The organism is Cyanobacterium aponinum PCC 10605 (assembly GCF_000317675.1).
In the GTDB taxonomy this organism is placed as follows: Bacteria; Cyanobacteriota; Cyanobacteriia; order Cyanobacteriales; family Cyanobacteriaceae; genus PCC-10605.
In genome coordinates this window covers 1,211,100-1,268,770 of sequence record NC_019776.1, presented here as the reverse complement: position 1 = coordinate 1,268,770, position 57,671 = coordinate 1,211,100, and the positions used below count along the sequence as shown (strand labels likewise).

Sequence of the window (57,671 nt, the reverse complement as noted above, 5' to 3'; positions counted from 1 at the left end):
TCCTTAGTTAAGATGAGCGAATTGTTACAAGAACCAATATTATTGGAAGATGCCCATAGTTTAACTGGGTTAATAACTCCTGATTTAATCAAAAAGTCTTCTTTTCCAATTATTGACGGGTTAGCCAGTTCCATTTTAGGTTTATTAGCACTATCGAAAACAGAATTAGCCTCAGCATCGATAAAATCTCATAGTTTGAAAATAGCGAAAGAGTGCGGAGAATATTTACTTCAATATCAACAAACAGATGATAAAAATATCAAAACAGGTTTCACTCACGGTTTAGCAGGTATTAGTTATAGTTTTTTCAGACTATTTGCCCTTACCGATGATAAACGTTTCTTGGAAGCAGGAAAACAAGCCCTTCAACAAGAGCAAAATTTCTTTTCACCTATAGACAAAAATTGGGCTAATGATTCTTCAGACAATGCAGTATTTAACGTTTCTTGGACAAATGGAGCTTCTGGGATAGCTTTAAGTCGTTTAGGTATTTCGCATATTTATAATGATAATTTGATTCAAGAGGATATAAATAACGCCCTAGAAACAACGCAAAAATATTGTTTTGGGGAAGTGGATAACCTTTGTTGGGGTAATTTTGGGCGCTTAGAAACTCTATTAGTTGCCTCTAAAAAATTAAACCAACCTTCATTATTAGAATTTTCCCATCAAGGGGTTAATTCTTTACTGAGTCGGGCAGAATCAGCAGGTAATTTTCAATTATTTTCTGGTTTACCTCCTTTGATTTTTAATCCTAGCTTCCATCACGGTAGTAGCGGTATTGGCTATCAATTACTGAGGTTTGCCCATCCAGATTTATTGCCATCAATTTTACTTTGGGAGTAGAATTCCAATAAAAATAATGAGGTAAAAACCTATGGATGACGGAACTAAATATGCAATCTTTTTAGTTATCTCTTGCTTGTTAATTATTGGCTTACTCTGGCTTCCTGATATTCTTCGTAAAGATTAAACTATTCTTTTTTTGAGATTATGTCTATAGATGATTTTGATTTTGCTAAACTAATTGCCCCCATTGATTTAAACACATTTATCAATGAATATTGGGAGAAAAAACCCTTAATTATTTCTCGTAATCAAAAAAACTACTATCAAGATTTACTCTCGGTAGAGGATTTAGACTCAATTTTACAATATAGTAAACTGAAACCCCCAGAGATACGGGTGGTGAAAAATCAACAGGATTTTCTCCCCGATAGATATGTTAAAGCTGATGGTAGTCTTAACCTTAATCAACTTTATAAAGCCTATTATGAGGATCATACTTTGGTTGTTAATGGCTTACAAAATTTTTGGAAACCTTTGGCGATTTATTGTCAAAAACTACAAAACTTTTTTAATCATGGGGTAATTGCAAATCTTTATCTATCTCCAAAAGACTCAAAGGGCTTATCCCCCCATTATGATACTCATGATGTCTTTGTTTTACAAGTGGATGGCTCAAAAGAATGGCAAGTGCATCAGTGTTTTCAACCTGTGCCTTTGTTGGGAAGTTTTCAACCGGTTATTCCTGAAAATAGTTTACCAAAATTATTACATACAGTTTGTTTACAACCGGGGGATTTATTATATTTACCCAGAGGTTTTGTGCATCATGCGGCTACTCAAGAAAGTTTTTCCCTTCATTTAACTTTAGGTATTTATCCCACTCAATGGCTTGATTTGATGGTTAATGCTTTAACAATGTTGGCATTGAAAAATCAAGATTTACGTAAGGCTTTACCTATTGGCTTTTTAGATAAGCCCGAAATGTTAGGAGAAATTAAGGAGCAATTCGATCAATTATTACAAACTTTTGCGGAAAAAAGTTCTATAGATGAGGCAATGGAATTAATTTATGATCAATTTATTCATAAAATTACCCCAATTCCTGACGGGCATTTTCAGCAAGTTAATTTGGTAGATGCGATCGCACCTGATACATTAGTAGTAAAAAGAGAGGGTATGAGATGCCGTATAGTTAAAAAAGGATTTTCCATCAGTATTCAATTCCCCGGAAATAGTATCAATGGAGGATTACATTATCGAGAGGCAATGGAGTTTGTAGCAAAACAAAAAGAACCATTTACCGCTCAAATGCTTCCCGATTCATTAAAGGAAGAACAAAAAACTCAGTTAATTAGTCGCTTAATTAGAGGGGGTTTACTAAAAACATTACAAGATTGAGCAGAAGGGGTGATAAGGGGATAGGGGGATGAGGGGAGAGGGAGAAACAACTAATGAATGAGTAATGAGGTGTCAGGTTTCAGGTTTCAGGTGTTAGGGAAAAGTAATAAGTGATGGTGCGATTCGTTCGCTAGAAACTAGATTTATAATCTAGGGGATTAGCGGCAATGTATCAATTTATTTAGTACATTGACAACTTAATCATCATGTAGGTGTAAATCCTACCCTCTTGATACTTGGAGTGAAAGCGTCTCCTGTTGCTGGAAAATTGGTAACTTTCTGGTGATGAGCGAGGAGAGAAGGCGGTATCTGATAGCCCCCATTGGAAACCCGCCAAGCAAGAACTTATGGATAGCGAAAGTCAAGATGTATCTGAACCATCGTTAATTACAAATAGCTAAAGAGGCTGTTAAGCTATGAACAAAATGTTAATGGAACTAGGGTAAATAATGTCGTTACGTTATTTACAAGTATCCCATATAGTTCTCGGTGGATAGCATCATCCTAACAGTTCAATCAATGATGATTAGGAACGAAGTAACCCTCAACGGTTCTGTGAAAACAGTAGGAAACCATCCATAAACCATTGAAGGGAGAGGATGTCTCTAAAAGCAAATGCTTTGGGTAACTCCAAAGATAGGCAGACAAGAGACGGATAACAAAGATGTTTGGGGATAAGTAATGGTGTTATGCTTTGGATACCCTTTTTGAGGTAAAAGATATAGCTGTGAAAACTCATCAAGCAAGGAAATAGACTAATTTCTGCTCATGTCAAGAGCTTTGTTATTCAGGAGCTGTATGCGGTGAAAGTCGCACGTACAGTTTTGAAGCAGAGTGCGAGAAGGTGACTTCTCGTTCGACTGTAACAGTTTTTAATTCTTAATTCTTAATTCTTAATTGAAATTTATTCACTATTCACTATTCACTATTCACTATTTATTGCCTGTTGCCTGTAAACTACCCTCACAAGTAAACTTAGATGCAAACTGACTCACTTATTTTTTTTACATGAGGTTAAAGTGGTTGAATATTTAGTCTTTTTAACAATTTCTGCGAGTTTATATAGTCTTTTTGCTCTTGGTTTGAATTTACAATGGGGTTTTACGGGGTTAATTAATTTTGGTCATGTAGCCTTTATGACTATTGGAGCTTACACGACTGTTTTGCTTGAGTCACAAGGAGTCCCTTTATTTTTAGCGGTAATAATTGGTGCTTTAGGGGCTTCTATTTTTGGCTTAATTATTGGTTTTAGTAGTATTAAGTTAAGAGAAGACTACTTGGCTATTGTCACTATTGGGGCTGGAGAATTAGTCCGTTTGATTGTTCAAAATGAAGAATGGTTAACCAAAGGAACTTTTGGTATTCAAGGTTATAATCTGCCTTTTGGTACTTTTAAGCCTAATCCCTTGGGAAAATTATTGATGGTTGCCATTCTCACAGTCTTAGCCGTGTTTGTGGTTTGGCGTTTATGGATTAATGTTCGTCAAAGGTTAAATTTAGCCAAAAACATTCAGGGAAAAAGTTATCAACCTCCCAGTTTATTAAGTACTTATGTTTGGGGTAGTCTAGCTTTTATTTTTATTCTTATCTGTTATATTAACGGTGCGATCGCACTTATGGACTATACTTATAAAGCCGGGTTAATGTTACTGATATTGATAACCTTGGCAGTGATTTACTATGGCTTAGATATTATCATTCATTCTCCTTGGGGGCGGGTGTTGAAAGCTATTCGGGAAGATGAGGAAGTTGCAAAGGCGTTAGGCAAAAACGTTTTTTGGTATAAATTACAAGCCTTTATGTTAGGAGGTGCGATCGCAGGTTTAGCTGGTGCATTTTACAGTTGGCAATTAACAACCATTTATCCCAGTAGTTTTGAACCTTTAATGACATTTAATGCTTGGATTATCGTTGTTTTAGGCGGTTCAGGAAATAATGCGGGAGTTATATTAGGAGCAATGATTTTTTGGGGATATGACTCCTTAACTCGATTTATATTTAGTAGTATGCCCTTTATTACTGCCTCTCAAGTTGGTGCATTTAGAGTCATGGTAATTGGTTTAATTCTTATGATTTTAATGATTTGGCGTCCTCAAGGCATTCTTGGCAGAAAAGGAGAACTTTCTCTGAGTAAATAACCTCAGTCCACCCGAGTGTGGGGTTCAGAAAAAGGTTACAGGTGTCAGGTAGCAGGTTTCAGGTTTCGGGGAATAATGAGTAATTATCAACTATTCACCCCAACACTAATTGCCATTGCCTATTCAGGGCTGTTTCATACTAAAATCTTTGTTTAAGAGGGAGTAATAAGTAACGAATAATGAGTAATGAGTTTTGATAATTTATTATGATTAATTGATTGTTTCAAGATTTTTTATTCTTACTTAAAATCTGCAAGTCAAAAATCCCCCCATCTCTCTCTCCCCTTATCTCCCGCTCTTTTTTCTTTCTCGAAAATGAAACAGCCCTGCATTCCCTATTGCCTTGTCTTAATTTCCAATTACTAATTGTTAATTACCTGTAGTTGACACTTTTAAATAAACAAGCTACGATAGAGATTAACAGGTCAGACAAGGGGCTGTAACGGCTTCGACAGGCTAGTGAAAGCTGACCCGTGATTCAGGTCGAGAGTGAGTCTCCTCTCGCAAATAAAAGGCTCAAAAAAAATGTAACTGCGAACAACATCGTTCCTTTTGCTCGTAAAGCAGCTCCTGTTGCTGCCTAAGACCTAAAACCGGTTCGAGCGCTTATAGTGTGACTCCGTTAAGCATTATAGGCAAACCCCAACGGATGCTCTTAAAGATGGTTTCTAGTCTGTCTTTGAGATAAGAAAACACTAGAAAATCCTACTGTCAGGGATAAGTGACAGTTCCCGCTCTGAGGATTAGATGAGCTAAACCTGTGAATGAGCGAAAAGTAAATAGCTAGTTTGGACAGCAGTTCGACTCTGCTCAGCTCCATAACTAAGAAGGGTGTCAGTAAAACTGTTACTGACCCCTTTTTTAATGGCTATATCAACATGAAATTATCTTTCCAGTTCATTGAGATTAAAAAGAAAAGGAATTCCACCACCGTTACTATCTCCACCCATAACAAGAACTTTAGGCATTTGAGCCCCTCCTTCTTTCCAGGCTTCGATCGCTTCTTTCTTCAATACTAGGTCTCCTCCTTGAGCTTTTAAAGTTTCTGCTAAGAGTCTTTGAGCCTCGGCTTTACCTTTTGCCCGATTGATGTCCGCCTGTGCTTGTTGTTCAGCCTCTTTGGCTACATAAACCGCTCTTTGTGACTTTTGTTCAGCGATTTGTTTTTCTTCTACCGCCTTAGCAAATTCAGGGGAAAAGTTTAAGTCCACAACACTGGTGTCAAGAACAATAATACCATATTTTTCTAAACGCTCATTTAAGGCATTATCAAAATCATCTTTTAACTGATTACGTTGGGTGATAGCTTCTTCAACAGTACGCCTAGCGGCGGCAATTTTGAAAGATTCCTGAGTTTGAGGAGCGATAATTTTAGCGACAATATTTTGCAAAGTTCCCTGAGTTCTTCTAATATTAACTACTTGAATGGGATCAAGGCGGAAGTTAATGGCAAAACTAGCACTTAGTTCCTGTAAGTCTTTTGTCGAACTTTGAGCAGGGACTTCAAATTTCTGTACAGTGACATCATAAACATCAACGTTGGAAACTAAAGGGGGTTTAAAGTGGATACCCTCTAATAATGCTCCATCTTGGGCTTTTCCCAGAATACTTAATACACCAGCTTGTCCGGGGTTGATAATAATAAAGGAATTAAAACCAATAAAAACAATTAAAGCGGCAAGAATTCCGCCTATTAAAGTTGAAATATTGCCTGTAGTTTGACGATCCAATGTTTTTCTCCAAATATATTAGTTTTGTCAAATCAGGTTCATTTTAACATCTCACCCATGGGGACAGTTTTCAGGTTTCAGGTGTTAGGGTTCGGAAAGTTCACTCAAGCACTCATACATTCCCTTCAGTCGTAAACGGAGTTCAGAGTTAGAAGTTATTAATTATTCACTATCAACTATTCACTATCAACTATTTACCGAAAATGCCTTGAGGTCTTACTAACAAAATTACAATCATAATCAGTAAAGCAACACCGAGCTTATATTCTGAACCCACGATAAAAACACTCAATTCTTGTGCCACACCAATAATCAAACCACCTGCGATCGCACCATAAATATTACCAATGCCCCCTAAAATCACAGACGCAAAAATAGGTAAAATCAAAAACCATCCCATATTAGGACGCACTGCAGTAATTAATCCATATAATCCCCCTCCCGTGGCGGTAAGTATTGCTGTTAAAACCCAAGTGAATAAAACTATCTGCTCAACATTAATCCCTGATACCCTCGCCAAATCAATATTATCTGCCACCGCCCTCATGCCTTTCCCCATTTTCGTTTTTTGCAGTACCAAATGAAGTCCCACTATAGCCAAAATAGTAACAATAATGACAATAAGACGATAATAAGCAATTTTTAAACCACCAAAATCGAGGGCTTCAACCAACGGTAAATCATAGTTTTGATTACTCCCCCCCCAAATGAACAAAATACCATTGCGCAGAAACAAGGCTAAACCGATGGATACAATAATTAAACTGGTACTACTGGCTTTTTGTTTTCTCAAAGGTTTCCATAATAGTTGTTCTCCTGCTAACATAATAAGTATTGTCCCCAAAAGTGCGATCGCCATTGACAACCAAATATTCAACCCAAAATGATTAATCCACCAAGTCAAATAAGCACCAACGGTCAAAAAATCACCATGAGCAAAATTAGACAGACGTAAAATTCCCATAGTTAGGGTTAAACCCACCGCCGCCAATGCAATAATACTTCCCACCGCTAAACCATTGAAAAGGGCTTGAAATATCGTTGAATCCATTAACCTTTAACCTTGTTAATTTTTTTTAATAATAAGACTAAATTACCAGTAGAAAAAGTATTTCACCGACGAATATCGAGAAAAACTAATTCAGATTAGCAATCACCAATTATAATATTGACTAGGAAAAAAACCTAATCCTTCGTACTTATTCAAATCAACTAAATATTTTATAGAAAGCATATTGGAGAAAATAATCAAAGCCTGTGACCTATAGCAACAAAAAAAATAACCAAAGAGATTTACCCAAAATTAATGAAAATATTCGTTTTCCTAAAGTCAGATTAATTGACACAGACGGAGAACAACTTGGTGTTCTTGATACCAGAGACGCAAATCGTCTAGCGGAAGAAAAAGAATTAGACCTCGTCTTAGTCAGTGAAACGGCTGATCCTCCTGTGTGTCGCATCATGGACTATGGCAAATTCAAATTTGAGCAGGAAAAAAAAGCAAGAGCCATTCGCAAAAAGCAACATACTGCGGATGTTAAGGAAGTAAAAATGCGTTACAAAATCGACGAGCATGATTATCAAGTACGTCTTAATCAAGCAAAACGCTTCCTTAAAGCTGGTGATAAAGTGAAAGCAACAATCAATTTTAGAGGAAGAGAAGCTCAACACACTCACTTAGGACAGGAATTATTAGAGCGTCTTGCAGAAGATTTAGGGGAAATGGCAGAAGTTCAACAAAGACCAAAAAAAGAGGGACGCAATATGATAATGCTTCTTTCTCCTAAAAAAGCCTAGTTAGAATTAATGAAGAATTAACAATTAGCAATTAGTGATTAGTAATTAGAGATTACTCAAAAAGTCTTTACCTAGAGATGGAGTTAACTGAGTTTGATATAGGATTGTCTGTGGTAAAAAAAAGAGAAAAGGGTACAGTATTTATAATTGACATCAACTGCGGTTAAATTGATTTTCAATAGGTTTTTTCTCAATTTAATGACTTTTTCCCTTCTCCCCTTTTAAGGGGAGATATACAAGGGTGTCCCAAATCAGCTACCATAGCCAAAGAGATTTATTCAGAACTTTGGTTAATTATTACTAATTGCTAATTAATTCACGGTACAACTAAAACAGGACAGGGGGCAAGATTAATCACCCGATTAGTGACACTATCTTCAACTCCTTCTTGAGTTAAACCTAAGCCACGACATCCCATAATAATTAAATTAGCCTCAATCTCATCAGCAACATCACAAATAACAAAAGGAGGCATTCCTTCTCTTTCTATGACTTCTGCTATAATTTCAGCTTGGAAAAATAAATCTTGAGCATTTTTGAGTAATTGAGCAACAGTTTTCATGTCGCTCATCACAGCATCTTCTTCTTGATTTGTTTCTACAACTGATAGTAGATATAGTTTACTTTCATAGGTTTTAACGATGTTGCTTACGACGGCAACTGCTTCTCTGGCTTCTCTACTTTGGTCAATGGGAAATAGAATGTTTTTGAACATAGCACTTACCTCTAGTGACATTGTCAGGTAAAATCGGCAAAGAGTAATTTTTTTTACTTCTTCTATTTTTATTGTCTGATAAATATTCCAAAATATCACTATGGCTAAAAAAAGTGTTGCAAATTTAACAAAATCTGATTTAGAAGGTAAAAGAGTATTAATGCGCGTGGATTTCAACGTGCCTATGGATAACGGTGCGATTACCGATGATACTCGTATCAAAGCGGCTTTACCTACCATTAATGATTTAATCTCAAAAGGTGCGAAAGTAATTTTGTGTAGTCACATGGGTCGTCCCAAAGGTCAAGTTAAGGATAGTCTCCGTTTAACTCCTGTGGCAGTCCGTCTTTCTGAGTTATTGGGTAAAAATGTGGTTAAGTGTGATGACTGTATTGGTGATGATGTGACTAATGCAGTTAATGGGATGGCTAACGGTGATGTTGTCTTATTAGAAAACCTCCGTTTTTACAATGAAGAAGAAGCTAATGATCCTGAATTTGCGAAAAAATTAGCTAGTAATGCTGATTTGTACGTTAATGATGCTTTTGGTACTGCTCACCGCGCCCATGCTTCCACTGAAGGGGTTACTCACTATTTATCCCCCAGTGTGGCTGGTTTCTTAATTGAGAAAGAGTTGAAATTCTTACAAAGTGCGATCGAATCTCCTAAACGTCCTCTAGTAGCTATTATCGGTGGTTCTAAAGTTTCTAGTAAAATTGGTGTTATCGAAACCTTATTAGAAAAATGCGATAAATTAATTATCGGCGGTGGTATGATTTTCACCTTCTATAAAGCCCGTGGTTTAAGTGTTGGTAAGTCTTTAGTAGAAGAAGATAAATTAGATTTAGCTAAGGCTTTAGAAGCAAAAGCAAAAGAAAGAGGTGTAGAATTTTTATTACCTACTGACGTAATTGTAGCTGATAATTTTGCTCCTGATGCAAACGCTCAAACCGTTGATATTAATAGCATTCCTGATGGTTGGATGGGCTTAGATATTGGTCCTGATTCCGTTAAAACCTTCCAAACTGCTCTTGCCGACTGTCAATCCGTTGTTTGGAATGGACCTATGGGAGTATTTGAATTTGAAAAATTTGCTAAAGGTACAGAAGCGATCGCACATAGTTTAGCAGAAATTACCGCAAAAGGAGCAACTACTATCATTGGTGGTGGTGATTCCGTTGCCGCCGTAGAAAAAGTTGGTGTTGCCGAGAAAATGAGTCATATCTCTACTGGTGGTGGTGCTAGTTTAGAGTTATTAGAAGGTAAAGTTTTACCCGGTATTGCCGCTTTGGATGAAGCCTAATTGACTTTAGTAATAAGTAACAAGTAATGAGTTAGGGGTTTTTACCCCTTATTTTTTTGTTATTATTAACTACTGACAACAAAAATAAAAGGCTCTATCACTTCTCGTCGTGTAAATTATTAGTTAGGGTAGGCTGAAAGGCAAGAGGCAATAGGCAATAGGGGATTATTAAATAATAATTTATAAACTTTTAGTTTTTATTTTACTATAAACACTATTCAATAAAGGTTATGGAAGTCCTGTTTCTCTTAATTTATCATAACCACACTCTGAAGAACCAAATAAAATTATTACCTCTTATTATAAAAGAATAGTTTTTATTGAACCTCACACCTAAACACCTTTGATATTAATTTTTAATTCTTATCTGAATCTTCTAAAAGACTATCTAAGTCAAAATCCTCCTCATCAGAATCATCATCCAAGCCAAAATCTAAACCTAAGTCATTATCATCATTATCAGACAATTCTAGGTTTCCTAAAATATCATCTTGATCATCATTATCGATGGATGCAGAAGCACTAGCAGATTCAGTAGTATAATCAAAATTAAATTCATCATCGGAATCACTAATTTCTAACAATTCATCGTCAGTGGAAGAAAAATCAGAATCATCAGAAAAAATGTCTAATTCATCTTGACTAGAAGTTGTTTGAGATTCTCCAAAAGCATCTAAATTCAAATCATCCCCTAAATCATCATCACTAGATATATCCATTTCAGAAGAAAACATATCTATTTCTGTTTCATTCTCTTCCATCACAAAATCTAAGCTAGAATCATCCTCATCAATTTCTTCCAAAGCAAAGTCAGGGGTTTCACTCTCGCTTTCATCTGTACCAAAATCAAAGGGCGATTCTTCCTCTACTTCGCTAATTTCTTCTAAAGCAAAGTCAGGGGTTTCACTTTCGCTTTCGTCTGCACCAAAATCAAAAGGCGATTCCTCTTCAACTTCACTAACTTCTTCTAAAGAAAAATCAGGGGTTTCACTTTCACTTTCATCGGCACCAAAATCAAAAGGCGATTCTTCCTCTACTTCACTAACTTCTTCTTGCACCTCTCCTAAATCGAAAGGAGTATCTTCTTCAACAGAATCAAGAGGAGGATAGATTTCTGTCGCAATATTAGCTTCCTCTTCAGAAAAGTCGAGAGAAGATTCTTCAGAAGTATCATCCTGAGTAAATACAAAATCTTGACCTTCTTCTACTTCATCAAAGGTTAAAGAGGCTTCCTCAACTTCCTCTACACTATCAAAAGGTGTTGCGATTTCAGTTGCAATACTAGATTCTTCTGGCACATCAAAAGAAGATTCTTCTTCAGAAAAAGCACCAAAATCAGGGGTTTCATCTTCTATTAGGGATTCTTCTTGATTATTAATATCTGAGTTTTCTTCTTGTAAAAATTCCTCTGAAGCGTTTTGCGTACCTGCAATAGAATCTATAATAGCGTCAGAATCTGGAATTAGTCTTTCAAGCTGTTGAATTCTTATGCTGTAGCCCTCGATTTCTGTTTGATGATTATTTTGTAAATCTTCTATCTGGCTTTGAAAAGACTGTTGTAACTGATTTTGATAATCTTCAAATTGCTGTTGCTGTAATTGTAATTGAGTTTCTAATTCAGCTATTCTGGTATTTAACCCATCCACATCATCAGAATCACCTTTCCCTGCCTCTAACTCGGCAATTTTAGCTTGTAACTGTGAAATTTGAGTTTCTGCGTTTTCTAACTCACTAATTCTGCGTTGTAAATCCGTTACTTGCTCTGTTTGTGATTCTAAATAGGTAATATTTGTTTGTAATTCACTAATTTGATTTTGATATTCTTGAATTTGGTTACTGTAACTACTTTCAACTTCAGCAATTTTTTCATTAGCTTGGTTTTCATATTCTCGAGTTAAAGAGGCAATTAACTCTTGCTTACGGGCTTCAAATTCTCCTTCGGCTTGGTTTAAAACTTTCTGCTTTTCTGCTTCAACAACAGAAGCATCAACCTTGTCTTTGTTAATAAACCACAATATTGCCGCACCAACAACTAAACCTATAAGTAAGAATAAAACTTGCATTAATTTTTCCTCCGTGTTTTCTTATAAGAGTTTTTTTATGAATATTTATTTATTTTTGGTCTAACAGTATTATATGGATAAATCTTATTTACTTATTTTTTTTAATAAAATTTAAGTGTTTTTACTTAACTTATAAGCATCATAGACTCCTTGCACGTTGTACCAATTAAGAAAAATTCGGGCTATTTCAAGGGCTAGTTGGGGTTTTCCCTGATTAATTAGCCATTGCAAAAGGGGTTTCATTGTTTTTTCATTTAAGCTACCGCCAAGGGAAAGAATGCCCCATAATAGTCGATGCAACCATGTCATTTGAATCATCATTTTAACTTCATAGGTGGGATGTTTCTGATAAAAAAGTACCCCCATTTTGCCTCTTTCTATCTCTTTTTCAATTAATTGGGGTATTTGTTCGAGATTGAAGGGAGGATGCCAATGATAACCCACTGCTGATGGGCATTTAATTAGTTTTAAGCCCAGCCTTTTCAGTCTTACGCCTAATTCTAAGTCTTCCCAACCATATTGACTAAACATGGTATCAAACATTCCCGCTTCTATTAACCACTTTTTTTTGATGGCTACATTACCTGTCGCAAAATAAGCGGCGGAGAAGTCTGTAATTTTATAAGGTTCTGATGTAGGATTGTCAAAGTTGCAAGTATTGATAACTGCACCATAGGTAAAAATTAAGTCAGATTGTAATTTGTTTTCGGCGGTAATTAGGGCTTGAGCGTGACTTTGTAAAAAGCTCTCTGTCACTACTAAATCGCTGTCAATAAAGATAATATACTCACCAACGGCATTTTCTACTCCTAAATTACGAGCCGCTCCTGCTCCTCGATGATTTTGGGTAAATAGTCTAACATGGGGTAAATTGGCTTTTTCTGTGTCTAACCATGAGATAGTCGCATCTGTTGAGCCATCATCCACCACGACAATTTCATAATCAGAGATTAAGCCTGTATCAAATTGTTGGTTTTCCAATGCCCTCAGACATTTTTGTAAAATCGGTAAACGATTGTAGGTAGGAATTACGACGCTAAAAAACACAAATAAACCCCAAAAACAACTATATCTAATCCTAATCTATTAGTAGCTCTCTTCGATATAAATTTATTAGACTTCTTGCTGAAGTTGCGGAAAAAGGGAAGAGGGAACAGGGAAAAGTGATATAATTTTCGCTAAATATTCTTTTAAGTTTAACTCTGAACCCCCAACTCCGAACTCATGTTAGAATTGTTGCAGAAAACGGAGATCGCTATTATATAAACGGCGAATATCATCGATTTTGTGTAAAATCATAGCAAAGCGCTCAACTCCTAACCCTGCGGCGAATCCTGTGTAAATTTCTGGGTCATAACCTACTGCTTTGAGTACATTTGGATCAACCATACCGCATCCGAGTACTTCTAACCATTTACCTTGCCATTGTACGTCAACTTCTGCTGAAGGCTCGGTGAAAGGGAAGTAACTGGCACGGAAAACAGTGGGTAAATCGTCTCCAAACATCTGTCTGAGAAACTCTTTGATTGTACCTTTTAAGTCGGTGAAGGTTAACCCTTTCCCCACGGCTAGTATCTCGATTTGGTGGAATACGGCGGAGTGGGTGGCATCAACGGTATCTCGTCGGTAAACTCTACCCGGTGCGATAATCCTAATGGGGGGCTCATTTTTTTCCATGTAACGAATTTGTACGGATGATGTGTGAGTGCGCAGAAGGCTACCATCTTCAAAATAGAAGGTATCTTGCATGTCCCTAGCTGGATGATCTTCAGGGGTATTTAAGGCGGTAAAATTATAGTAGTCGCTCTCGATTTGTGGTCCTTCGGCAACTGTATATCCTAAGCCGACAAATATATCTAAGATGCGATCAATAGTACTTTGTAAGGGATGAGATTTACCCAAGGGATAGCTCACCCCCGGCATGGTGACATCGAGGGTTTCTGCTAAAATTTGCTTTTCGATTTCTGCTTGTTGTAAATTTTGTTGTTTATTGCTTAAGTTATCTTGAATAGTAGTTTTGATTTCATTTGCGATCGCACCGATACGGGGTCTTTCTTCGGCGGATAGTTTACCCATTTCTTTTAAAATGAGGGATAATTGACCTTTTTTACCTAAATAACTAACTCTTAATTCTTCTAGTTGTGATAAACTCTCGGAAGATGCGATCGCCTCTTGGGCTTCTTGGGCAAGAGTTTTAAGTCGAGATTCTATATCCGTTATCATAAATTTTAATTTTAGCTTAATAGTCATTTATCAGTAAATAATTATTCAGCATTTTGGCAACTTTATCAAATAGCAATGAATGGTAATAAAAGAAAAAAATAAGCATAAATTGTTACATTTTAAACAATATAATTATTATTTTAATTATTGTTAAATAAACATTCGTAAACAAATAAAAATGGATATAGAATGAAATTATAAACAAGGTCAATAGCCTCGCATAAAAATACTTTAAAGTTGTGATAATTATGACATGGCAAATTTTGGTAGCTGATGATGACTTAATTATTAGAAATTTACTTAAAGAATGTTTAGAATTACAAAATTATTCAGTAATTCTAGCGGGTAATGGGCAGGAAGCGATTTCTTTAGCAAAAATTTATCATCCTCATTTATTAATCTCTGATATAATTATGCCTTTGAAAAATGGTTTTGAGCTAGTAAAAGAATTAAGAGATATAAAAGAATTTGAATTATTACCTGTTATTTTTTTAACCAATAAAGACGGTATTCAAGATAGGGTAAATGGTTATCAGGCAGGATGTGATATTTATTTAGAAAAACCCTTTAACCCACCAGAATTAATTGCTATTATTAAGCATTTATTTACTCGTCATAATGTTCAATTAAGTCAAACGAAGTCCGATGTAAAATTAGATATTTCGTTAACAAATAGGGAAAGACAAGTGTTAAGGCTCTTGATTAAAGGATTTTCTAACTTAAGAATAGGAGAGGAATTATATTTAAGCTCAAAAACAGTAGAAAAATATGTGAGTAACTTGTTAAGAAAAACAGGCTCAACTAATCGTACTGAATTAGCTAGTTTTGCTTGTAAGAATAAAATAATTTGAGAAAATCAAAAACTCAAAGAGTTATATTTACATAGTGTATGCGAGTAAGGGCAACTTTTGTAGGTAGAGGAATAAACCTCAAATTACTCATCTTAAAAGATGATATTTTTAATCTATTCTTCTGTAATAAAATACTTCTTTCGGTAGAGATATTTAATACTTTTGAGAGATGAAAATAATTTCAATAATTGTCATGATAGAGAGTAAGTGCAAATAAGAAAAAATTAATTTATGAATACTATTAATATAGGATTAAGCAAAACAGAAATTCAAGAAGTTGTTAAATTATTAAATCAAAACTTAGCAGATTTCTATCTATTGCAAATCAAAACTAAAAAATATCATTGGGATGTAGTTGGACCTCAATTTTTAACCCTCCATGAAATTTGGCAAGGTCAATACGAGATCATTTCAGATAATATAGATAACTGTGCGGAGAGAATTAGAGCTTTAGGAGAATATCCCATTGGCACGGCGCAACTATTTTTGGAGAATACAACTTTAAAAGAGCATCCTAGCGACTTACCTGACTCTACAGAAATGGTACAGCGTTTAGTAATAGACCACGAACATATAATTCGCAACCTTCGTAAGCATATTGATTTATGTTCTCAAAAATTTCATGATGAAGGTACAGCCGATTTCTTAACGGGTATTATGGAACAACACGAAGAAATGGCGTGGATGTTACGCTCTTTCATTGGCGGGAAAAATATTGAGCAAAGAATCAGAGAAGATAGAGAATTGATTACAGAAAGTTAAACTAATCTTAGTTCAGCTTGAAAGTATAGGATAAGGACACCTGAGTAGGGGTTAGAAAAGAGGTGCTAGGGAGAAACTAATTCTTAATTAACCTGAGTTTTGGATAAGCTGAAAGCAGACCAACTCGTAGTCAGAAAACCTTATAGCTTCTTAGAAATAATCATAAAATTGCCTTAACCCGAACTGACTTAAACAAGGGGCTTAAGCCCCTTGCTAAAAACCCTTACCACTTGCAACCTGCAACCTGATACCTGATATCAAATCCGCTTAATTGCACATGGTATAATCAAGAGGATGTATATTTGTTGTCGTAGATTTTGACCAATGCCTTCAAGAATCAAAATTGAACCCCATTTAAGTTTACAAGAATTAGAACAAGGGTATCGAAAAGCCAAACAAGGGATTGAAAAAATTCACTACCAAGTGATTTGGTTATTAGCACAAGGGAAACGAACCTCTTATGTTTCCCACGTTACAGGATATAGCTTAAGTTGGATTTACGAACTTGTTCGTAGTTATAATCGTTCGGGTGCAAAAATGTTGGGGGATCAAAGACAACATAATCGGGGTAGAAAACCGTTATTAGACGATCAACAATTAGCTCTGCTATATCAAAGATTACAATCACCCCCCGATGATCAAGGACTTTGGAATGGTGTCAAGGTCGCAAAATGGCTCACTCAACTTCTAGATCGTACTATTTTCTCCTCAAAGAGGATGGGAATATCTTAAAGGATTAGAATATCGTCTCCGATGTCCTCGTCCAAATCATCAAAATTCTAGCTGCCTTGAACAAAATGAATGGAAAAATCAACTAGCAGAAAAAAAAAAAAGATTCAACAAGAATATCCCGACGCGGACGTTCAAGTGTGGGCTGAGGATGAGCATCGTTTAGGACTCAAACCAGTATTAAGAAGAGTATGGGTAGAAAAAGGTTATCAACCGATAGCTACGGTCAATTGGCGTTTTCAATGGTTGTGGTTATATGGCTTTGTGGAACCAAATACAGGAGAGACATATTGGTGGCTACTACCATATGTAAATACTGAATTGTTTAATCGAGTCTTAAAAGATTTTGCACAGCATTATGAAATAGGTAAAAACAAAAGGGTGATTTTAGCAATGGATCAAGCTGGTTGGCATCCGATTAAAGAAACGACGGAAATACCAGAGGGAATCCACGTTATGCTGATGCCTTCTCACTCTCCAGAATTACAACCGGCAGAACGTTTGTGGCCATTAATAAATGAGGCCATCGCTAATAGGACATTTAAAAATTTAGAAGAGTTAGAAGAGGTAGTTATTAGTAGATGCAAAAAAATTATGGAAGAAAAAGAAATAGTTAAAGGAATAGCCAATTTTTATTGGTGGCCTAATTAATATCTTTTAGTGTGGCTAATTAAACGGATTTGATATGATACCTAACCTTATCGGATATTCTTAAACCAAACTGAGGTTAATTATCAACTATTCACTATTGCCCCTTGCCCTTTTAACTTTGCCTCTTTCCAAATCTGCTACTATAACTAGGAAAATTGGTTTGATATTCTAAACCCTGCGTGTTGGAAGAAATGAGGACGAAACCAATTACGATAATAAGGGGTGGCTTCATAACCATTGGTAGCCCAAGAACCACCTTTTAAAAGATAATGACGATTATCAAAGAATGGAGCAGAATAGTCTTGATATAGATAATGAGGTTGAAAATCTGTTAGGGGTGTAAATATATCCGCTAACCATTCCCAGACATTTCCTCTTAAATCGTAAATTCCTTCATGACTTTGTGCTGTTTCTATGCTACCAACAGGAGTCGGGGAAATATATTTTAGGTTGAGGTTATATTTATTCTCGTCATCTTGGTTTTTCCCACTGGCTAAGTGCCACTGTGCCTCACTCATCATGGTACATTTTTGACCTATTTTCTGACTATAATAATTACAAAATGCGATCGCTTCATGATGGTTGACTTCTACTGGAAAATCGAGGGGTAAATCTATCTCATCAAACATGAGACGATAACGGTAACTATCTTGATTTAGTATCCAAAATTTAGGATGGGTAACTTGATTTGTTTCTCGCCATTGCCATCCTTCTTCCTGCCAATAGTTTGAATTTTGATAACCTCCAGACTTCACAAATTGCAAAAATTCATCGTTGGTAATAGGGTATTTACTAACAGCAAAATCATTGACAATTACTTCTCTTGTGCCGAAATCTACATCCCAACCGTAGAGATAAGCCTTTTCTGGGTTGCCAAGGTTCACGACTCCTCCTTTGACTGTTATCATGTCATTTTTAGGAGGTTTTCCTTTGCTTGAGGCATAATACCAAGATGAAGGTTTTGCGATTAATTCTACGGGTAATTGTCGTATTAACATCGAAGATGTTTCTATGTGTATCCTTTGATGCTCTATCCCCATAATAATTGCCCACCATCGACTTTCAGGGGTGATAGGTAACTCAAGGGGAGTTTTTTTAATTATGTCAATCAATAGATTTCTGGCTTGATGGCGATATGTCCATAATTTTTCTACATCATGCCATTGAATAGATGCGATCGCATTTTGTAACTCATCTGGGGTATCTGGATCAACTCCCATTTCATATAATTTTTCATAAAGAGGGTTAATTCCAGTGTCTAATAAACCAACAATGAGCAATTTATTGATGTAAAATATCGCCGAATGACCAAGATAAAAAATGAGAGGATTACGCAGAGAATCAGGATTAAGATAAAAGGTTCGATCGTCTTGAATACTTTTAAATAAAATATCTTCTGTTTCCCAAGCACTGTTTAAATAATTGATAATATCTTGTTTTGTACAATTATTTAAAATTAAATTTTTATGATTATTTGTTAATAACATTATTGCGATAAAAAACTGAATTTGGGAAGATTGTCGGGGTTAAACATTGTTCAACCCTTAAGGTTTATGAACAAAAGAAAATCAATTAATTTAGCCCAAGGCCTCAAAAGCGACACCTTCAAAAGTAAATTGAGGGAAGTTTTCTAGGATAGTATTTCGTTCTTCCTCCGCAACGTAAATATATACCCCGGGTTGTTGATTATTTTGGAAACGGAAAAAGTCTGTGCCAACATCGGCATTTCCAGCATAAGCATAAAAAGCAATACCTTCTTCCACAAAATTGGGGAAATTCTCTCTAATATTAGCACTTTCTGCTTCCCCTGCATAAAGATAAGAACCCGGTTTATCGGAGTTTTGGAAGCGGTTAAAACGAATTAAATTGTCATCTTCTCTGGTTGAAACTTTAAAAGCTGATCCCTCTTGGATAAAGTTAGGAAAACTTTGACTGACAATTCGACTTTCTATTTCATCAGTATATAAATAACCTCCATCATTATTGCGAAAACGATTAAAAGTAATAGTTAAAAGACTATCTCTTTCTAATTCTTGGGGAGAAGGTACGGCAAATAACTCTTCTTGGGCTGAAGATATGGACTTAATTGTACCAAAAACATCGTTATTATTCTGAGATTCACCATTGATACCAGCAAACTCTCCCCCCTCACTGTTAGGAGCTGAATTATTATTAAAAGTTAAGTTACTGCCCGTAACAGTAGAATTACCATCATCAATAAAAATAGCACCTCCAAGACCTTGACCATTGTTTCCACCACTGCCCCCTTGGGCTCGATTATCGGAAAAAATACTATTAGTGATAGTCACATTGGCATATTGAATAAATAAAGCACCCCCTAAACCGGCACCACCGCCTCCAGTGCCACCATTTCCCGGACTACTGCCCGATGCGAATTCAGGATCTTCACCTTTAGAACCTCCCGTTCCATTACCAGCAAAATTACCACCAGCACCACCAGCACCACCATTACCCGCACGATTGGAAGGACCAGAAGGACCAGCACCACCACCGCCCCCTCCAGCACCACCACCAGCACCGAAACCACCAAAACCACCATCACCACCATCACCACCGTTAGTAGCACTTCCGCCTAAAGTACCACCACTACCACCACCGCCACCACCAGCACCGCCACCACCATAACCGACAACATTAGTATTACCACCATTGCCCCCTCGTCCTCCGCTTTCTCCATTCTCTATGCTTCCACCAGAGCCACCAAATCCCGGAGCATTTGTTCCATTGATATTAAAAGATCCTCCATTCCCGCCAGATTGGGGTTGATCATCGGGAGTTCCTGCGAATTCGCCTCCACCGCCACGAGCACCTGTGGTTCCATTACCACCAACGGCTTGGTTGGAATCAAAGACAATATTGTCGAGGGTGACTGTGGCTAGGTAATTCGAAGTATTTATCGCCCCCCCTGCTCCTAAACCACCACCACCACCGGTAACGCCATTTCCGCCTCGAGCAAAACCATTTTGCAAGTTAGCATAGGATAAGTTAAAGTTAACGCCACCGAGGGTGAAAATATTGTTAAATTGACTATTTGGAGCTTTAATGGTGGGTGTTCCTAATGGTCCTGCGGTTTGAATGATAAGATCTGAGATGATGGTGGGTAAGGGACTTTGCAACTGGATTGTACGACCACCTATTCCAGAGAGATCGATTATTTCTTGTTCAGGGGTGTTATTAGCATCAATAATGGCTTGACGTAAAGAACCATCGCCAGAATCGTTGGTGTTAGTGACGGTGATTGTGCTTATTTCCTGAGCTAAAATGAGGAGATCATTGCCTTGGGAGGTTATTTTTAAGAAATTGGGGTTAATTCCCTGAACACGGGCTAAATGTTGATTTCCTAAAGATATAAGGGTATCTGTTCCAAATTGAAATAGTTTGATCTCTTCTTCTCGTCCAGCAAATCCTTTTAAGCCAATAGTATCGACTCCCAATTCAAAGTCCATAATAGCGTTAAAAGAAGAGGGAAAGTCTTGGTCTGCAATCCAAAATTCATCGATGTCTTGTCCTCCCCATACTAGATTTTTACCTTCTCCTTGCATGAAAAAGCGATCGCGTCCTTGTCCACCAAAGGCTTGGTTATTTTTACCAGGGAGAAATGTATCATTTCCTTCATCACCGTGGAGGATGTTATTTTCGCTGTTTTCTAAGGCTTCGAAGGTGTCATCTCCCAAAGAACCAAAAGCGGTGTCATTTTTGCTAACAATAATGCGATCGAGTCCTGCTCCGCCATGAATAATATGTTCTCCTTGGGTATCGCTCACATCAATAAGGTCATCCCCACCTAAACCATGAATAACATTAGCCCTTAAACTATTCAAGGAAGATGAAGAAATAACATCATCACTTTCTGTACCATTAACCACAACATCAGAAATTGCCGTGGATTGAAATACATTTTGATTTCTGCCATTAGAATCGAGATCCTGTTGAATTAAAAGGCGAGTTCCTTGATTAATATATTGATCAAAAATAACATCATCGATGGTGACAGGGTCTTGCTTAATCCATTGAGCAAAGTCATTGGCTACGACAAAAGAGCTATGACCGAGAACTTTAAAGGTGTTGGTGGTGTCCGAAAGACTTGTCAGGGTTTCTAAATTGAGGGTGACACGGTTATTAAAACCGAGATCAATAATTTCAATTCCTTGAATACGACTGCCTACGGTGCGATCGGTTAAATCTAGGTTGTTGGAGGAAAGAATAAAACTATTTAGTTGCAGGGTATCTTCGCCACTACCTCCATCCATGCGATCGAACAATAGACTACCAATGGAAAGTAAATCATTTCCTTGACCACCCTTCATGACTACTCGTCCGTCAGCGTTTCTGTTCACTCCGGCACTCTGCAATACGTCATTTCCTTGACCCCCATTCATAATGTGAGGAGCGGATTCTGTCGCTAATTGAGTTGCAGATAAAATATCATTATTGATCGTTCCTTGATAGGTAACATTAGCCGTAAAGTCGCCACCAAAGACATTATAAGCAAGACCTGCAACCTCTTGAGAATTATCCCCCTGAGCTCCGATTCCCATATCAGCAAAGCCGTCTCCGTTAACATCCTTGAGTTGACCCACCGAAGTGCCAGCAAAGGACAAATTTCTTGCCCCAACACTAGCAAAACCGTTAGCACCATCAAGATCCTCTACATTAATACTTCCGCTTTCTCCAATATTTTCGCCCCCAAAAACTGTGTAGGTAGTTCCCTGAGTAGTAGCACCTGCAACATTAATTATGTCATCACTTGGCGCACCGATGACCAAGTCATCATAACCATCACCGTTAATATCTCCTCCCCCTGTAACGCTAAAGCCTAAAGCATCTCTTCCCGTAGTTGAAATTAAAAAACCATCATTACCATTCAAATCATTAAGATCAAAAGAACTATTGTCACCTAAATTGCGATCGCCAAAAATCACATAAACTTCTCCTCCTACACTTCCTTGCAGTAAATTGGTAATTCCTAACACAAAATCATCAACTCCATCCCCATTTATATCACCAACTCCTTGAACACTACCCACTGCCCCTTGATCTCGTAAATTCAGTTGTGGCACCGAAGCACTCATTTTCACTCCGTTATTGCCATTAATAGTATTCAAATTAATGGAGGCTTCACTATCTAAATTGGAAGAACCGAAAAGAAGATAATTAACTAAAGAATTGTCATCCTCATCAATACCTAACAAGGCAAAATCTGTAAATCCGTCCCCATTGACATCCCCCACGTCGCTCACCGATGAAATAGGGAAATTAATTTCTGTTTGTATGGGTAAAGACTGATTTAGCACATTGATAGAAGAAACTGTACCAGAGGTAAAATCATGATCGCCAAAAATGATAAAAGGGTTGAGATTGGCACTATTAACTAAAACATCATCCACACCATCACCATTAAAATCTCCCATGGAAAGGTTAACATCATCTCCCTGATTAGAAATATTAGGAACAGTAATTTGTACCCCTCCATTTTCTGTTAATAAATCATTGATGTTGATTCCCGTATTGGGATCGATACTTGACCAAAATGATTGATTTGTGTTGCCAAAGATGACAGTAGCATAAGTATCATTTGGCGAACCACTACGGGCAACAATAAAGTCCTCAACACCATCATTATTAAAATCTCCTGAGTCAACAGTTTGACTACCCAAAATCAAACCATCATTGTTAAGGGTAATGGAGACACTTTCAAGCAAGGTAGAGGGTTGCATAGGATCACTACCAAAAGAAAGATAAACAATTTGTCCTCCACTCCCTCCAAATCCAGCATCGACAATTACCGTATCAGCATAACCATCGCCGTTTATATCTCCTCCCAAAGAAACAGTACCAATTTCATTGTTTGTGGGAGGTTGAAAAACAGTACCATTATCACTTCTGAGCTTTGTGACATCAAGACTTCCTCCTGGTCCTACCCATTCGTGACCAAAAGCAACGAAAATATTACTTTCTTCTTGATCGGGGAAAACTTGAGGAGTTGCCATCGCAAAATCTGGAGAACCATCATTATTAACATCTCCGATCGCACCTAAGCCGATACCTAACTGAGTGCCATTGAGAGGATTATTAAAGACAAAAACCCTTTGATTGAGAGTATTGACATCCGATAACTTCAAAACTCCATCATTGAGGAAATTAGACCAATTATCCCCTCCAAAAATTAAGTAACTTTGACCGTTGGCACTATTTGCCCCTTGAGTATTTAGAGTGGGCGCACTAATCAAGAAATCATCGAAAAGATCATTGTTAACATCCCCTACCCCAGACACAGAAAAACCTGTATTACCACCAATATTAGCAGTGTTAATACCTTCAATGGCAAAACCATCATTAATGTTAAGATTGGCTAAGTCAATCTCTGACGACCAACCAGAAGTTTTACCGAAAATAACATAAGCCCGACCTAGACTATTTATCCCCCCAGATGCAGAATTAGAGGCACTGATAATAAAATCTTCTACACCATCATTATTTACGTCTCCGATACTAACCACATTTGTCCCGGCTGAATCAGCAATAGTAAAATTAGGTTGTAAATTAGGGTCTGTGAGGGTGCTATCACCATCAAAATTAGAAGGATTGAAAAAGCCTTCACCGTTGAGGGTAAAACCATTACTACCGTTTAGCTGACTCAAATCTAAAGAATTATTCAGACCTGAACCGCCGAAAACAACGGATACTTGACCCCCAAAAGCGGGGGCTTGAGCAGAAGGGTCATCACTGGCGGAAAAGTCCACAGGATTGGCTTGAGGTGAACCTAGCAAAAGGTCTTTAATTCCATCCCCGTTGACATCAGCAGTTCCTAAACCTGTACCAATCTGCCCTGTTCCTGTATCTAAAATAGTGACACTATTAGCGTCTAATTCATCTAAGTTGAGGGAAGGAGTATTATTATTTAAGGCGTTTTTAATGGTCGTGCCGTTGACTACATAGATTTTATCACTGGCAGGAGCGCTAACGATCACATCGGGAATACCATCTCCTGTTACGTCTGCCACTACTACTTTAAAGCCAAGAGCATTTCCCGGGTCGTTGGACTCTAAAACTAAGGCATTAGTAGAGTTAAGATCGATTTCATTTTCTTGGGATAAATTAGCTCCCTGTACAATATAGACTTTTCCTGACAAAGATTGTCCTGAATTTTGAGGCGCACCTAAAATCAAATCCTGTCTATTGTCTCCATCCAAATCAGCAAATGCGATCGAACTACCTAAACGATCTTGATTCGTACCATTAATAATCAAACCATTGCTACCATCCAAATTATCAAGAGACAATTCTTGATCTTGTACTCCCACAGTGCTAGAGCCAAAAACGACATAAACGACTCCTTTACTATCATTTTTCCCCGGTGCTCCCACCAAAAAATCATCAACTCCATCACCGTTTATATCTCCGGCTGGAGAAATACTCATCCCCGACATAGCCTGTGGATCTGCCTTTAAGATAAAACCACTGTCGATCGCACCTAGTTCTGTGGGTTCATCTTCAATGGAGGTAATAGTTGCCACTAACTCCACTCTACCATCTCCCACTCTCAAACCATTAATGCGTCGATGGGCTTGAGGATGATCACTGGTAATAATCACCTTAAATTGTTCCAATCTTTTTTCTGCAAGATTGTCATCGAGAAGGGGTATGGTAATTTCTTTAAATTCCTCTCCGGGCGCAAAAGTTAAACTACCCACTTGGGGAACGAAATCCGCTCCTGCGGTGGCACTACCACTAACCGTACGATAATTAAAACTGACGGAATCATTAATATCTCCTGTGCGTCTTACGATTAAAACTGCTTCTGCATCCGTTTCCCTTACCTTCACCGGTGAAACTTCTAACTGACTGGTGCGTGCTGCGCAGCAGATCTCTTCGAGATCGTCCCTATCATGAGGAATAAATAAACGGGCATCATTCTCGGCAATAATTCTGTTTTGGCTAAATACATCAGAAAGAGAATCGCTGACCACCTGATTACTAACATCATTGCTAACCTCTATCACATCTAAAACATTGTCAGGAGTGGCTAAATTAGAGACATCAGGCTTAAAAATAACAGGACTTTCCCACTGATTAAACTGTCGATCAAAAGAACTAGAATAAATACTAACGATTTGATCATCATCCTCCACATCCTCAGAACTATTTACTTCTGTCCAAAAAACCGTAGGAGAACCATTAAGACTCGTAGAAACAGGATTTTCTAACAAACGTAAGTCCCCAGAGGTAATTAATAAAGGTTCACTCCAGACATTACCATTCCAAAAAGAAGCAAATAACTGATCATCAGTCGTATTACCACTACCATCATCAGTACCCCCTATAACCCAAGTAACTAAAACCTCACCGTCGGAAGTTTCCTTAAGAGTGAGGGATTGAGGCTGAGCGATAGAAGAATTGATGGGAAGAGGTTCAGTCCAAGTTACTCCATCATTAGACACAGAAAATAATAAAGTAGCTTCTCCTAGAGATTGAGATAATTTAGGCTGATTGACACTACCATCTTGATTAAAAACGTCTGTATCCCTTGTGTTTGACCAGACAGTAACAATTTGACCTGACGAAGTTACCTCGATGACAGGATCAAAATTCATTCCCTGACTGTTAGGGATAGGCAAAGGGGTACTCCAGTTTTCTCCGTTAGTAGATTGAGCAAACAATATTTGGGATAAACTATCGTCATGGGTATTTTTCACCCAAACAGCATTAATGTTACCATTTTCGTCTGTAACTACCGATGGTGAAGTATCATCGGTTAAATTAGAGCTAATATTGGCATCTATGGGATTACCTGCATGAATTGCAGAAGTCCCTTCGATGAAATTAGGGTTAATACCCACAAATAAATCACTGGTGGTGAAATTCTGTTCTACAGATAACATTGTTGACCACTTCTTACCAAACAAATTTACAGCCAAACTCAATAATTCTTGTAAACTGGTGAACTCTTGTTCGGGGAAAACTTCAACATTAGCTAAGATTTCTAACTTGCTCTCAAAATCTAAAGCAGTAAAATTTAAAACCTGCAATTTGAGTTTTCCTGACAAACCAATGCCAAAAGTTATGATGCCCGTATTTGTGACATCAACATCTAACAATTCTTGTTCTGTAAGGGAAGCAGAAGGATTCGGAGAAGGAGAGTTGGAGGGGGGAGCGAAAAATTCATCAGCAGCGCGATCGGTGTCAATCATCCAATAAAGTTGATTAGGATCATCACCGGGTTGGGCAGGAGTACCATCAGCTCTGACTAGATTAAACCAAAGATCTGGGTTTTCCTCTTCTGCAAGAGTGTTTAACTGTAAAGAAGAACCACCAACACTATTTTCTAGGGTGCGGTTTTGACTAGAAGGAGTAAAATCAAAAGGAAATGGTCCCCATTTTTGTTTTAAAGTGAAGGCTAGATCCATTAAAACCCCTAACTTTACCTCTCCCGCTAATAATGTAAAGCTAGAATCAGGATTGAGAAAACCTACACTAATATCAAAAGTGGTCTTGCCAGGTAATAAGTTTCTTTCATATTCTCCTCTCAACCTCAAGGAATCAGATACAGAAACGCTATTACCGTCCCCGTCTAAAGCTAAATCAACTTCTGCTTTTCCTTGTAACCTCCCTTTGAGAGATAATTTATTTTTACCAAAAGAGAGAGAACCAGTTAATTCATCTTGTGCCTGAAGAAAGGCGGAAAAAGATCTGTCCCCTCCATCTATGATATTGTTGAAATTGAATCCACCCCCTAGAGCAAAAGCATTTTTGAATTCTAATTGTCCGTTAAAAAAAGATAAGGGTAATTGAAGAGTCCTTGAGTTTTCTTTGGTGATTAAGAATGTACCTGGTACTTGAATATCTCCTCCATCTAGCTCTGTATCCAGTTGAAGGGCATTATTGGGTCTAAAACTATTTGCACTTAAGGGGTTAAATTCTTCAATATTGTTATGTATCGGCTCGTCAAGACTTAAATCTATAACCTGAGTGTATAAGTCAATATCTGCTTGGGGATTATTTCTATCTACTTTTTCGGAAATAAGGACTATTTTCCCTTCCTTTGTTGTTACTAATTGGATATTTTCATCACTGACAGAATCATTAGTTAAATCTGTTACCTCACTCCAATCAAATTGCCCTAAACTGTTGATTATACCGTTAGTGCCTTTTACTTCTCTGTTATTTTCCTCTCCTTCAATCCAAGAAACAAATACACCCGGGGCAGAACTTGAATTTTGTGGAGAGCTACTTACATCTGTTGTTATTTTAATTTCTTTAGAGCTAACACTATTGGCAATGGGTACAGCCTCGACCCAACGCTGACTGGTGGGATTAAAGTAGGAGTGATAGATAACATTATTTTGATTCCAAACAATATGAGTTCTTCCATTAGAGTCAACGGCAATAGTTGGAGTCTGAACAGATGTAGATATAGTCATTTTGAAAGTTTTGATTAAGGGGGGGGTGTAGTTTGATTTTTGATTTGCGTAAATATTAGCATTTGTTTACTCTTAATATAGTTAAGGAATGATTAACCAAAAGTTAATGTTGGATTCTTTGCCAATGGAGTTTTTTATTTTGCTTATCCTCATGCCAACGGATTAAATTAGCAGGAGAACTAACTTCTAAACAAGGCATATTTAAGGCTTTTCTTGGTGCATCAGTCACAAGTGCGATCGCATCTTCTATATTACAAATACCCCATTCATACAAATTTTGAACCCCAACAAACAAAGGCAAAGTAGTACCAGATAAAGTACCATCAGGAAGCCTAGCAGTACCATTTTTGACTTCAATAGTACGACTATCCCAAGGATAAACACCGTCGCCCAGGCCAATGGGGGCTAAGGCATCACTAACCACAAACACCCCTTGATGATAATTACTAGCTTGTAAAATCAATTTAAGCATAGTCGGACAAACATGATTACCGTCTGCTATCAAACCACAATAAACATGAGGATTAACAATAGCCTCCCCCAATAAACCCGCCTGTCGATGATGAAGATTCGGCATGGCATTAAAAGCATGAGTAACCATGGATGCTCCTTGTTGAAAAGCAATTATAGCGTCTTCTGCTGTAGCTTGAGAATGTCCTAAACTTATCACTATGCCCAAAGACTGCAAATAAGGAATAACTTCTTTTTTCTCATCTAATTCAGGAGCAAGAGTTATTATTTTTACTACATCTGCATATGCCCCTAAAACTATTTTGATGTTATCGAGGGTTAAAGGTAACAAATATTCTGGGGGGTGAGCGCCTCTTTTCTCATAATTTAAAAAAGGTCCTTCCAAATGAACCCCTATAATTTCAGCTTCATTTTTTCTTGGTTTTTCCCGTTTAAACTCTTGAATAACTTTTAAAGATTGATGAATTTTTTCAACAGAAGTGGTGACAATAGTGGGTAAAAATTGATCTACTCCCGTTGACCACAAATAAGCACAAATATCATGCAATTTATCTATATCATCAAAACAAAGATCAGGGAAAGCTAATCCTAATCCGCCATTAATTTGTAAATCAAATCCCCCTAAAGAAAGATAATCTCCTTCTAAATCCAAATCTGAATTAGTCTTGAAATGAGAGGGCTGTATAGATTTTATGTTACCATTTTCGATCACTAGAGTTTGTAAGTCAGAATAACCCACTAGCCTCCCGTTAGTGATGATAAAGCTAGTCTTTGTTGATGTCATAAGCTGGTTTCTATTTAATTTGTAGAATAAGAGTAAGTAACTTGAATTCTGGATAAATATTCATCTATGAGTGATGGAGAAAAGGGCAATTTAATGAATAGTGAATAGTGAATAGTGAATAGTTGATAATTAAAAATTAAAAACTCTGAACTCATTCTCACTTCCCCCTCTCACCCCTTCCCCTCATCTCCCCATCTCCTCCTCCCCTCATCACCTCATCACCCCTTCTCTCTACTCATTACTTTCTCCTAAAACCTGACACCCCCCAATTATTCATTATTCACTATTTGAAATTTTTGGTCAAACTTGGTACAGAATGCAATTATAATGAAATTATTGACCTGCTAAAATTCTTTTCGAGGAATAAATCAATGATTGAAATGAAAGTGGCGGCGATCGCACTTGATGCTATTAGTAGGAGTCCGATCATTCTCTTAAAGGATGCCACAGAACGCCGTGCATTGCCAATATATATCGGACAGGATCAAGCAAGGTCAATTATTGGGGCGTTAGAACAACAGGTTTCTCCTCGTCCTTTAACTCATGATTTAATAGTTAATATTCTTTCTGCTTGGAATTTAAGACTCGATCGCATTATTATTAATGCTTTAGAAGATAATACATTTTATGCTCTTTTATGTCTCAAAGGCGGAGAATTAGAACAGCAAATTGATTGTCGTCCCAGTGATGCGATCGCCCTTGCCCTACGAGCTGGTTGTCCTATTTGGGTGATGGAAGAAGTAATACTAGATGCTTCAATCCCCGTTGATAGAGATGCAGACGAGGAAGAAAGAGAGGCATTCAGAGATTTTGTCTCGAATTTAAGCCCTGAAGAATTAATCCGTCGCGCCCGAAAAAGTAACAGCGAAGATTAAGAAAAGGCAAAGTAAAATGAGGCATTGCGGCAAAGGTAATTAACAATGAAATATCGCCGTTTTGGCAAAACAGAACTAAATATATCCGTGTTTTCCCTCGGTTTAATGCGTTGTTGCTACAGTCAATCTCAGTTATTGTCAACCGTAGCAAAAGCCTTTGAGTTGGGTATTAATCATTTAGAATTAGCAAGAGGATATGGTAACAGCGAAGCCTATTTGGGTCGTGCTTTAAAGGAGTTAAACATTCCCCGTGAAAAAGTTATTATTACGACTAAATTAACCCCCCATGAAGATAAAAATACTTTTAGTCAATGGTTAGATGAGTCTCTTCTAAATCTACAAACTGATTATATAGATTGTCTTGCTATTCACGGAATAAATACACCATCACACTTAGATTTTATACAAAAAACAGATTTTTTAGAAATATTAAATAAGGCAAAAAATGAAGGAAAAATAAAACATTTTGGATTTTCTAGTCATGGCAGTTTAGAACTAATTAAAGAAGCTATTTTAACTGATTTATTTGAGTTTATTAACATTCATTATTATTATTTTTTTCAACGTAATTATTCAGTATTAGAATTAGCAAAAAAACTAGATTTAGGAGTATTTATTATTTCTCCCGCCGACAAAGGAGGACTTTTGTATCAACCTTCTCCGAAATTGGAAAAACTTTGTAAACCTTTTTCTCCTCTACTTCTAACTTATCGCTTTTTACTGTGCGATCGCCGTATTTCAACCTTAAGTTTAGGTGCTAGTAACCCAGAAGAATTAATTTATCCTCTCACAGTTGCCGACAGAGATGAACCATTAAATAAGAAGGAAATAGACACATTCAACCACATAGAAAATACCCTTAAACAAACTCTAAAAACAGATCATTGTTCTCAATGTTATCAATGTCTTCCTTGCCCTGAAAATATAAATATTCCTGAAATTTTAAGATTACGAAATTTAGGAGTTGGCTTAGAAATGACAGAATATGCAAAATATCGCTATCAAATGTTTGAAAACGCAGGACATTGGTTTTGGGGAAGAAAAGGAGATAAATGTACTGAATGCGGTGAATGTTTGCCAAAATGCCCAGAAAAACTCAATATACCGGCATTATTAGCGGATAGTCATGATCGCTTTAAAGGCAGTGCAAGAAGACGTTTATGGGAAAACTAAAATATTTCGGTTTTTCCAGAGAATTGACAACTCCCACCGTTAACCTTGCGGTGTAACGGGGGATTCTTCCTTCACAGAAAAATGCCTTACAAAAGCCTTTCATCCTGAGCGAATAGCGAAGGAACAGCCTTTGCTTGGTCTTACTCTTTCTCCAGAAGCTGATGCGATATGCCCTACCGCACGGGGAAGCCTACAAGGTTTGGATGTACAATCCAAATACAGCCCCTTCAAAATTCGTAAACCTTCATCTCTGATATTTTTCGCTGCATTTACATCCCTGTCATGTATTGTTCCGCATTTAGGACATTGCCAACTACGAATATCCAAAGTTAGACTATCAACTTGATGTAAGCAATGGTTACAGGTTTTGGAACTAGGAAAAAATCTATCTACTTCGATGTAGGTTTTTCCATCCCATTCCGCTTTATATTTAACCATTGTGCAGAATTGTCCCCAACCGCAGTCACTAATTGACTTAGCTAATTTGTGGTTTCTTACCATGTTTTTCACTGCTAGATTTTCTACCGCTATGACTTGGTTTTCGTCCACTAATTTACGACTTAGTTTGTGTAAAAAATCTTCTCTACATCTAGTTATTTTTTCATGTACTTTAGCAACAGCTTTTCTTGCTTTATGACGGTTATTTGAGCCTTTCTGCTTCTTAGCTAAACGTTTCTGTTTCTTAGCTAATTTTTGCTCATACTTACGGTAATGGTTAGGGTTGCCATATTTGCTACCATCACTGGTGATACAAAAGTCTTTTACTCCTAAACATTAGCTAGAAGTTAAATAAATGAGCAAAAAGTCAATACTTTGCTAATAAAACTTAATAAACAGCTCAAAACTTGATGAATGCTACTATTTAAGATTATTTACTTTTTCTCACTTACTTTGAATGACCAAGAAAATTAACCGAGACCACGCCCAGAAAAAACATCATCCCTTGAGTGAAAATGATGCTATTGTTTCCCATTTGTCTGAACTTTTAACCCCTTCTATTTTTGCCCAACAGAGTCTGTTTCGTGATTTGGGAATGAGAAATCGTGTTCTCAATTTATCATTAATGACCGCAGCAATATTGACTCTTTTATGGCGAAATGTCCCCAGTGTCAACGAATTAACTCGTATTTTGAATCGGGAGGGTTTTTTGTGGGTAGATCCGACAAAAGTAAGTCAAAAAGCACTATCTGACCGATTTTTAACTTTTCCCTCCATTTTATTTGAACAAATATTCAAACAATTACTACCAAAATTCAAGGAAAGATGGCAAAAAAGAACCAATCGTCCACTCCCTGATAGTGTCTGTTTTTCTTTAACAAAATTTAAGCAGATTTGGATTGTTGATGGTTCAACATTGGAAGCATTGTTCAGAAAATTAGATAGTTTAAAAGATATTCCTACAGGAAAATTAGCGGGGAAAATGGCAGTAGTGATGGATTTAGCAACCAGATTACCCGTAGAAATTTGGGTAGAAGAAAATCCCAGTATTTCTGATGTTAAATTTGAAGAAAATATTCTAAATTTAGTAAAAAGTCAGACTCTATTATTGTTGGATAGAGGATTTTATCATTTTCTATTTTGGCAAGAATTAATAACAAGAAATATTGATTTTATTACGAGAATAAAAAAAGGGGCATCTATAGAAATATTAAAACGATTTACGAATAGTCATGATTTGAGAGACAGCCTAATAAATATAGGTGATGGAAGGAAGAAAACGCCAATTGTGACCTTACGTCTGGTTGAAATTAGGTCAAAAAATAAGTGGCATTCTTATTTGACATCAGTAACAAGCCCTGAAATTTTACCCCCTCATGTGGTGGTCAACTTATATGGAAAACGTTGGCGAATAGAGGAGGCATTTAATACAGTAAAAAGATTATTAGGTCTGAGTTATTTATGGACAGGTTCAATCAATGGAATTAAGTTACAAATATGGGGAACTTGGCTATTTTATGGAGTATTAATAGACTTAGGAGACGCAGTAGCAGAGGAATTATCATTACCATTTGATTCAATCTCAATAGAAATGATATATAGAGGATTGTACCACTTTATAGTTGCTAACAATAAAGGCAAAGCAAAAGAGGTGGTTAAATATTTTTCAGCCCCAGAAAACAGAGATTTAGGAATTATAAAAAGGAAGAGAAAACCAAGGCAGAAATTGATTATTGCTCCGTTTCCAGAATTGGGAAAAAATCAGAAAAACTTTTTCTTTGAAAATTCCTTGACACCTTGCTTTTAACCTTAACTTCTAACCAATGACTCCTAAATCAATACCAATGGCTTTACCTTCTGAGTTTCGTTCTGGTAAATCTTGCTCGTCATCATACAGACAAGAAGCAAAATATTTTCCTGATGTCGTCATGCTTACTGTAACCGATTTCAGTTTACCTTCAGGTAAACGAGATACCTTACAGTAAACTTTTTTTAATTTAGGTAAAGTCAAGTAATCACCGTCAAGTTTAATTCCTTGTGGGAATCGTACTGATTACTTATTTCCTTTCTTCTTAAATTTAGGGAATTTAGCCCGTTTCTCAAAAAAGTTTAAAAAAGCACTACTTAAATCTAAAGCTACTTGTTGTAAAGCCTGAGATGGAACTTCATATCAAATCCGTTTAATTAGCCACACTAAAAGATATTAATTAGGCCACCAATAAAAATTGGCTATTCCTTTAACTATTTCTTTTTCTTCCATAATTTTTTTGCATCTACTAATAACTACCTCTTCTAACTCTTCTAAATTTTTAAATGTCCTATTAGCGATGGCCTCATTTATTAATGGCCACAAACGTTCTGCCGGTTGTAATTCTGGAGAGTGAGAAGGCATCAGCATAACGTGGATTCCCTCTGGTATTTCCGTCGTTTCTTTAATCGGATGCCAACCAGCTTGATCCATTGCTAAAATCACCCTTTTGTTTTTACCTATTTCATAGTGCTGTGCAAAATCTTTTAAGACTCGATTAAACAATTCAGTATTTACATATGGTAGTAGCCACCAATATGTCTCTCCTGTATTTGGTTCCACAAAGCCATATAACCACAACCATTGAAAACGCCAATTGACCGTAGCTATCGGTTGATAACCTTTTTCTACCCATACTCTTCTTAATACTGGTTTGAGTCCTAAACGATGCTCATCCTCAGCCCACACTTGAACGTCCGCGTCGGGATATTCTTGTTGAATCTTTTTTTTTTTTCTGCTAGTTGATTTTTCCATTCATTTTGTTCAAGGCAGCTAGAATTTTGATGATTTGGACGAGGACATCGGAGACGATATTCTAATCCTTTAAGATATTCCCATCCTCTTTGAGGAGAAATAGTACGATCTAGAAGTTGAGTGAGCCATTTTGCGACTTTGACACCATTCCAAAGTCCTTGATCATCGGGGGGTGATTGTAATCTTTGATATAGCAGAGCTAATTGTTGATCGTCTAATAACGGTTTTCTACCCCGATTATGTTGTCTTTGATCCCCCAACATTTTTGCACCCGAACGATTATAACTACGAACAAGTTCGTAAATCCAACTTAAGCTATATCCTGTAACGTGGGAAACATAAGAGGTTCGTTTCCCTTGTGCTAATAACCAAATCACTTGGTAGTGAATTTTTTCAATCCCTTGTTTGGCTTTTCGATACCCTTGTTCTAATTCTTGTAAACTTAAATGGGGTTCAATTTTGATTCTTGAAGGCATTGGTCAAAATCTACGACAACAAATATACATCCTCTTGATTATACCATGTGCAATTAAGCGGATTTGATATCACTTAACCATTCCTTCTCTTTCTTTAATTGTGGTAGTTTATTGATTATTTCATTACGGCTTAAACCTTTTCCTGTGGCTTTGTAAGTTTCATTAGTTAAATTAAGAGCAAAATTATAGAACCACCGACAGCAACCAAAAGTCTTAGCCAGTAAGACCTTTTGCTCATCGGTAGGATAGATTCTATACTTGTATGCCTTTAACATTTAACTATTTAATCGCACTTTCAATCTTATTTTAGTTTTAGCATAGATTGCCTATTTTGTTAAGAACTCCCTGTTGCTCGATTTTTTTGTTGGTTCGTTTACATGAGGGGCTGTGGGTATTTTTTCGGAGAAATTCAACGGGGGTTTTTCACTCACACTTCAAGATAAAGACTCCTGTTATACTTGGGCATTGATGAAAAAGTGTTGTCGCTGAGGGCAGGAAAAGAGCAATGGTGCGATTCGTTGGGTGCTAATCAATTTTGAGAACCACCCGTTCAGAACCTAGAAATCTGAATAACTGATGCTTTCTTGAGGGTTCAATTCCCTCCATTGTACTGCCAATTGACTCCATTTTCTAGGTGCTATGAAGTAACATCATCATGGTGCTAAGCTAGAATAAAAAGGGGTAGCTCGAAGCCGAATCTGGTAATCCCCCCGAGGGCAGATACTCATGGTTAAAAAATAATCTAAGAGGATTTGGTTCGTCAATTGCAAGTGGTTAAATCGGCTGATAAACCACAGACAAAATGTCAACAGGGTTTTGGTTGTCAAATATATTGCTTTGTCAACGCAGTCATAAAGTACCCTCGGACTTCTTACCTCAACCTAAAAGTATCGTGAAAAGAAACATCGGAACGAAGTAACCCCAATCTTTCTCTTTTAATGTAATTTAATGAAAAGTAGTCAGATGTGAAGCATAAGGAGATTGGGGAAGGATGTGATAAGAAGCGAAGGCTTTACCGTAATAGTAAAGATATGCAGACGTATCACCCTTAGTCAGAGTAGGAGTTAAGTAATTCTATAGAAGCCTTAGAACGTGATGGAAACATTAACGTAGGGATGTAGGGATGAAAGTAACACCAAAAAGACGAGGAGGAGCCGTGTGAGGTGAAAGTCTCATGCACGGTTTTGAAGGAGAAGCTTAAAGGGCGACCTTTAGGTCGACTCTTCGACGGCAAGGGAAAAATGAAGAAATCCTTGATTTGTCAGCGAGGGTCTCAATGGAAATGAAAGTATTGGTAAGCACTATAAGCCATCGTAATAACTCCAGTAATAATTGATGATTCGTCTAATTCAAAGCGAGGATGATGCAGAGGATAATTTTTTTTATCTTCCATTCCAATACCCAAGCGAAACATTGTACCCGGTGCATAATCTAAATAAACAGCGAAATCTTCTGCTCCTAAAGATGGCTCCAAGATATTGATAACTTGTTCTTCTCCTAAAGCCTCCATTGCCGCTTTTTCCATTATTTTCGTTAAATTGAGGTCATTCTGTACACTGGGGAGACGATGATTATATTTAATTTCACATTTTGCACCGTATATATTGCAAATACCTTCAACAATTCCTTTTATCCAACTAGGTAAATTTTCTCTAATTTCAGGATGGAGCGATCGCACTGTTCCCACCATTTTTACTTGATCCGCTATGATATTAGGGGCACTCCCACCGTTAATTTGTCCAATGGTTAAAACTAAAGGATGTAAAGGATTGTGGGTGCGACTGATGGCCTGTTGTAAAGCCGTGATTACCTGTGCCGAAATCCAAATGGCATCAATAGCTTGATGAGGTCTTGCACCATGACCTGCTTCACCTTGAATTATAATTTCTAAATCATCCATTGCCGAAGTTAAAGCACCATAGCGAATGCCCACAGAACGAGCAGGAATAGTTGGAAAAACATGAACCCCAAAAATGGCATCCACATCCTTCATCGCTCCATCAGCGACCATCCAAAGAGCTCCCTGTGCAATTTCTTCCGCAGGTTGAAACAAAAAGCGAATATTACCATCGATGCGATCGCACATTTGAGCTAAAATCATCGCCGTTCCCAATCCTACAGTGGTATGTACATCATGCCCACAGGCGTGCATGACCCCCGGCACACGGGACACAAAATCAAGGGAAGTGGCCTCATGAATCGGCAAAGCATCCATATCCGTGCGAATAGCTAAAGTGCGATCTTGACTACCATTACCCTTCAATTCTCCAATTACCCCAGTTTTGCCAATACCCTCTTGCACCGACAAACCACAGGAAGACAAAACCCCTGCCACATAAGCCGCCGTTTGATATTCTTGTCCACTTAATTCAGGATGAGCATGGAAATGACGACGGATTTCAATTAATCTAGGGGCAATTTCTTGAGCAATATCTTTAATTTTATCTAGCATTTATGGTTTGAGTAATGAGTAATAAGCCTCTTACGAGGCAGGGAACAGAGAACAGAGAACAGGGAACAGAGAACAGTGTATAATTAAATTTTACTCTTAACTCCGAACTCCGTTCACGACTGAAAGGAGTGTACGAGCGCTCGAGTGTTCTCCCCGAACCCCCAACTCAAATCATTCTTCTTCTAAACTAACAGATTCATCAATGAAATCTTCTGGGATATTGTTCTCTTCTATCACCTCTTCCTGTTGTATAGGCTCAGGCTTTAACATCAATACACCCAAAGGAGGTAAACATAAATCGAGAGAATGATCGTAGTTATGGAAAAACCACTCATCCGTCATTTTTCCTCCTAAATTACCCATGTTACTACCACCATAATCTCTTGAATCACTATTGAAAATTTCCCTATAAAAACCAGCACGAGGCACTCCAATACGATAATGACTATGGGGTTGGGGAGTAAAATTACAGATAATCACAATAAAATCATTAATATCTGCTCCACGACGAATAAAAGAAACTACACTATGTCTGTTATCGCTACAATCTATCCACTGAAAACCATCCCCCTCAAAATCCCTTTCATACAAAGCAGGTTCGCTCTTATATAGATGATTCAAGTCAATAAAAAACTTTTGTAACTGTTTATGGCGATCGAACTGTAATAAATGCCACTCCAAATCAGTATTTATATTCCACTCGCTCCACTGTCCAAACTCCATACTCATAAACATGGTTTTTTTACCCGGATGAGCATACATATAACTAAATAAACTCCTTAAATTAGCAAACTTTTGCCACTCATCCCCCGGCATTTTACCAATCATACTACTTTTGCCATGGACAACTTCATCATGAGAAAACGCCAACATAAAATTCTCATTTTGGTGATACCACATACTGAAAGTAACGTTATTCTGATGGAATTGACGAAACCAAGGATCCATACTGAAATAGTCCAAAATGTCGTGCATCCAGCCCATATTCCATTTCATGTTAAAACCCAAACCCCCCATATAAGGAGGACGAGAAACCATTGCCCATGCAGTTGACTCCTCCGCAATGGATAAAATACCAGGATACTGCTCAAAAATAGTCGTATTAACTTGCCTAATGAACTCTACCGCCTCAATATTCTCTCTACCGCCAAATTCGTTGGGAATCCACTCTCCATCTTCTCGATCATAATCCAAGTAAAGCATCGAAGCCACCGCATCCACCCTAATCCCATCAATATGATATTTATCAAACCAGAAAAGGGCATTAGCAATCAAAAAATTACGGACTTCATTTCTACCATAATTAAACACTAAAGTACCCCAACTCTTATGTTCTCCTTTTCTAGGGTCTTGATGTTCAAATAAATGTGTACCATCAAAATAGGCTAAACCATGAGCATCCTTAGGAAAATGCCCCGGCACCCAATCTAAAATAACTCCAATCCCATTTTGATGACACTGATCAATAAAATACATTAAATCTTCAGGAGTACCATAACGAGAAGTAGGGGCATAATATCCCGTTACCTGATAACCCCATGAACCATCATAAGGATGCTCTGCTAGAGGTAATAATTCAATGTGAGTATAGCCCAATTTTTTAACGTAGGGAATTAATTTTTCTGCCAACTCATAATAGGTTAAGTAACGGGCAGAGGGTTTATATTCAGAAGCATGGACAATTTCAGCTTTTGTGCCATACTGTTTTAAAGGCTCTTCTTCTGATGTGTGCAACCATGACCCCAAGTGAACTTCATATACGGCTACAGGTTGAGTTAAAGGATCGCTTTTACTACGTTTTTCTAACCATTCTTGATCTTGCCATGGATAGGTATCTAAATCACTGACCACTGAAGCGGTTTTTGGACGTGCTTCTTGAGAAAAAGCAAAGGGATCTGATTTAATATAGATATGACCCTCCCAATTTTTAATTTCATATTTGTAGTGAGTACCAAAATCGAGATCAGGAATAAATAATTCCCAAATCATATCCTTTTTTTTACTCATTTGATGTTCTCTGCCATCCCATGAATTGAAATCCCCAATCACAGAGACATTACGGGCATTAGGCGCCCAAACGGCAAAATATACTCCCTTCACTCCATCTAATTCAATGACATGAGCCCCTAATTTTTCATAGATGCGATAGTGGTTTCCTTCTCCGAATAGGTAAATATCATAATCAGTGATGGGGGAGTCTTTGAATTTATAAGGATCATAAATTATCTTTTCTTGTTTACCTTCTTTTACTTTTAATTTGTAGGTATCTAATTTTTCGGTTTTGATTTCACATTCAAAAAAATGGGGATGATGTACCGATTTCATTGGATATTGTCGGCGACTATCTGGTAACATCACTGATACACTATCAGCTTTTGGTAAATATGCACGGATTACCCATGTTTTTTGCCTTTGCCTTTCTGAAATTAAGTGACAGCCTAATATCTCAAAGGGATTATGGTGCAGGTTGTTAACTATTTGATTAACTTGCTCAATAGTAATTTTGCTAGGCATTTAATTCGAGATTCTTAACATTTTTTCTATATGTTTTAATCATAATAGCTAGTTTGATCTTGAGGGTAAATCTGTTTTTCTACTATATTTTACTTAACAATTAATTTTAACTATTGTTAACAATTTTTCAGCATTAAGCATTAAGGGAAGATAAGAGGTACATCAGGATGAATGTTAAATAATAAAAACATACTAATAAAGATGTCCGTAGAACATTTTTTGTTGGCTAAAATTCATCGCCCGTTAAAATAGCTTCATTAATAAAAAATCTCTGTATAATGATTTAACCGCTAAATCTAAAATTCTTGATAGTAGGATAAAGATGACCATTCTTGATGTTCGTGATTTACAAATAACTTTCACAGACGATGAAAAACAATCTCATGTTGCCGTAGATAAAGTTAATTTTAGTCTTAAAAAAGGTGAAATTTTAGGCATAGTGGGGGAATCAGGTTCTGGAAAATCCGTGACATCATTAGGAATTATGGGCTTGTTACCTCCAACGGGAAAAATTAGCGGGGGGGAAATATTGTTTTCTGATAGTCAATCATCTAGTGTGGTAGATTTAGTTAGTTTATCCTCAAAACAAAAAAGAGACTATCGAGGCGGGAAAATTGGTATGATCTTTCAAGAGCCAATGAGTTCCCTTAATCCAGTTTATAATATTGGTTTTCAAATAATTGAAGCTATTCGTCTTCATCAAGATGTTTCTGAAACTCAAGCAAAAAGAAAGGCTATTAGTTTACTTCAAGAAGTTAAATTATTACCCACAGATCGAGATTTAGAACTGGAATATAGAGAAAATAATTCCTTAAAAAAACCCACAGATAAGGATATTCAACAATATATTAATAAGCGTAAACAGGCTATTCTCCGAAAATTTCCCCACGAAATGAGTGGCGGACAACTACAAAGAGTAATGATTGCGATCGCAATTTCTTGTCAACCGATTATTTTAATTGCAGATGAACCCACCACAGCTTTAGATGTTACAGTACAAGGGACAATATTAGAATTGCTAAAGGAATTGTGCCGTAGTCGAGAAATGGCATTAATCTTTATCACTCACGACTTAGCCGTTGTCGCCAACATAGCTGATAGTTTAGCAGTAATGTATCAAGGTAAAATAGTGGAGTATGGCACAGCTACAGATATTCTTTTAAATCCTCAACAACCTTATACCAAAGGCTTGTTAGCCTGTCGCCCTCGCTTAGACGAAACTAGAAGCTACTTACCCACCGTCACCGATTTCTTAGAAAATAAATTAGAAACTCGAGAAGAAAAATTCCCCGTTAAACTAAAAAAAATTCTTCTAACTCAACCTTTGCTTACCGTAACAAATCTCAAAGTTGGTTTTCGGAAAAAAACCACATTTCCTTGGCAAAAAGATTATTTTTGGGCGGTTAATGACGTTAGTTTTCAACTTTTTCCTGGAGAAACATTAGGTTTAGTGGGAGAGTCTGGCTGTGGTAAATCCACCCTCGCTCGTACTATCTTAAGACTGATTCCCAATCACGAAGGAAATATCGAGTTTTTAGGACAAAATTTAACTCAATTACCCTTAAAAAGTAAAAGTTTAAGACTTTTAAGACGAGAAATGCAGATTGTCTTTCAAAATCCCTATAATTCCCTTAACCCTCGCCGAAATATTGGTCAAACCATTCTCGAACCAATGATAATTCATCGCACTGGGGGCAATCAAAAAAAACGTAGAGAAAGAGTGAGATATTTATTAGAAAGAGTTGGTTTGAATCCTGATTGGTTTAATCGTTATCCCCATGAGTTATCTGGAGGGCAACGTCAGAGAGTTTGTATTGCAAGGGCATTGGCATTAAATCCCCAGTTAATCATTTGTGATGAGTCTGTTTCTGCCTTAGATGTTTCTATTCAAGCACAGGTACTAAATCTACTCAAAGAATTACAAGCAGAATTTGGCTTAACCTACATTTTTATCTCCCATGACTTAAGTGTCGTTAAATTTATCAGCGATCGCATCATCGTCATGAATCGGGGTAAAATAGAAGAAATGTCCACCACAGATCAAATTATTAATAATCCTCAAAGAGAATATACCCGTCAACTTATTGCTTCTATTCCTAAATTCCCCAGTGTGGCGTAATCAAGTTATCTAGTTGAGATAAAACTTCCATTAAATAACAAGTTTGAGTAGATTTACCGTAGGTGTCAAGATGTTGAGGCGATAGGGGGATGAGGAGATGAGGAGAGAGGGAGAAATGAGTTAAGAGTTAGGAGTTTCGGATTTTTAATTTTTAAGGTTCTTCAGAGTGTGGTTATGATAAATTAAGAGAAACAGGACTTCCATACCCTTTATTGAATAGTGTTTATAGTAAAACAAAAACTAAAAGTTTATAAATTATTATTTAATAATCCCCCATTGCCTTTTGCCTACCCTAACTAATAATTTACACGACGAGAAGTGATAGAGCCATTTTTAATTTTTAATTCCTAATGGCTTTGTTGCATAAATGATGAGTTAAAGCCTTTTTGTATATTTGTATATAGAATAAAATAATAACATCTGTTTTGCTCTCAAGATACGGTCCCTTAACTATGAAAGAAAAATATCGTCTCAGAAATTAGTCAGAATATAATCAGGGTTTAAAACAAAGAGGTAGTCTGACATTTTGGATTTCTGAGGATACACTGTCTCATTGGTTAGTAACGGAAAAATCTGGTAAAAAAGGTGCTAGTAATTATTTCTCCTCCCAAGCAATATTAACTTTTCTGATGGTCAAATCACTGTTTAATTTACCAGGGAGACAAACACAGGGATTGATGGAATCTTTATTTTCCCTGATGAATATAGATTTACCAATACCAGACCATAGTACTGTTTCTCGTAGAGCCAGAAAACTAGAGATAGTATTACCAGTGGAAAAAACATCTTCATCTGGTCATGTGGTAATAGATTCAATGGATGGGGACAGAAATAAGAATATTGACAGAATCGAAGAAATAGGAAGAAAAGAATGGAAACAAGAAAGTGGCTATCATCGACGTTCTATCTCAGAGACAACAATGTTTAGGTTAAAAACAATATTTGGAGGTAAAGTAAGTAGTAGAAATTTTGATAACTAGGCAGTAGAACTATTTGTTCAATGTCTGTTGTTGAATAGAATGAGACAAATAGCTAAACCAGATAGCTATATAGTTAATAACAGATAAATATAAGGTTTAGGCGATCGCGCAGTGCTTCAGCTTCGCTGACATCGCACCTGTTGAAACAAAATTCCCTATTTATTAATTCATGCAACAAAGCCGTATCAGATTCTGAATGAAGCGTTTATAAATCAGGATACTCAGTCTTATTATTGGGGTGTTGTGATATACTCAATTTTGGTTTTCCCTCAAATATGGAAAGTCCCGTGATTGTTTGACTATATTTATAAAGTCATAGGAAGTTTTTTTTCGAGAACAGTTAATTAATTTGAGGGAGAAAAATCAAAACACTAAACTACGTTTGTTTAAGCTGTTACTAACTCTTCAAACATATTAGTGGTGTTTTGAGAAGCAAAGACTTCGGGGAAACCTCTGTCAATTTCTCTCATAGTGGCTTGTTTAGCTTCTAATGCTGTTTGTAGAACTTTCATGGCTTCTTTGGGTTGACCTTGACCACAGAAGAATAAGTCTGCCGCAAAATAACCGTACTCGGGCCAGGTATGAATAGCAATATGAGATTCTGCTAAAGTAACAGTCGCTGTAACCCCGTGGGGACTAAATTGGTGTACACATATATCTATTAAAGTGGCTTTTCCAGCTTCAATTGCATCTAACAAGCCTTGACGGATTCTTTCAGGACTATTTAAAAGATCTGCGGGTGCTTGCCAAGCATCAACGACTAAATGTGTACCCACTTTGTTCATTCTTCTCAACTCACTCCATACTGTTTTTGCTAATAGGGACAATTGATTTTAAGGATTCTTTGCTATTACTTCTCCATTTTCTAATATATGTTGTTTTGTTTTTTGCTAGATATATTAGGTTAAGATAATGTAAAGAAAAAATCACTCAATTACCTAGCATAGACAATATAAGTAAAAAGTGTCAAGAGTTTTGAGTAATTGATTACTACTTAATTTTATAACAAAGTCGATAGGTGACTTTTTTTTCAATACTTTTTTCATAAAACTCAGTTAGTTTATTTTTGTGCGATCGCATCGTGCATTATCTCCCATTGAAGCAGGTTTAAGAAAGATCAAGAGGCAAAGAGTAAGGATATGAAGATTTTATATTGATAGAAAAATTGTTTACATAACTTTACTAAATTTCAGTAAAAATGAATATAAATTAAAAATAAGTGTTTTTTAGATAACAAAAGTGCTAACCTATAAAATATGAAAGAAAGAAGAGGGGGTTTAGAAAAATTAAGTAAGAACTAGAGTGAGAAAACGGTTTTATTTAGAGTATGATAAAATGACAAGGAAAGGATTATTTTCTCTTGTTTAAATTCTCAAGATTCTTATGCTTATTTATTTTATATAAGTGTCTCTTTTCCTTGAAATAGAAAGAAAAAAGTGGCTAATTTTGAGAAAAGCTAACAACGCTTTGGTTAACTAAAAATCAAAAGTGAGATTACTGATCGCTTAAGAAATGGAGTATTGATTATGAAATTATTAATCCAAGGAAACAATATCGAAGTTACTGAATCTATCCATGATTATGTTGAGGAAAAATTAGAAAAAGCAGTCAAACATTTTCAAAATTTAGCGACAAAAGTTGATGTTCATTTATCCGTCGCTCGTAATGCTCGTATCAGTAATAAGCACAAAGCAGAAGTCACGGTATATGCCAATGGGACAATAATTCGAGCCCAAGAACACAGTGAAAATTTATATGCAAGTATTGATTTAGTTTCTGACAAAATCACTCGCCAATTGCGCAAGTATAAAGAACGTAATCTTGCTAAGAAAACTCATACTGCTGAGAAAACATCGGACGCAGTAGAAGAGAAAACTGTAGGAACTGATTTAATTGGCGATCGCGAACCCGAATTACCTTCAGAGGTCGTGCGGATGAAATATTTTGCCATGACACCTATGACTATTGATCAAGCCTTGGAACAATTACAATTAGTAGATCATGATTTTTATATGTTCCGCAATGAAGAAACAGGAGAAATAAACGTCATCTATCAACGTAATCATGGTGGTTATGGCGTGATTCAACCTCGCAACCTAAATTAGAGGTTAAATAGCCTTGTCAAGATATTGTACTTTCTTGTCCAATAGGGTTAGAAATTAGGAGCTAGGATCAACTTTTCTTGCCCTCACCCCTGAAACTCACCCCCCGCCCCTCTTCTTTTCGGAGAGGGTAGCCCCACAGTAGAGGCGAGATTTTTTTTCTAATAATTGATTAATATAATAATTAGAACTCTTATACACTACAACGAAGTGGTTGCCTGTTGCCTACCCTTGCCCAAATCAAGTTATGCGATTGCTGAGTATAACCTAACCTAGTTTAACCAACCTGCACTGAGAACTACTGTTAAACTGATAAAAGTGAGGCTAAGAATCCAAGTTACACGGTTAAGAGTAGCTTCTGCACTTTTTGTACTACTAAATAATTGAGCTTGTCCGCCAATTCCACCTAAACCGTCACCTTTGGGGGAATGTAATAAAACGAGAAGAATTAATAAAAATGCTGATACAAGCCAAACAATTTGCACTAGTTGATATACTGTCATAATTTATCTTAGTTTTTGATGGACTTTAATTATTATAGTGAGATCTCGTCGATGAAAATACTTTGCTTTTAGCGGGTGAACCAACGAAAATAGTTAGCAGTGGTGAATTCTTTTATGGGGAAAAGCATATAAGTTAAAGGATTAATGGTCACAATTATATCTCTAAAGTCCCGCACCGCTAAATTCACAATTTGTTGTGCTACCCATTCTGCGGACATTATACCAATGGGATTAAGGTTACTTTTAAAAGGGCCAAGAATTAGCTTTCTAATGATGCAGGGGGCATTAACTCTTTTCATGGTTACTAATTCTCCCATAGTACGTTTACTCATTTCGTAGAGCGGGCTAAAAGCTGGGTTAACTTCTGCTTCAGATGTGTTGACCCAAATTTCTTTTGTGGCTTTATCTTGATTAGTTTTAACGGTATCTAAAAATAATTCCATTAGTCGCCACCCTGAAAATGTATTAACTTCATAGGATTTTTCTATGGCTTCTGCACTTTTTTCTCCATGAACATTAATGCCATGATTGATGATTAAAATATCTGTTTTTGTCAAAAGTTGGTTTAATTCTGATTCTCTGCCAATTTGCCAAGTAACAGTTTTGATGGGAATTTGTTGATTTTTTACACTAATAAATAGTTCTTTTTCCTGAGAAGTTAATGCGGTAATTTTTGCACCTTTCAAATATAGCTGTTTAATTAACGCCTGTCCTAATGTACCATTTGCTCCAGTGACGATTACTTTTTTTCCTTTCAATGATAAAGCAGTACCCATGATGCGATCAATAACGGTAATAGTACCACAAAAATAGGCATTTTGATCATCGAAATGGTGGCGCCAATGGTAGGGGCGGTTAACAAATAGATTGGCTGGAATATTAGTAAAATCTCCTTGGCGGTGAGTTACATCTGTAATAGCATCAGCATAAGGAACTCCCAAACCACGGGCGATCGCACCTGCGGTAAATGTTAATGTATAAAAAGACCCTGTCCAAACTAACCATTGATAATCTGGATTAATCCATTGTGTTTGAATAACAGTAAAAGCATAGATAAAACTAAACGTCAACATTACTAGGGATTCTGGTAAATCGTTATACCAGTTTGCCTGACGATAAATAGCTTCACTATTAACGGATAAATCAGGTTTAAAAATGCGATGATGCCATGAATGAAGACGATATAGAGGTTGCCACACATGGGCGAGAAAATGATATACGTCTCTAACTAATTCTACCCAAATTACAGAGCAAAGTGCGATCACCAAAGGTGCGGCTATGGCGAGCGCTGACGAGATAACTATTTCCAATACTTCAGTATGACCCATTGAATTATAAATATTTTAATTTTTATAAATTGAAAATTATAAACCTAACGCCTAAAACCTATTATTTTTAATCTCTTGGCTCAAATTTTAAAGCCGCAGAGTTCATACAATAGCGTTTTCCTGTTGGCTCAGGGCCATCATTGAAAACATGACCTAAATGAGCATCACAAGCATTACATAAAACTTCAGTACGTTTCATGAAAAGACTAAAATCATTTTTGTAAGCAACACTATCCTCTCTAATTGGTTGCCAAAAACTAGGCCATCCTGTACCAGAATTGTATTTAGTATCAGAGACAAATAACTCATTTCCACAACAAACACACTTATAAACGCCCTTACCTTTAAAGTCGTGATATTCTCCCGTAAAAGCTCTTTCTGTGCCATGTTTTCTGGTAACTTCAAATTGTTCAGGAGTAAGAATTTCTTTCCACTCCTGTTCTGTTTTTTTTATTTTCTCTACCATAATTTTAAGAGTTGATTTAATGTTAAGATTTGCAAAAAAGACCATCTTTATTTTAAGACATGGAGCAGTAAAGATAATTCTCTTTGAGAGAAAAAGTCTTTAAGTAAGAGATTAAGAGAAATGAGTGAGGATAAAGAATAAACATCGACGGAATTTGGGCTTCTAGCCCGAAATACAGCAAAAATCATAATTTTTACAATCACAATTTCTACCAGAAGTCTAATGATGAGTTTTTGATATTTTTATCTCTGAGAGTTTATGGAAAAGCCTTTGCTAGTTAATTTATCTATGTTGTTGGCAAAACCCACGGGAATAGCCAATTATGTTATCAATATTTTACCCTATTTTGATTCTTTAGAATATATCAGTTTAGTTGCTAAACAATATTATCAAGAAAATATATACAAAAATCCCTATTTTGTCAGTGAAAAATATAGTCCAGATTATGGTAGTAAGGGTCATTTTTTGAGATTATTATGGACTCAATTAAAAGTACCAAATATTTATCAGCAATCAGGTAGTAATTTACTTTTTTCTCCTGTGCCAGAAATGCCGTTATTTTCTAAAGTTAAATCAGTGATAATGGTACATGACTTAATTCCATTAAGGTTCCCAAAAAAAAATTCTCCTCTTACTCCTTATTTCCGCTATTATATTCCCCAAGTTTGTCAACAAGCAGAGCATATTATTTGCAATTCTAAAGCTACAGCCGATGATATTATTAACTTTTTTGGGATTAATGCAGATAAAATTACTCCTATTTATTTAGGTTATAATCCTGAGACTTTTAAGGTTATTGATAAAATCAAACCTATAAATAAAAAGCCTTTTTTTTTGTATTTAGGCAGACATGACCCCCATAAAAATGTCGAAAGAATTGTATCTGCTTTTGCTCAATTTAAACATCATCAAAAGTATGAATTGTGGTTGGCAGGTCCTACGGATTCTCGTTATACACCTTTACTCAAACAACAAGCAAAAGAGTTAAATATTGCTCATTTAGTTAAGTTTTTAGATTATGTAAAAAGAGAAGATTTACCTATTATTCTTAATCAAGCTCAAGCCTTAGTTTTTCCCACTCTATGGGAGGGTTTTGGTTTTCCTGTATTAGAAGCGATCGCATCTGGTACTCCTGTAATTACATCTAATATATCTTCTTTGCCTGAAGTGGTAGGGGATGCAGGAATTTTAGTAAATCCGTTGGAAGTAAAAGAAATCGCTTCAGCTATGAATTTAATGGCAGAAGATGATAAATTAAGACAACAATTAAGGGAATTAGGCTTAAAACAAGCACAGAAGTTTAGTTGGCAGAAAACTGCTCAAGCTACTATCGAACTTTTATTTAATGTCAGATAATCAATTATGGGCAAATAAGAATTAGTAATTAAGACAAAGCAATCATTTGAGTTCAGAGAGTTCGCTGAGCTCGTTCCGCAAAGCGGTACAGAGTTAGGGGTTCGGAGTTAAGATAAGAGTAATAATTAACAATTAAAAACACCTAATATCTGCAACTGAAACCTGACACCTAAAACCTTGACTTCAATTATTATTTATCACTTATTAATTATTTAACAATAATGAAAGCCTTATTTTTAGATAGAGATGGAGTTGTCATCGACTATATACCTTATTTGAGTAAGCCTGAACAAGTAAAAATACCTGAAAACGCACCATTTGCATTGAAACAATGGCAAAATCAAGGGTATCGCTTAGTTATCGTCACAAATCAATCGGGAATTAGTCGAGGTTATTTTACCTTAGAAGAAGTTAAGGCAATACATGAACGATTAATAGCAGAATATGCTAATTTTGGCGTTTATTTTGCAGATATTTTAATTTGCCCTCATCAACCTGCGGATAAATGTCTTTGTCGTAAACCTTCTCCTTTTCTCATTAAAACCTATGCAGAAAATCATGGTATCGATTTAAGCCAGTCTTACTTCATTGGTGATGCCCCTAGTGATATTGAATGTGCCATCAATGCGAAATGTCAACCCGTTTTACTTTTGACAGGAAGAGGTAAGGAAACTTTAACTCATTTATCTCAGTATTCTCTTTCTATTCCTGTTTTTGAGCAAATGAAAGATACTATTTTGTTATTAAAGACGTTTGCAGAAAAATGAACTTTTTTGATTCCTTCCCGTCTTTTTCTCTAACTACATTCACTTAAAAGTTATCTGATTATTTATATGTTAAAAACTAACACTTTATTTACTTTTTCTAGTCTTTTGCTCTTGACTTTTTCTGGTTTTTCTGTTAGCAAAGAAGCTATCGCGCAATCTTCTAATAAATTTAACCGTCAACAGTGTATTCAAAATTTAGTCAAGGATGGTTTAAAAAGCGAAGATGCCTCCGTATGGTGTAATTATAACGAACAATGCTTAGTGCGATCGCAAAAAGAAGGATTACACGCCGAAGCGGCAAAAAGTGTGTGTGACTGTACCATTAAAACTTTTAGAAATAAATATACCACACAAAAATTTAGGGAAATAACCAAAAAATCAGAAACCGATAAAAAAATAGCCAATCAATTGAGGGAGGTTGGAGAAATTTGTTTTGAAGAAATATTATTTGAATAATTAACAAATATTTTCTAAGATGGAGAGATAAACTGTAAGTATTGATCTTGAATTGAAAATACTTATTTTCATTTAGCTTATTAGAGAGACCTGCACAATAATTTTTATTCCGTGTTGGTAGTTCACAGATATTCTTTCCATAAAATTCATGAATAACGCAGATTATTATGATCAATGTCAGGAAATTCTTACAGATGCCACCAGCAGACTGGGTTTTCCTCTAGGAGATGATAAAATCTGCGAAATCTCTAGCTTAATTACCGAAGCGATGGGGGGAAATTATCGTTGTTTTCACAATTTTGAACATTTGTTAATGTTTAAGGATCAAGAAGACCCCATCATTACTATAGCAGGTTTATTTCATGATCTAGTTTATATACAGGTCGATCGCAAAATTCCCTTCAATTTAACTGTTTATTTAGCTCCTTTGATTCAAGAAAGAATAGACGGTTTATATATAAAATCTCGTCAAAATAAAAAAGATAAATATTTAGAAATTATTTTAAAAATATTTGGTTTAAATATCGATGATAACTTATCAAATTTTCGAGGGCATAATGAGTTTTTAAGTGCTTTATGTACTGCTCAAATTTTAGATAATTCTTTACCCTTAACTGTTATAGTTCGTATCGTAACAATTATTGAATTAACTATTCCTTTTCGACAACTAGAAAATAATATCTCAATATCTCAACAGTTAGAAAAACGTTTATCTAAAGTCAATCAACAATTTCAATTAGGTTTAAAAAATGATGAAATTATCTTAACAATTATTCAAGGAGTTAAATTAGCTAATTTAGATGTTAGTGGTTTTGCTTCAACTAACGTTAAAGATTTTATCAATAATACTTGGTTACTTTTACCAGAAACTAATCATATTTTAAATGACCAATATCATTATTTAATTAAAGATTGTTGTATTGCCTTGATCAAAACCACAAAATTTATTCAATGTTTATTTCCAGAAAATATTTTCCATTTTTATCATGATTATCCTAGTTCTGATGCTTATGAGTCATTAATTAATAGAAGTAAATATAACTTAAATATTGCTCAATATTATTTTGCATATCACATAATTGGTTTAAGTATTTTACAAGCATTTATTTCTCGCTTTACTTTCTCTTTACCATTATCTTTTTTCTTTCCTCATAAGTCTAATTCATCTAAAAATAATTCATCTTTTATTGACTATATTATCCCCGTTAACAAGAAAAATATTATCCCTAATTCTGTTGAAGATATAGTAAGTAATTTAATTAGTGCAGAGTTTCAACCTTCTTTTTTTCCTTATAATGATTTAGGCAATTTTGTTATTCTTATCTTCAATTATTTAACACTAAAAGATAGCCTAATTTTTATCGATAAATGTTTGTTATTTTTTGAAGGAGAAATATGCCAAGATGATTTTTTAAATTTATTTCCTTCACCTTTAATAAAAATAATAGAAGATGCGATCGCACAGCACCTTGCCGAGGTAAGATCGCACTTTGTTTTATAAAGTAAATAACAATAAATTAAGCCCCTACTTCCCCCTTTCCCCTCATCACCTCATCCCCCCATCCCCTAACACCCCAAAACCCTAAGCCCCTATCTGCCGACACTGCTGATTACTTAAAACTGAATGCGATCGCGATTATTCCCTGATTCTACATTTTTTTCAATAAATTCGATAATTTTATCAGCAATGTCAATATTAGTAGCCTTTTCAATTCCTTCTAAACCGGGAGAAGAATTAACTTCCATTACCACTGGTCCATGATTTGATCGTAGTAAATCAACCCCTGCAATTCTTAACCCCATTGCCTTAGCAGAACGAATGGCAGTGCTTCTTTCTTCAGGAGTGAGCTTAATTTTTTCCGCTTTTCCCCCTCGGTGAAGATTCGAGCGAAATTCCCCTTCCGCACCTTGCCTCTTCATAGCCGCTACCACTTTATTACCAATAACAAAGCAACGAATATCTGCTCCTCCTGCTTCTCTGATAAACTCCTGTACCAATATATTTGCATTCAAACCCCTGAAAGCCTGAATTACCGACTTTGCCGCTTGATAAGTCTCCGCTAATACAACTCCTATACCCTGAGTGCCTTCTAATAGCTTAATCACCAACGGCGCACCGCCCACAGTCTCGATTAAACCATCAATATCTTCCGTATCATGGGCAAATCCTGTAACAGGTAAACCAATGCCTTCCCTCGCTAAAATCTGTACACACCTTAACTTATCGCGCGATCGAGATATAGCCTGAGATTCATTGGCACTAAATACCCCCATTACCTCAAACTGACGCACCACCGCACAACCATAGAAAGTACGAGAAGCTCCGATGCGTGGTATGATTGCATCAAAATTTTCTAACTCCTTGCCACCGTAAACTACCGAAGGTTTATGGGAAGTAATGTTCATATAGCATCTCAGATAGTTAACTACCTTTATTTCATGTCCCCTTTTTTCTCCTGCATCTCTCAATCTTCTGGTGGAATAAAGGCTACTATCTTGAGATAAAATAGCGATTTTCATGGAATCTTCTCAAATTAATTTTTCATCTTCCTTATTGTACATTTACAATTGATTTAAAGAAATTGTGAAAATCTCGTTAGTAAGTGCTATAATGTGTTAAAGTAACCAGAGGCGACAATATTCTATTCACCGTTGCCCAGTATTGCAATCAAGTTTAACAATTCACTTATGAATCCTGTCATAAATCGCTTAATTATTTATGTGTATTGAATCGTCAAAATTAGTAAGCTGTTTCAGGAATAGTAAATAATGTGTCTGAAAATAGATAAAAAGTAATGGTTGCGATAAAATCCAAGCAATCATCATCGCTTTCTTTGTACTTAGATTGAGTATGTATAAATTTTCAATCCATACTTGTCTTGTACTAGACATAATTACTGAGTAAGTTTAATTGTTAGCGTAAACTGTCATTATTAGAAAATTTAAGAAATATATGCCTAGAAAGCAAGTAATTCACCCAATGGTGAAGTTGCAACAAAAAGTGTCTTCTTTAGTAAATTCACAAATTATAAGCCCTGATGATAGTATCGGCAAAATAGCCCTGCTTTTCGGCAGTGATTGGGCTTTTTTGAAATCAGAATTAATATCTTTTGGTTTTTCAATGCAAGACCCTGTTCGTGATTTATTAGTAGTACAGAAATGGGATGATTAAATAAGTAATTAATTAGTAATTAGTAATTAAAACCTGAAACCTTTCCAATGCTATTTATTTTTACAGACTTAGATGGTACATTACTCAATCAAAATGACTATCGTTATGATGATGCCTTACCAATTTTAGAGATATTAAAAAATAAAAATATTCCCGTCATCCCCGTCACCAGTAAAACCAAAGCAGAAGTTGAGAGTTTGTGTGCAGAAATAGGCTTAAATGATCCTTTTATTACGGAAAATGGTAGCGGTATTTTTATTCCAAAAGATGATTTTCGTTTTGATACAACACAAGCATTAACTACAGAATCGTATAATTATATAAGTTTAGGTTTTGAGTATCATAACGCTAGATGTATTTTATGGGAAATATCTCAGAAGTTAAAAACTGATTTAGTCGGGTTTGGAGATTTATCTCCCGAAGACATTGTTAATTTGACTGGTTTATCTTTAAATGAGGCGATTTTAGCCAAAACAAGAAATTTTACAGAGCCTTTTCTTACCCCTAAGCATATTAATCCAAGTTTATTACAAAATATTGCCCAAGAGTATCAGGCTACAATAGTAGTGGGCGATCGCTTTTCCCATTTAATTAGTGCAAAAGCAGGAAAAGGAAACGCAGTGAAATGGCTACTCAATAATTACCATAACCTTGAGGAAAAAATAACAACTATAGGCTTGGGAAATAGTCCCAATGATATTAGTTTATTAGAAAGCGTAGATATTCCTATTATCATCCCAAATCCTGATGGAGTACACAAAGGACTAAAAAATAAAAATTGGCAAGTTGCCCCCCATAGTGGCAGTAAAGGATGGAGTCAAGTTATTACAGAAATAATTTTAAGCCATAAAATATAATAGCTTTTCTCTATTTTTTCGTTGATTAATAGATGTTTGAAACATTCAACCCCTATCACCTGACACCTAACCTTGTCCGATATTCTTAAACCGAACTGAGGTTAAGATAAGACAGTGCAAAATCTAAGTTATGATTAAATACTGCATAAAAAGTATGAAGAAAAGTTAAAAATGAAAGTTTTAATTACTGGTGGTGCAGGTTATATCGGGTCAGTTTTAACCCCGACACTTTTAAAGCGAGGTTACGAGGTAACTGTTGTTGATAACTTTATGTTTCATCAAAATAGCCTTGCTGATTGTTGCCAATACGAAACTTTTAATGTTGTCAGAGGCGATTGTCGAGATGAGTCTTTAATGAAAGATTTAGTCAAAGATGCAGACGTAATCATTCCTCTAGCGGCTTTAGTGGGTGCGCCTCTGTGTAATCGGGATAAAATCGCTACTGAAACCACAAACAGAGATGCGATTCAAATGTTGTGTCGTCTAGCCAGTAAAGAACAAAGATTTTTAGTCCCAATTACCAATAGTGGTTATGGTGTCGGTGAAAAGGGTAAATTTTGTACAGAAGAAAGTCCTCTACGTCCAATTTCTACCTACGGAGTGACTAAAGTTGAGGCAGAAAAAGCCATCTTAGAAAGAGAGAATAGTATTAGTTTCCGTCTTGCTACTGTCTTTGGTATGTCTCCTAGAATGCGTATTGATTTGTTAGTGAATGATTTTGTCTATCGTGCTGTCACCGATCGCACTGTTGTAGTATTTGAGGGACATTTCAAACGCAATTACATTCATATTCGTGATGTGGTGAATGTCTTTTTACACGGATTAGATAATTTTGAAGCGATGAAAGGAAAACCTTATAATGTGGGCTTAGAAGACGCTAATCTTTCTAAATTGGAACTATGTGCTGAAATACAGAAGCAAATTCCCAATTTTGTTTATATGGAAGCCCCTATCGGCGAAGACCCAGATAAAAGAGATTATATTGTTTCTAATGCTCGTATTTTAAGCACTGGTTTTGAACCCCAATGGCCTTTAAGTCGTGGTATTAAAGAGTTAATCAAAGGTTATACGATGATTCGTAATACCATTTATTCTAATGTTTGATAAATTCTCGAACTCAGTTTTCAGGCAAAAATATGGCGCAAGGGTATGTGTCAAGTGTTGGGGATAGGGGGATGAGGGGATGAGGGGAGAGGGAGACAAGGTGTCAGGTTTCAGGTTTCAGGTTGCAGGTGTTGGGAGAAAGTGATAAGTAACGAATAATGAGTGTTCGAGGTTTTTAATTATTCACTATTCACTATTCACTATTTACTATTCACCTTTGCCCTTTGCCCTTTGCTTCTTGCACCTTCAGATCAAGGAGTGTCAAGGTGTTTGGCTTACCTTTTCCTCTGAATTAATTGTTGGAACGAATTTTTCCGCAAACATTTTGATCACAATATAGACAATTGGCACAACAAATAAACTCAAAAAAGTTGCCACTAGCATTCCTCCAAATACAACTGTACCTAATGATTGACGACTGGCAGAACCTGCCCCAGTAGCGATCGCAAGAGGTAAAATACCTAAAAGAGTGGAAAATGCGGTCATTAAAATGGGTCTGAGTCGAGCTTGAGATGCTTCGATCGCCGCTTTGACAATGGGTAAACCCTCATTGCGTAACTGATTAGCAAATTCGACAATCAAAATCGAGTTTTTACTAGCTAAACCAATCAACATCACTAGACCAATTTGACTGTAAACATCAAAGGAAAATCCCCTAGACATTTGCGCTAACAATGCCCCTAAGATAGCCAACGGTACAGCTAAAAGAATGATTAGAGGATCAATATAGTTCTCATATAGTGCCGCTAAAACTAGGAAAACAAATAATAACCCTAAACCAAAGATAATCGGTGCTTGTCCTCCTGAAACAATTTCTTCCAAAGATTGCCCAGACCATTGATAGCCAAAGCCCCTCGGTAGAATTTGAGCAGATAAACTCTCCATAGCTGCGATCGCATCTCCTGAACTTGACCCCGGACTGGCAGAACCACTAACCTCGATCGAACGAAATAAATTGTAGTGATTGATGACTTGAGGACTGGTGCTAGGAGTAATAGTTGCCAAATTAGATAAAGGAATCATTGTATCATTTGCACTACGAACATATAACTCTTTAATGTCATCAGGATGAGTGCGGAACTTACCATCTGCTTGTACATAAACTCTATAAGTCCTGTTTTGTAAGGAAAAATCATTAACATAACTAGAGCCAAAAGCAGTTTGCAAAGTCCGGAAAACTTCATCAATATTGACATTGAGAGCTTGAGCTTTATTGCGGTTAATATCAACGACTAATTCGGGGCTATTGGCTGTAAAGGTCGTAAAAACCCTTGTTAAACCTTCTGTTTGGTTAGCCTGTCCCAATAAACTACCCAAAACCTCCATCATCGAATTGATGTCCCCATCACTACGCAAATCTTGTAACTGATAGGTAAAACCGCCAAAACTACCTAAACCCCTAATGGCTGGAGGATTTAAGGGAATAATTCTCGCCTCTGGAATCATGGCAAACTTACCCCATAAACGACCAATTACTGCCTCTGCCGATTGTTCTGGGCTTCTTCTTTCTGCCCAAGGTTTAAGAGGAGTAAAAATCACCCCAGAGTTGGAACTATTACCACTAAATGCAAAACCTCCTACCCCGAAGGTTGCTTGAACTTCAGGTTCTTCTAAAATAGTTTTTTCGATCTTCTCCATTACATCGCTAGTATATTGTAGCGATACCCCTTCAGGTGCTTGAATAATAGTGATAAAATAACCCTGATCTTCTTCTGGTAAGAAACTTTGAGGTATTGTAATATAAAGCCATCCTGTACCGGCTAAAAGTAACACAAATACAGCAATAACGACGGTGCGCATCCTTACTAAACCGACTAAACTACGACGGTAAGACTTAGTTACATTATCTAAAAAGCCATTGAAAATATCGCAAGGAACTTGTAACCATGCTGGTAATTTTTGATGATGTCTTAGTAATAATGCACATAAGGAGGGAGTTAAAGTTAAAGCCAAAAAAGTGGAAATGGCAATAGAAAATGCGATCGTTAAAGCAAACTGGCGATATAAAGCCCCCGTTGTACCCGGAAAGAAAGCCACAGGTACAAACACCGCCATTAACACCAAAGAAGTAGCTATTACCGCCCCTGTCAACTGTTTCATCCCTAACTGAGCCGCTTTAAAAGGACTCATATCCTTATCTTCAATATAGCGGTCAATCTGCTCTACAACTACGATCGCATCATCTACTACCATCCCCGTTGCTAAAGTCAAACCAAATAAAGTTAAACTGTTGATAGAAAAATCAAATACCTTTACAAAAGCAAAAGTACCAATTAAAGAAAGAGGAATTGTCACCGCAGGAATCAACGTAGTTCGCCAGTTCTGCAAAAACACCAAAATAATCAAAATTACTAAAAAAACCGCCATAAATAAGGTATTAACTACTTCTCGTAGCGATTCTTGCACATAAAGAGTTGTATCAAAGGCAATCTCATATTTTAATCCTGGGGGAAAAGTCTTAGATAACTCCTCTATTTGTGTTTTTACCTGCTTTGCCACCTCTAAAGCATTAGAACCTGTTAACTGATAAATCCCTAATCCCACCGCTGATTGCCGACGATAACGCAAGAAAGAAGAATAATCCTCCGCCCCTAACTCAACCCTACCCACGTCTTTAAACCTTACTAAAGCACCATTAGCATCAGTTTTTAACAATAAATTTTCAAACTCCTGTGCCGAAGTTAATTGACTAACCGCCCTCAAATCAATCTGAAACTCCTGCCCATCTGGTACAGGTTCAGCACCTATTTTTCCCGCTCCAATTTGATTATTTTGAGCCGAAACCGCTTGAATTACATCTGCTGTTGTTAAACCACGACTAGACAACTTTTCTGGATCTAACCATAGGCGCATCGCATAACGTCTTTCTCCAAAAATAGTTACATCTGCTACCCCGTTAATCCGT

37 protein-coding genes, 1 other RNA gene and 6 pseudogenes (2 of these 44 cut by a window edge) are annotated in these 57,671 nt (G+C 36.5%); 22 read left to right on the top strand and 22 right to left on the bottom strand.

All coding sequences use genetic code 11. From position 1 onward, the window contains the following. The 4 genes from CYAN10605_RS05230 to ssrA form a co-directional block, all read left to right on the top strand. On the top strand, positions 1-846 hold the 3' portion of the coding sequence (locus tag CYAN10605_RS05230; RefSeq protein WP_015218895.1) for a type 2 lanthipeptide synthetase LanM family protein. Its footprint begins 2,511 nt before the window's first position; only the last 846 of its 3,357 coding nucleotides appear in the window; the start codon falls outside the window, past its left edge; the stop codon is at positions 844-846. A gap of 147 nt (positions 847-993) precedes the next feature. Further along, positions 994-2,187: a cupin domain-containing protein gene (locus tag CYAN10605_RS05225; protein WP_015218893.1), complete on the top strand. Its 1,194-nt coding sequence runs from the start codon at positions 994-996 to the stop codon at positions 2,185-2,187. A 1,019-nt stretch (positions 2,188-3,206) separates the two neighbouring features. Next, complete coding sequence (locus tag CYAN10605_RS05220) at positions 3,207-4,325, top strand: branched-chain amino acid ABC transporter permease (protein WP_015218892.1); 1,119 nt, start codon at positions 3,207-3,209, stop codon at positions 4,323-4,325. A gap of 433 nt (positions 4,326-4,758) precedes the next feature. After that, positions 4,759-5,147, top strand: a transfer-messenger RNA (tmRNA) gene (ssrA, locus tag CYAN10605_RS18100). Positions 5,148-5,209: 62 nt separating this feature from the next. Here ssrA and CYAN10605_RS05215 read toward each other — a convergent pair. Together CYAN10605_RS05215 and CYAN10605_RS05210 are read right to left on the bottom strand one after the other, a co-directional pair. Beyond that, positions 5,210-6,055 (bottom strand): prohibitin family protein, encoded by an 846-nt coding sequence (locus tag CYAN10605_RS05215; RefSeq protein ID WP_015218891.1) that lies wholly within the window; start codon positions 6,053-6,055, stop codon positions 5,210-5,212. A 190-nt stretch (positions 6,056-6,245) separates the two neighbouring features. Beyond that, positions 6,246-7,106 carry a branched-chain amino acid ABC transporter permease gene (locus CYAN10605_RS05210; RefSeq protein WP_015218890.1) on the bottom strand — a complete coding sequence of 287 codons (861 nt, stop codon included), beginning with the start codon at positions 7,104-7,106 and terminating at the stop codon, positions 6,246-6,248. Positions 7,107-7,312: 206 nt separating this feature from the next. Here CYAN10605_RS05210 and infC point away from each other — a divergent pair, with 206 nt between their 5' ends. Further along, a complete protein-coding gene (gene infC, locus CYAN10605_RS05205; RefSeq protein ID WP_015218889.1) occupies positions 7,313-7,852 on the top strand; it encodes a translation initiation factor IF-3 in 540 nt (179 codons plus the stop codon). Between the two features lie 316 nt (positions 7,853-8,168). Here the strand turns inward: infC and CYAN10605_RS05200 are convergent, their stop codons facing one another. Beyond that, complete coding sequence (locus CYAN10605_RS05200) at positions 8,169-8,567, bottom strand: universal stress protein (protein ID WP_041922691.1); 399 nt, start codon at positions 8,565-8,567, stop codon at positions 8,169-8,171. Positions 8,568-8,667: 100 nt separating this feature from the next. On the opposite strand from CYAN10605_RS05200, the gene CYAN10605_RS05195 reads away from it, so the two are divergent. Further along, the gene (locus CYAN10605_RS05195; protein ID WP_015218887.1) at positions 8,668-9,870 is read left to right on the top strand and encodes a phosphoglycerate kinase; all 1,203 of its coding nucleotides are present in this window, start codon (positions 8,668-8,670) and stop codon (positions 9,868-9,870) included. Between the two features lie 356 nt (positions 9,871-10,226). Here the strand turns inward: CYAN10605_RS05195 and CYAN10605_RS05190 are convergent, their stop codons facing one another. From CYAN10605_RS05190 to pheS, 3 genes are all read right to left on the bottom strand, one after another. Beyond that, positions 10,227-11,933 carry a hypothetical protein gene (locus CYAN10605_RS05190; RefSeq protein WP_015218886.1) on the bottom strand — a complete coding sequence of 569 codons (1,707 nt, stop codon included), beginning with the start codon at positions 11,931-11,933 and terminating at the stop codon, positions 10,227-10,229. A 111-nt stretch (positions 11,934-12,044) separates the two neighbouring features. Beyond that, positions 12,045-12,980, bottom strand: a complete 936-nt coding sequence (locus CYAN10605_RS05185; protein ID WP_015218885.1) for a glycosyltransferase family 2 protein — start codon at positions 12,978-12,980, stop codon at positions 12,045-12,047. 180 nt (positions 12,981-13,160) lie between these two features. Next, a complete protein-coding gene (gene pheS, locus CYAN10605_RS05180) occupies positions 13,161-14,156 on the bottom strand; it encodes a phenylalanine--tRNA ligase subunit alpha (protein ID WP_015218884.1) in 996 nt (331 codons plus the stop codon). Between the two features lie 248 nt (positions 14,157-14,404). Between pheS and CYAN10605_RS05175 the strand changes: the two genes are divergently transcribed. The 3 genes and pseudogenes from CYAN10605_RS05175 to CYAN10605_RS18095 all read left to right on the top strand — a co-directional run bounded on the left by CYAN10605_RS05175 (position 14,405) and on the right by CYAN10605_RS18095 (position 17,149). Next, complete coding sequence (locus CYAN10605_RS05175) at positions 14,405-15,007, top strand: response regulator transcription factor (RefSeq protein WP_015218883.1); 603 nt, start codon at positions 14,405-14,407, stop codon at positions 15,005-15,007. A 231-nt stretch (positions 15,008-15,238) separates the two neighbouring features. After that, positions 15,239-15,769, top strand: coding sequence for a Dps family protein (locus CYAN10605_RS05170; RefSeq protein WP_015218882.1), 531 nt, complete (start codon positions 15,239-15,241; stop codon positions 15,767-15,769). 324 nt (positions 15,770-16,093) lie between these two features. Next, positions 16,094-17,149 (top strand): annotated as a pseudogene (locus CYAN10605_RS18095) (IS630 family transposase). 146 nt (positions 17,150-17,295) lie between these two features. Here the strand turns inward: CYAN10605_RS18095 and ovoA are convergent. From ovoA to nagA, 3 genes are all read right to left on the bottom strand, one after another. After that, on the bottom strand, positions 17,296-18,636 hold the full coding sequence (ovoA, locus tag CYAN10605_RS05155) for a 5-histidylcysteine sulfoxide synthase (RefSeq protein WP_015218879.1): 1,341 nt from the start codon (positions 18,634-18,636) through the stop codon (positions 17,296-17,298). Positions 18,637-18,726: 90 nt separating this feature from the next. Beyond that, positions 18,727-27,591 carry a Calx-beta domain-containing protein gene (locus CYAN10605_RS19280; RefSeq protein ID WP_015218878.1) on the bottom strand — a complete coding sequence of 2,955 codons (8,865 nt, stop codon included), beginning with the start codon at positions 27,589-27,591 and terminating at the stop codon, positions 18,727-18,729. Between the two features lie 103 nt (positions 27,592-27,694). Next, positions 27,695-28,846: an N-acetylglucosamine-6-phosphate deacetylase gene (gene nagA / locus CYAN10605_RS05145; protein ID WP_015218877.1), complete on the bottom strand. Its 1,152-nt coding sequence runs from the start codon at positions 28,844-28,846 to the stop codon at positions 27,695-27,697. Between the two features lie 371 nt (positions 28,847-29,217). On the opposite strand from nagA, the gene CYAN10605_RS05140 reads away from it, so the two are divergent. Both CYAN10605_RS05140 and CYAN10605_RS05135 read left to right on the top strand, forming a co-directional pair. Further along, positions 29,218-29,721: a bifunctional nuclease family protein gene (locus tag CYAN10605_RS05140; protein WP_015218876.1), complete on the top strand. Its 504-nt coding sequence runs from the start codon at positions 29,218-29,220 to the stop codon at positions 29,719-29,721. Between the two features lie 45 nt (positions 29,722-29,766). Next, the gene (locus tag CYAN10605_RS05135; protein ID WP_015218875.1) at positions 29,767-30,894 is read left to right on the top strand and encodes an aldo/keto reductase; all 1,128 of its coding nucleotides are present in this window, start codon (positions 29,767-29,769) and stop codon (positions 30,892-30,894) included. A gap of 99 nt (positions 30,895-30,993) precedes the next feature. Here CYAN10605_RS05135 and CYAN10605_RS05130 read toward each other — a convergent pair. Then, positions 30,994-31,665 (bottom strand): annotated as a pseudogene (locus CYAN10605_RS05130) (RNA-guided endonuclease TnpB family protein); the annotation flags it as partial. A gap of 172 nt (positions 31,666-31,837) precedes the next feature. Here CYAN10605_RS05130 and CYAN10605_RS05125 point away from each other — a divergent pair. Beyond that, positions 31,838-33,139, top strand: a complete 1,302-nt coding sequence (locus tag CYAN10605_RS05125; RefSeq protein WP_083887273.1) for an IS4 family transposase — start codon at positions 31,838-31,840, stop codon at positions 33,137-33,139. Positions 33,140-33,157: 18 nt separating this feature from the next. On the opposite strand, the pseudogene CYAN10605_RS18345 reads toward CYAN10605_RS05125, so the two are convergent. From CYAN10605_RS18345 to glgB, 5 genes and pseudogenes are all read right to left on the bottom strand, one after another. Next, a pseudogene (locus CYAN10605_RS18345) lies at positions 33,158-33,499 on the bottom strand (RNA-guided endonuclease InsQ/TnpB family protein); the annotation flags it as partial. A gap of 36 nt (positions 33,500-33,535) precedes the next feature. After that, a pseudogene (locus tag CYAN10605_RS18340) lies at positions 33,536-34,590 on the bottom strand (IS630 family transposase). Positions 34,591-34,649: 59 nt separating this feature from the next. Continuing rightward, a pseudogene (locus CYAN10605_RS05105) lies at positions 34,650-34,865 on the bottom strand (helix-turn-helix domain-containing protein); the annotation flags it as partial. Between the two features lie 998 nt (positions 34,866-35,863). After that, positions 35,864-37,042, bottom strand: a complete 1,179-nt coding sequence (locus CYAN10605_RS05100; protein WP_015218873.1) for a M20 family metallopeptidase — start codon at positions 37,040-37,042, stop codon at positions 35,864-35,866. Positions 37,043-37,213: 171 nt separating this feature from the next. Then, positions 37,214-39,556, bottom strand: coding sequence for a 1,4-alpha-glucan branching enzyme (glgB, locus tag CYAN10605_RS05095; RefSeq protein WP_015218872.1), 2,343 nt, complete (start codon positions 39,554-39,556; stop codon positions 37,214-37,216). Between the two features lie 316 nt (positions 39,557-39,872). Here glgB and CYAN10605_RS05090 point away from each other — a divergent pair, with 316 nt between their 5' ends. Both CYAN10605_RS05090 and CYAN10605_RS18335 read left to right on the top strand, forming a co-directional pair. After that, entirely contained in the window at positions 39,873-41,675 is a 1,803-nt protein-coding gene (locus CYAN10605_RS05090) for an ABC transporter ATP-binding protein (protein WP_150108931.1), read from the top strand. Positions 41,676-42,157: 482 nt separating this feature from the next. Further along, positions 42,158-42,742: pseudogene (locus tag CYAN10605_RS18335) on the top strand (transposase); the annotation flags it as partial. A 299-nt stretch (positions 42,743-43,041) separates the two neighbouring features. On the opposite strand, the gene speD reads toward CYAN10605_RS18335, so the two are convergent. Beyond that, on the bottom strand, positions 43,042-43,440 hold the full coding sequence (gene speD, locus CYAN10605_RS05080) for an adenosylmethionine decarboxylase (RefSeq protein ID WP_041922424.1): 399 nt from the start codon (positions 43,438-43,440) through the stop codon (positions 43,042-43,044). A 741-nt stretch (positions 43,441-44,181) separates the two neighbouring features. Between speD and hpf the strand changes: the two genes are divergently transcribed. Beyond that, entirely contained in the window at positions 44,182-44,760 is a 579-nt protein-coding gene (gene hpf, locus CYAN10605_RS05075; RefSeq protein ID WP_015218869.1) for a ribosome hibernation-promoting factor, HPF/YfiA family, read from the top strand. Between the two features lie 269 nt (positions 44,761-45,029). On the opposite strand, the gene secG is transcribed toward hpf, so the two are convergent. From secG to CYAN10605_RS18785, 4 genes are all read right to left on the bottom strand, one after another. Beyond that, on the bottom strand, positions 45,030-45,260 hold the full coding sequence (gene secG / locus CYAN10605_RS05070; RefSeq protein WP_015218868.1) for a preprotein translocase subunit SecG: 231 nt from the start codon (positions 45,258-45,260) through the stop codon (positions 45,030-45,032). Between the two features lie 68 nt (positions 45,261-45,328). Continuing rightward, on the bottom strand, positions 45,329-46,588 hold the full coding sequence (locus CYAN10605_RS05065) for a bifunctional sterol desaturase/short chain dehydrogenase (protein WP_015218867.1): 1,260 nt from the start codon (positions 46,586-46,588) through the stop codon (positions 45,329-45,331). A 67-nt stretch (positions 46,589-46,655) separates the two neighbouring features. Beyond that, a complete protein-coding gene (gene msrB / locus CYAN10605_RS05060; RefSeq protein ID WP_015218866.1) occupies positions 46,656-47,054 on the bottom strand; it encodes a peptide-methionine (R)-S-oxide reductase MsrB in 399 nt (132 codons plus the stop codon). Between the two features lie 47 nt (positions 47,055-47,101). Continuing rightward, positions 47,102-47,257 (bottom strand): hypothetical protein, encoded by a 156-nt coding sequence (locus CYAN10605_RS18785; RefSeq protein ID WP_190275011.1) that lies wholly within the window; start codon positions 47,255-47,257, stop codon positions 47,102-47,104. A 55-nt stretch (positions 47,258-47,312) separates the two neighbouring features. On the opposite strand from CYAN10605_RS18785, the gene CYAN10605_RS05055 reads away from it, so the two are divergent. The 4 genes from CYAN10605_RS05055 to CYAN10605_RS05040 all read left to right on the top strand — a co-directional run bounded on the left by CYAN10605_RS05055 (position 47,313) and on the right by CYAN10605_RS05040 (position 51,134). Further along, positions 47,313-48,410, top strand: coding sequence for a glycosyltransferase family 4 protein (locus CYAN10605_RS05055; protein WP_015218865.1), 1,098 nt, complete (start codon positions 47,313-47,315; stop codon positions 48,408-48,410). Positions 48,411-48,631: 221 nt separating this feature from the next. Continuing rightward, on the top strand, positions 48,632-49,177 hold the full coding sequence (locus CYAN10605_RS05050) for a D-glycero-alpha-D-manno-heptose-1,7-bisphosphate 7-phosphatase (protein WP_015218864.1): 546 nt from the start codon (positions 48,632-48,634) through the stop codon (positions 49,175-49,177). Between the two features lie 66 nt (positions 49,178-49,243). Next, positions 49,244-49,633 carry a hypothetical protein gene (locus tag CYAN10605_RS17760; RefSeq protein WP_015218863.1) on the top strand — a complete coding sequence of 130 codons (390 nt, stop codon included), beginning with the start codon at positions 49,244-49,246 and terminating at the stop codon, positions 49,631-49,633. A gap of 148 nt (positions 49,634-49,781) precedes the next feature. Then, positions 49,782-51,134: a hypothetical protein gene (locus CYAN10605_RS05040; RefSeq protein ID WP_015218862.1), complete on the top strand. Its 1,353-nt coding sequence runs from the start codon at positions 49,782-49,784 to the stop codon at positions 51,132-51,134. 113 nt (positions 51,135-51,247) lie between these two features. On the opposite strand, the gene rimK is transcribed toward CYAN10605_RS05040, so the two are convergent. Continuing rightward, on the bottom strand, positions 51,248-52,153 hold the full coding sequence (rimK, locus tag CYAN10605_RS05035) for a 30S ribosomal protein S6--L-glutamate ligase (RefSeq protein ID WP_015218861.1): 906 nt from the start codon (positions 52,151-52,153) through the stop codon (positions 51,248-51,250). A gap of 433 nt (positions 52,154-52,586) precedes the next feature. On the opposite strand from rimK, the gene CYAN10605_RS05030 reads away from it, so the two are divergent. The 3 genes from CYAN10605_RS05030 to CYAN10605_RS05020 all read left to right on the top strand — a co-directional run bounded on the left by CYAN10605_RS05030 (position 52,587) and on the right by CYAN10605_RS05020 (position 54,766). After that, positions 52,587-52,805 (top strand): DUF4327 family protein, encoded by a 219-nt coding sequence (locus CYAN10605_RS05030; RefSeq protein WP_015218860.1) that lies wholly within the window; start codon positions 52,587-52,589, stop codon positions 52,803-52,805. Positions 52,806-52,852: 47 nt separating this feature from the next. Next, positions 52,853-53,662, top strand: coding sequence for an HAD-IIB family hydrolase (locus tag CYAN10605_RS05025; protein WP_015218859.1), 810 nt, complete (start codon positions 52,853-52,855; stop codon positions 53,660-53,662). Positions 53,663-53,833: 171 nt separating this feature from the next. Continuing rightward, complete coding sequence (locus tag CYAN10605_RS05020; RefSeq protein ID WP_015218858.1) at positions 53,834-54,766, top strand: NAD-dependent epimerase/dehydratase family protein; 933 nt, start codon at positions 53,834-53,836, stop codon at positions 54,764-54,766. A 261-nt stretch (positions 54,767-55,027) separates the two neighbouring features. Here the strand turns inward: CYAN10605_RS05020 and CYAN10605_RS05015 are convergent, their stop codons facing one another. Continuing rightward, positions 55,028-57,671, bottom strand: partial view of an efflux RND transporter permease subunit gene (locus tag CYAN10605_RS05015; protein ID WP_015218857.1) — the 3' portion only. It continues 500 nt past the right edge of the window; 2,644 of the gene's 3,144 nt are visible here — the last part of the coding sequence; its start codon lies off the right edge, out of view; its stop codon occupies positions 55,028-55,030.

What these genes read in the sequence shown, in the direction of transcription:
- CYAN10605_RS05140 (WP_015218876.1), top strand. Translation starts at nt 29,218, where the DNA reads ATGATTGAAATGAAAGTGGCGGCGATCGCACTTGATGCTATTAGTAGG.
- CYAN10605_RS05050 (WP_015218864.1), top strand. Translation starts at nt 48,632, where the DNA reads ATGAAAGCCTTATTTTTAGATAGAGATGGAGTTGTCATCGACTATATA.
- CYAN10605_RS05225 (WP_015218893.1), top strand. Translation starts at nt 994, where the DNA reads ATGTCTATAGATGATTTTGATTTTGCTAAACTAATTGCCCCCATTGAT.
- CYAN10605_RS05190 (WP_015218886.1), bottom strand. Translation starts at nt 11,933, where the DNA reads ATGCAAGTTTTATTCTTACTTATAGGTTTAGTTGTTGGTGCGGCAATA.
- CYAN10605_RS05030 (WP_015218860.1), top strand. Translation starts at nt 52,587, where the DNA reads ATGCCTAGAAAGCAAGTAATTCACCCAATGGTGAAGTTGCAACAAAAA.
- CYAN10605_RS05040 (WP_015218862.1), top strand. Translation starts at nt 49,782, where the DNA reads ATGAATAACGCAGATTATTATGATCAATGTCAGGAAATTCTTACAGAT.
- CYAN10605_RS05065 (WP_015218867.1), bottom strand. Translation starts at nt 46,588, where the DNA reads ATGGGTCATACTGAAGTATTGGAAATAGTTATCTCGTCAGCGCTCGCC.
- CYAN10605_RS05055 (WP_015218865.1), top strand. Translation starts at nt 47,313, where the DNA reads ATGGAAAAGCCTTTGCTAGTTAATTTATCTATGTTGTTGGCAAAACCC.
- CYAN10605_RS05195 (WP_015218887.1), top strand. Translation starts at nt 8,668, where the DNA reads ATGGCTAAAAAAAGTGTTGCAAATTTAACAAAATCTGATTTAGAAGGT.
- CYAN10605_RS19280 (WP_015218878.1), bottom strand. Translation starts at nt 27,591, where the DNA reads ATGACTATATCTACATCTGTTCAGACTCCAACTATTGCCGTTGACTCT.
- hpf (WP_015218869.1), top strand. Translation starts at nt 44,182, where the DNA reads ATGAAATTATTAATCCAAGGAAACAATATCGAAGTTACTGAATCTATC.
- rimK (WP_015218861.1), bottom strand. Translation starts at nt 52,153, where the DNA reads ATGAAAATCGCTATTTTATCTCAAGATAGTAGCCTTTATTCCACCAGA.
- CYAN10605_RS17760 (WP_015218863.1), top strand. Translation starts at nt 49,244, where the DNA reads ATGTTAAAAACTAACACTTTATTTACTTTTTCTAGTCTTTTGCTCTTG.
- speD (WP_041922424.1), bottom strand. Translation starts at nt 43,440, where the DNA reads ATGAACAAAGTGGGTACACATTTAGTCGTTGATGCTTGGCAAGCACCC.
- CYAN10605_RS05135 (WP_015218875.1), top strand. Translation starts at nt 29,767, where the DNA reads ATGAAATATCGCCGTTTTGGCAAAACAGAACTAAATATATCCGTGTTT.
- CYAN10605_RS05175 (WP_015218883.1), top strand. Translation starts at nt 14,405, where the DNA reads ATGACATGGCAAATTTTGGTAGCTGATGATGACTTAATTATTAGAAAT.
- CYAN10605_RS05020 (WP_015218858.1), top strand. Translation starts at nt 53,834, where the DNA reads ATGAAAGTTTTAATTACTGGTGGTGCAGGTTATATCGGGTCAGTTTTA.
- CYAN10605_RS05100 (WP_015218873.1), bottom strand. Translation starts at nt 37,042, where the DNA reads ATGCTAGATAAAATTAAAGATATTGCTCAAGAAATTGCCCCTAGATTA.
- CYAN10605_RS05200 (WP_041922691.1), bottom strand. Translation starts at nt 8,567, where the DNA reads ATGTTCAAAAACATTCTATTTCCCATTGACCAAAGTAGAGAAGCCAGA.
- glgB (WP_015218872.1), bottom strand. Translation starts at nt 39,556, where the DNA reads ATGCCTAGCAAAATTACTATTGAGCAAGTTAATCAAATAGTTAACAAC.
- nagA (WP_015218877.1), bottom strand. Translation starts at nt 28,846, where the DNA reads ATGACATCAACAAAGACTAGCTTTATCATCACTAACGGGAGGCTAGTG.
- CYAN10605_RS05025 (WP_015218859.1), top strand. Translation starts at nt 52,853, where the DNA reads ATGCTATTTATTTTTACAGACTTAGATGGTACATTACTCAATCAAAAT.
- pheS (WP_015218884.1), bottom strand. Translation starts at nt 14,156, where the DNA reads ATGATAACGGATATAGAATCTCGACTTAAAACTCTTGCCCAAGAAGCC.
- CYAN10605_RS05210 (WP_015218890.1), bottom strand. Translation starts at nt 7,106, where the DNA reads ATGGATTCAACGATATTTCAAGCCCTTTTCAATGGTTTAGCGGTGGGA.
- ovoA (WP_015218879.1), bottom strand. Translation starts at nt 18,636, where the DNA reads ATGTTATTAACAAATAATCATAAAAATTTAATTTTAAATAATTGTACA.
- msrB (WP_015218866.1), bottom strand. Translation starts at nt 47,054, where the DNA reads ATGGTAGAGAAAATAAAAAAAACAGAACAGGAGTGGAAAGAAATTCTT.
- CYAN10605_RS05170 (WP_015218882.1), top strand. Translation starts at nt 15,239, where the DNA reads ATGAATACTATTAATATAGGATTAAGCAAAACAGAAATTCAAGAAGTT.
- secG (WP_015218868.1), bottom strand. Translation starts at nt 45,260, where the DNA reads ATGACAGTATATCAACTAGTGCAAATTGTTTGGCTTGTATCAGCATTT.